A 57671-nucleotide genomic window follows, 5' to 3' on the forward strand; every position below is an offset into this window, starting at 1 on the left:
ATGCGCAGCATCACCATCTCGAAACCGCCGCGCGGCTCCGGAGCCAGCGGCAGGTCGCGCCGCCCGATCAGGCCGATCTGGTAGTACAGCTGCACGTCCTCGGGGGTGAGCCGGCCGGCCAGTTCCAGTACCGCGTCGCGGTCGCCGTGGCTGTCGTCCACCGCGTCCGGCAGGGCCTGTGCCAGCGCCACGCGCTGCAGCACCGAGATGAGATCGGCGAGCAGCGCGCCGTAATCCGGCGCCAGCGCGTCGGCCTGCGCCACCTCGGCCAGCAGCGCGGGAGCGTCACCGGCCGCGAGCGCCGCCAGCAGGCGGTAGACCACGTCGCGGTCGATGGTGCCGAGCATGCCGCGCACCTCCGCCTCGCGCACGTCGCCCTCGCAGAAGGCGATGGCCTGGTCGAGCAAGCTCAACGCGTCGCGCAGGCTGCCGTTGGCGGCGAGCGCGAGCTGGCGGACGGCACCCGGCTCCGCCGGGATGCCCTCCGCCTGCAGGATGTGTTCGAGCTGGCCGCCGATCTGCGCCGGGGTCAGGCTCTTGAGGTTGAACTGCAGGCAGCGCGAGAGCACCGTGACCGGCAGCTTCTGCGGGTCGGTGGTCGCGAGCAGGAATTTCACGTGCGGCGGCGGCTCCTCCAGGGTCTTGAGCAGCGCGTTGAAGCTGTGCCCGGAGAGCATGTGCACCTCGTCGATGAGGTAGACCTTGTAGCGGCCGCGGGTCGGCGCATACTGCACGTTCTCGAGCAGCTCGCGGGTATCCTCCACCTTGGTGCGCGAGGCCGCGTCCACCTCGACCAGGTCGACGAAGCGGCCCTCGGCGATCTCGGTGCAGGCGCTGCACTCGCCGCAGGGCTGCGCGCTCACGCCCTGCTCGCAATTGAGCGCCTTGGCGAAGATGCGCGCGATGGTGGTCTTGCCCACCCCGCGGGTGCCGGTGAACAGGTAGGCGTGATGCAGGCGGTCGTTGTCGAGCGCGTTGACCAGGGCACGCTGTACGTGCTCCTGCCCGACCAGCTCGGTGAAATTGCGGGGACGCCACTTGCGCGCCAGGACCTGGTAGCTCATCGGTGCCTTGTCTGCTCCTCTCGCCCCGCTACCGGCGTCACTGCCTGTAACCGGGTCATCCGATCGTCACGCCGCGAACCGTCAGTGCGAGGAACGTTGTTCCGCAGCGAGCTCCGGGTTGCAGCACGCGGTTTGCAGGGTTGCTGCGCTGGCCGCGCCCGGCCTCCTGCCGCTCGCGGCATGCACGCGTCCGGGTCTGACGTGCTCGCAATGACGGCCAAGCGCCGGATCAGGAATCGCCCGTATCGCCTTGTTGTAACAGGGAGGTGACCTGTACCAGCCACACCCCGGCGCCCGAGTCCACTGCTGCCGCTGCTCCCTTCCGGGCCTGACGGGGTTCACAGCTTATCGTCGCGGGGGGACCGGCACAAGCCACCATAAACAGATGGCACATTATAGGCTTATCGGTCGCTTTTGATAACCGGTCTGATCATTGGCCAGACTCTGCGCGTGCCGGTTCCTGCCGGGTCGGCGCACGGGCATCGACCCGGGTGCCGAGGCTGTTGCGAAAACACAATGAATACAGCATGCTCTACGACTATATTAGAAACAACCGCTGAGAATGCGGAGATCGCCGCGACGCGGATCGGGTCCTGCCACCGGGCAGTACCGGACGCGCCCGGGACTGCCGGCACACACAGCCGCCCAAACAAACGGAGGAAATCATCATGTCTGTCATCATCAACCGTCCCGCGTCAGGCACCGTCGCCGCTCCCTGTCGCGCCCTCGTGTTCACCCTGCTCTGTGCCGCAACCGGCGCGGCGACCGCCGGCTCGATGGGATACCTGACCGACAGCAGCGGTGCCGTCGTGCAGGCCGCCGCCAGCGGCACCTGCGTCCACACCTCATCCTGGAGCGAGTCGATGGCGATCCCGGGCTGCGACGGCTTCGTGGAGAAGCTCGCGCCCGCCTCCGCGGGACCGATGGTCGCGACGGCCGCCGAACCGAAACGCCTGGAGCAGGTGACGCTCGACACCCGCGCGTTGTTTGCATTCGACAAGGCGGTGCTGCTGCCGGAAGCGAAGCAGGCGCTCGACGAGATGGCTCAGCGCCTCAACAACTACACGGATGTCACCAAGGTCGTCATCTCGGGCTATACCGACCGCATCGGCGATGATGCATACAACAAGGAACTCTCGCGCCGCCGGGCCCAGGCCGTGGCCGACTACCTCGCCACCCGCACCGACGTAAACCGCACCGGGATCGAGGTCCGCGCCATGGGCGAGGCCGATCCGGTCGTGGAATGCCAGCGCACCGGCTCGTTCCGCGATCTGGTCCAGTGCCTGCAGCCTAACCGTCGCGTGACGGTCGACATCAGCGCCAAGCGTTACGAGTGATCCTCTGACCGTCCCCGGGGAAGGTGACTGCCCCGGCAGTCGCCTTCCCCGCGCGGGCGCCGCGCCCACACCGCGGCACACCGCGCGCCCCTCCCCCGCACGACCCGCAGCGCTATCGGCACCGGCTTGATTTGCCGGGGCTTGGCTGTTATTCAGGGTGCCACACCACAAGGGGGATCCTGCATGACCAACAACCGTGCGGCCTACTGGCAGGCCAATCTGCGGCTGGTGACCGGCTGCCTGTTCGTCTGGGGGCTGGTGTCCTTCGGCGCCGGCATCCTGTTCGTCGACTTCTTCAACCGCTTTCACCTGTTCGGCTATCCGCTCGGCTTCTGGTTCGCGCAGCAGGGTGCGCTGTTCACCTTCCTGGTGCTGATCTTTTATTACGCCTGGCGCATGAACCGGCTCGACCACCGGTTCGGCGTGGACGAGGACTGAGCCGTGAGTCTGCAGACCCTGACCTTCATCACCGTGGGCCTCTCCTTCGCGCTCTACATCGGCATCGCCATCGCCGCGCGCGCCACCAGCACCGGGGATTTCTACGTCGCCGGCAAGCATGTGCACCCGCTCGCCAACGGCATGGCCACCGCGGCCGACTGGATGTCGGCGGCCTCGTTCATCTCCATGGCCGGGCTGATCAGCTTCCTCGGCTACGAGGGCGGCATGTACCTGATGGGCTGGACCGGCGGCTACGTGCTGCTGGCCATGCTGCTCGCGCCCTACCTGCGCAAGTTCGGCAAGTTCACCGTGCCGGAGTTCATCGGCGACCGCTACTACTCGCAGACCGCGCGCGTGGTCGCGGTGATCTGCCTGATCTTCATCTCCTTCACCTACGTTGCCGGGCAGATGCGCGGCGTGGGCATCGTGTTCTCGCGCTTCCTGGAGGTGCCGGTGGAGACCGGCCTGTACATCGGCATGGGCGTGGTGTTCGTCTACGCCGTGCTCGGCGGCATGAAGGGCATCACCTACACCCAGGTCGCGCAGTACTGCGTGCTGATCTTCGCCTACACCGTGCCGGCCGTGTTCATCGCCCTGCAGGCCACCGGTAACCCCTTCCCGCAGCTCGCGCTCGGCGGCGCGCTTAGCGACGGTTCCGGCGCGCTGCTCCTGAAGCTGGACCACACCCTGGTCGATCTCGGCTTCGGCTCCTACACCGCACCGTTCAACGACAAGTCCATGATCGACGTGTGCGCGATCACGTTGGCGCTCATGGTCGGCACCGCCGGCCTGCCGCACGTGATCGTGCGCTTCTTCACCGTGCCGCGCGTGCGCGACGCGCGCCTCTCCGCCGGCTGGGCGCTGCTGTTCATCACCATTCTCTACACCACCGCCCCGGCGGTCGGCGCGCTGGCGCGCATGAACCTGGTCGAGACCGTGAACGGCCCGGACGGCAGCGGCACCTACTACGCCGCCATGCCGCAGTGGTTCAAGACCTGGGAAAGCTCCGGCCTGCTCGCCTGGTACGACCACAACAATGATGCCAAGGTGCAGTATGCCGCAGGCCCAGCCTTCACCGGCGACGGCAAACCGCAGTTCGACAGTGATCTGCGCGGTCCGCTGCACCAGCGCCTGACCACCAATCCGTCCGCGGGCGAGGTGAAAAATGAGGCCCCGTTCGCCAACGAGATCTACGTCGACCCGGACATCATGGTGCTGGCCAACCCGGAGATCGCCGGCCTGCCGGACTGGGTCATCGCCCTGGTCGCCGCCGGCGGCATCGCCGCCGCGCTGTCCACCGCGGCCGGCCTCCTGCTGGTGATCTCCGCCAGCATCTCGCACGATCTGCTGAAGAGCACCTTCGCACGCAACATCAGCGAGAAGAACGAACTGATGGCCGGGCGCATCGCCGCCGGCGTGGCCATCGCCATCGCCGGCTACCTCGGCCTGCACCCGCCCGCCTTCGTCGCCCAGGTGGTCGCGTTCGCCTTCGGCCTGGCCGCCGCCTCGCTCTTCCCCGCCATCCTCATGGGCATCTTCAACAAGCGCATGAACCAATGGGGCGCCATCTGCGGCATGCTCGCGGGACTGACCTTCACGCTCGGCTACATCATCTACTTCAAGGGGGTGTTCATCGAGCCGCTGGCGGCGAACGTGCCGGAGAACTGGATACTGGGGATCTCGCCCGAGGGTGCGGGAGTGATCGGCATGGTGATCAACTTTGTGGTGGCGATGGCGATTGCGCGGAATACGGAGGCGCCGCCGGCGCATATACAGCAGATGGTGGAGGAGATTCGGGTGCCGCGGTGACCACCTTGAGTAATGCCACAAGAAGAATATACAGCCAGATTCCGCAAAGAGATTCCGCGGACTAGTACAAATGTATTAGCCGCCATGCATCGTTCGTTTTGCCTACCCCTGATGTAATGCCGTTCTTGCCAGTCTGTTTGGGCCGTGTAATATACAATCAAGCGACTGATTTTTAATGAAACAGAGTATGTAACCTTGCCTAAATGTCGTAAGCCAATACCGGCTTTTTTGGTTCTCTACTTGTAGTTAGGCGCTAAATGATACCAAGAGGAATTCTGGGGAACGTAAGATGGGTAAGAAAACAGTGCCAGATTTAAAAGAGCTGTTTAAGCAGGCTTCTGAAATAGCGCAGCAGGTACCTGAAAGCATGCAGGAAGCGGCATTTAATCGCGCAATTGACCTTCTTACGGGCGGCGCAGAATCCGCACCTCAGGCAGAGCAGCCTAGCACGCAAACCGTCAAGGAGAAAAAGGCTGCTAAGAAATCCACTCAACCGGAACGAGAAGATTCCTCGTTAGACGATCTGGTTTCAGCAATAGATTCTACACAACACCCGGGCGTAACCTCTGCAACAAAAGTTCTCGATCGATCACTCATGATCTTGCAGATAGCACTAACTGATCATGACAAGGATGGTTTGACTCCGTCAGAAATCGCAAAAATACTGACAGAAAAGTTTCGAGTTGGGACTACGCGAGCAGCTGTTAGTATGGCGTTAGGGAATGCGACTACGCTTGTAAATCGCGTGAAAGATGGGCCTGGATACAAATATAGAATAATGGCGCCAGGCGATGAATATCTCGCGCATCTCGATGAGCCAGACAGTGTGTCGCCATCTTCTGCAAAGAAAAGCAGGAAAAAGAAAGTAACCACTAAAAGTGCCACTACAAAAAAACAATCTTCAAAGAAAAAATCAAAGACCTCCAACAAAAGTAATGTAAGCCAACCCAAGAAAAGTGCCATAGGGCCTAAAGCTGCGGTTAGCACTCTCATGGAGTCAGGGTATTTTAGTACGGCTCGTACTGGCCCAGAAGTTCAAGCCTACTTGAAAAGTAAGCGGGGCTTCCATTTCGGTACAGATCAATTGCGTCTCGCAATGCTTAGACTTGTGCGGGAAGAAAAGCTAGAGAGAGACGAGAACGACGATGGCCAATATGAGTACAAGCAGCCAAAACCTTAATTTAGCGCAAGCCCTTGCCTCTATCCCGAAGCCGCTTCGAAAGAGGCTTGTGCAAAACTACTCAACCCTCAAGAGCCATGCTCTAGAAAACCAACATGATTCTATTGGACATCAAGCAGGTAAATTAGCAGAAGTATTAGTTCGAGTGTTGCAGCTAATTCTTACTGGCACGTACATTCCACTGTCTAAGGGTCTAGGAAACTTCAAGGGCGAATGCGAGAAGCTGGAAAATACTGTTACGACTGCAGGTCCTGAAGGCTTACGGATTCTGATGCCAAGAGCACTTTTATTCTTATATACACTTAGAAACAAGCGAGATTTTGGGCATACAGGTGGAGAGGTTGATGCTAACGAGATAGATGCGCTAACTGCCACACGGCTTGCTGACTGGTGCATGTCAGAGCTAATCAGGGTGAGTCACAGCTTGCCAATTGAAGACGCTCAGCATATCTGCGACGCCATAGCGGAAAGGAAATTGCCAGCTATTTGGAATGTCATGGGCAGAAAGAGAATATTGGAAACATCGCTGAGTTATAGAGATCAAACTTTACTACTTCTTTACTCTGAGATTGAATCTGGTGTTCCTACAGAAGATTTATTCGACTGGACTGAGCATTCCCACAGAGCCAATTATCGTAGAGATATATTGGCCAAGCTACACAAAGCAAGACTCATCGAATGGGACAAGGAAACAGAAATGGCAATAATATCTCCAACAGGAATCGAAGAAGTTGAAAATGCAATTCTTCAAAAAATCAATAACTAGAAAAGAAGCACCTAACAAGGCACGTAATAAACGGGACGGAGGATATAAATTCAGTCAAATAATAAAAAATACTTTTTCCACAGAATAAAGGGGTCGGATACATTTTCTCTACTTTAGTTAATTGTATACGCCCCCATTTACCTCTTTAAGTTATGTGCATTGATTCAGATCAATGGGGTCAGACTCGATTGATTAGACGATAACTTGACTTATCAATGGGGCCTGACCCTTTTGATTCCCCTTCCCGCGCAGAAGGAAATCCAGCCTTAAAGGATCAATGAGGATCACTGGGGTCAAACTCGATTGATTAGACGAAAAACTGACGAATCAATCGAGTCTGACCCTTTTGATTCATGGCCTTCAATCAGATTATGGTGGTGGCTCCAAAGACTACCTCAGCTACAGCATTCTAGGAATTCTTATGAAAGAAGGACGCATGGCGCGCAATGACAAAAAGAAACATGTGGCAAAGTCAGATTAAGCACCTAACCATCAGCTCAAGTCGTTCGCTCTCGCTCACTGGGACGCTCCGCCGCGATGCGGCTCCGCGCCCCTTATAAAGGGGTCGGATACATTTTTCTGCGTACTTGTATCCGATCCACTTATCGTGATTCTTTAGCGCTTATTAATAAAATATTAGCCAACAACTTACCACATGGACGCTGAATCATTACGTAAAATCTGAAATAAAAGGGGTCAGATACAATGTACACAGTGACCCATGGTGTCCTGACTCAACAGGAAACTCAAAAATGAAGAATGTCCATTTCAAGAACGCCAATGGCCAGAACATCACAATGGCGGCGGTGATCTACTTCCCGGAAGCATTCGATGAAAGCAGGAGATATCCAGCCGTCATCGTGTCGCACCCGGGTGGCGGCGTCAAGGAGCAGGCGGCGGGTCTGTATGCGCAGAGGCTTGCGCAGCAGGGGCCGGTCACTATCGCCTTCGACAGATCGTACCAGGGTGAAAGCACCGGCGAGCCGCGCCAGCTCGAGAACCCCTATATCAGCACGGAAGACGTGAGCGCTGTCGTCGATTACCTGACGACATTGCCCTACATCGACCCGGCGAGGATCGGCGCCATGGGTGTTTGCGCAGGTGGCGGCTATACCGCGAACGCCGCGATCAACGACCGTCGCATAAAAGCGGTGGCAACGGTCAGCGCTGTGAATATCGGAGCGATGTTCCGCAACGGCTGGGACAACGACGTTGCGTCAGCCGACGCCATCCCGTACCTGGAGAACGGTTCGATGGCACGCACCGCCGAAGCCGCCGGGGCCGACACCGTGACCATGCCGCTGGCACCGCTCCGGCAGGAGGATGCCCCAAACAAGGAACTGGAAGAAGCATGGGAGTACTACCACACGCCGCGCTGCATGTACTCGACGGCGCCGGGTTTCGCGACTGCCAGGAGTCTCAACCAGATCATTACCTACGACGCGTTCAACATGGCGGAAGTCTTCCTGACACAACCGCTCCAGGTCGTTGCCGGCAGCAAGGCCGGCAGCAAATGGATGAGTGACGACCTCTACGCGCGTGCCGCCAGCAAGGACAAGCATTTTCATGTCGTGGAAGGAGCCAACCATATGCAACTGTACGACGATCCGCACTTTGTCGACGAGGCCGTGTCGGTGCTGGGATCATTCTTCAGTGCCAGGCTGTAGGAACTTGAATGGTGTCAGAGCACATTTTCCGCGATCAATGGGATCAATGAGGTAAGACTCGATTGATCATATCTATTGTAGATAGCCCTTTTCATCCTCGTATCAATAACGACGAGACACAATTATGGACGCTGACACAGCGAAACCGGCCGACACTGAAACATTGCTCAACGCGCTCTGCGATACGCTTGAAAAACTGGATGAACAAGGTGCTGGCGCGACGCAGGAAATAATCTCCGACATTCACACCCGCGCCAAAAGCATACGAACGTCTGTGCAAGCAGACCGCAAAGAACTCAGCAAGATAACCGAAGCAAACAATAGCAAATCGGTTACGCTTAACTCGCTGAAATCGGCGTTCCAGGAATCTTCCGAGCGCGGCAATCAACTTTTCAAGGACATCGCGCGCTGCCTTGTACCGCTGATACCGGCACTATTCACTCTTGTGTCAATCGTATTTTACAGCGAGACGGCTTCTACCTGGTCAGGAGCACTGACCGTCTCCCTGACTTTGACCTACATGCTGCTGTTATTGTTAGCGGCTGCTCACCGCAGCGATGTCAAGATGGGCAGCCGCAAAGGATCCCAGAATTTCCTCGACAGTATATTTCCGACTCGCGTAGCCGGCATTTTTCTTGTGCTGTGCTTCCTCGCCTCACTCGTGGTCGGATTTGCCGCGCTCTATATGAAAACGGGCATCGTCTTTGGCTGTTGCAACAAGGCAGACACCGCATGGGAGGCAATCTATTTCAGTTTTGTCACCCTGACCACGCTCGGATACGGCGACTTTTTCATCTTGAGTTACTGGTCCGAGCTGTTGATCGCCTTGGAATTGCTTAGCGGGATTGTCCTGCTGATATGCATTTTCGCATTATTGATAGCACGGCTATCCGTATTTTAAGTAAATACAGAAGTTTTACAGGGGGCTGGTGTTATATAACTGAATATACTGGGAATTTTTCTATAACTACTCTCAGAATTGCTACAAGCATTCTTGCATTGCCATGCCCGCGCAGGCGGGCATCCAGCAAACCCGCGAAACACTGGATTCCGGCCTGCGCCGGAATGACGAGAAACATGGCCGCCGCGGGATTTGCCAATTTTGAGATCGGTTCTAGCCTCTATTACGCGGCAAATAGGGAACAGAAGTGTTATATCCTCACAGGAACAATCCGAATCTATATATAACCACTCCGCCCCCAACCTGAAACCGATATGGCAGGCACCCAAATGCGCAAGAAATTTATCGGGATAGATCAGAAACAGCATGACGATTCCGCCCCGCAATGGCTCGACATCGAGAAGCTTGCGATCGTCGAGCTCAGCTCTGAAGACGACGCTTTCCGCATCGAATCCGCACTGCTGCCTGATAACGGCACGGGATGGCGCGCCGCGGAACCCGGGGAACAAATCATCAGGCTGCGCTTCGACAACCCGCAGAGACTCCAATGGATCAGACTCAAATTCGAGGAGTCCGAGATGGAACGGACGCAAGAATTTGTCTTGCGTTGGTCTGAAGACAATGGCCAATCGTACCAGGAAGTCATAAGACAACAATGGAACTTCAACCCCGCTGGCGCAACCACTGAGGTTGAGAATTATCGTTTGAATCTTAAGGCTGTCACTGTGCTCGAATTGCACATCAATCCGGACATCAGCGGGAGAAGAGCATTTGCATCTTTACAGGAGTTCCGGCTTGCCTGACGCGTAAAGGGGATGGAGGATATTTATTCGGAAAAATAAGAAGACAAAGCGCCCTGACACCGGCCTCGCCTGCTTTTCACGACAGTAAAAGGAGCATCCACATGAAGTACAAAGGTAGTTGTCATTGCGGACAGGTCGCCTTTGAAGTCGATGGCGACCTTACACAGGTCGCTGACTGTAACTGCTCCATTTGCTCCCGGATGGGGTCGCTCCACTGGTTTGTCCCGCGGGATCATCTACAGCTGTTAACGCCGGAAGAGAACCTCGCCACGTACACCTTCGGAGCGGGCACGATCAAGCACCATTTCTGCCCCCAATGCGGCATTCATCCATTCGGGGAAGGCGTGGATCCCTCGGGAAATCGCATGGCTGCTGTCAATGCGCGCTGCCTGGAGGGTGTGGAACTCTCGTCCCTCCCAGTCAAACACCTCGATGGACGATCCTTGTAGACACTGCAAGGCCGAACCCCTGCGTCAACCTGGGTAAACTGGTGTCAGCGCACAATTTTCACGGAAATGAGAGGATAATGCGCTCTGACACCCGCTTTGCTAGTCCCTGGACACGTGGGCATGAAAGATGGCCTTGTGCACATCGCCCAGACTCATTACGCCGACCAGCCGGCCTTCGCCGTCTGTGACCGGAATGCGGCGGAAGCGGTGACTGGTCATCTTGGCCGCGGCCTTCAGCACGTGCTGATCCGGTGAAACGGAAACGGGATTCTTCACCATCATGTCGCCGACACGACGCTCCATGGAATCGGAGTAATTCGAGGTCATGCGCTCGATTTCCAGGGCCGCGTCACCGGACATGATGTCTTCCACGGTCGGAAACAGGTTCCTCAGCAGGTCCATCTCGGAGATGTTGCCCACCAGCTTGCCGTCTGCGTCGACCACCGGAAGCGCGGGGATACGGTATAGGCACATGATCGATGCCACCTCCTGCAGCCTGGTATCCGGGGATACCGTTCTCGGATTGCGGGTCATGATATCGCTGACTAACATGAAGTCCTCCCATTCAGTTTCTTGCAAACCTGGTCTTGATCGCCATTGTGCTTGTTCGCGGACAGCAGAGCACATGGAGAATTATCGGCTCAATAATATACTTATTATGGCGGGCCGAGGGTATATATTTGGAAATGAGAGACAATTGTTCAATGACCCCGGTTTCCGTATCCCTGCACTGAACCGGCCATTGCATGTTTGCGGAGACAACACCCATGCAGAAAAGACGACTAGGCAAAACCGGGCGGAAATTACCAGTGCTTGGCCTCGGCTGCATGGGCCTCTCGGAGTTTTACGGCCCACCCGTGCAGCAGGGCGCTGCGATCAAGCTGCTGCACGAAGCGATGGAACTGGGCATCGAGCACTTCGACACGGCAGAAATGTACGGGATAGGCAGCGCGAACGAGACACTGCTTGGAGCTGCGTTCGCCGACCGCCGCGACCGCGTATTCATAGCCACCAAGTTCGGGCCGATTCGAGATTTTAAGACTGGCGAGTTCATTGGCCTCGACGGGTCGGCAGAAAACTGCCGGCGTGCCGTAGAAGGTTCACTGCAACGCCTGCGCACCGATGTTATCGATTTGTATTACTTGCATCGTGTCGATTCAGCCAGACCGATCGAGGAAACGGTGACCGCGATGGCCGAGCTGGTGGCAGAAGGCAAGGTGCGCGCCATCGGTTTGTCCGAGGCATCCGGCGATACCATCCGCCGCGCAGCCAAGATTCACCCGATTTCGGCTGTGCAATCGGAGTATTCGATCTTCAGTCGGGATATCGAGACTGATGTCATCCCCGCCTGTCTTGAGGTCGGCGCATCGCTGGTGGCTTACTCGCCGCTCGGCAGAGGCATGCTGACGGGACGTTTCAAGACCGAGACGCTGGGTGCAGGCGACTGGCGGCTGACGACACCGCGTTTCCAAGGTGCGGCCTATTCCGCCAACGTGGCACTCGTTGACGAGATCGAGGCGGTAGCCTCGGCCAGGTCATGCACTCCGGCCCAGGTCGCGCTCGCCTGGGTCATCGGCCGCGGCGAATTCATATTGGCACTTACGGGAACGACGAAACTGGAAAATCTCAAATCGAATCTCGGCGCCTACGATGTGGAGCTGTCCAGTACAGAGCTGAAGACCCTGGATGCGCTGGCGGACCGTGTCATGGGCGACCGCTACGACGAGTGGGGTATGGCAAGCATAAACGGCTGAACCGTACCCTCGTGGCGGCTAACGATGGCTGCAACACTGAACAACGGGGACGGAGGATATAGATCTGCACCCTGCCCCGCTCCGGAAATCGTGATGGTCCGGCGGTTTTGATTGACGCCACGGCCGGCTAATGGGATAAGAGTACAGACGGTCAGTGTCCGCTTCAGCTTGCGGTATACATTCAAATCAGAGGACGACAAAAAGTGCACAACACAAAATCAGTAGTCAGGACGACCCTGGTGGCGATCGGCTTGGCTTGCGCCGGAACCGCCTACCCGTTCGACATGGGCAACATGATGAATCCATCGAAATGGATGGGCGGCGACAAGGACAGGGACCGGTATGACGACTACGGCTGGCCGGGTTACGGCTACGGCGGCTACCCCGGCTTCGGCTACGGCGGCTATCCCGGCTTCGGTTACGGTGGTTACCCTGGCTACGGTTACGGTGGTTACCCCGGCTACGGTTACGGCGGCTATCCAGGCTATGGCGGTTACCCGGCCTATGGCGGCGCCGCCACGGTCGTGGTCCCTTCAACCGGCACCGACACCAAGGAAGATCTGCGCCCTCAATAGATTAATCGGTGTCAGAGCGCATTTTCTGCGAATTTCGGTAGCAGATGCGCTCTGACACCAGATCGCTCAGTCCTGGCGCGGCCTGAATTCCAGCACCGTGGCATTGATGCAATAGCGCGGCTTGCCGTCAGGCCCGTCGTCGAACACGTGTCCCAGGTGGATACCGCTGCTCTGCGACAGCACCTCGGTGCGCTGCATGCCGAAGCTGTCGTCCGGCCGCTCGACGGTGGCGCCCTCGACCGGCCGGGTGAAGGAAAGCCAGCCGCTGCCGGAGTTGAAGCGGTCGCGCGTGTCGAACAGCGGCGCACCACTGAGCTTGTCGATGAAGACCCCGTCCGGCGTATTCTTGAACTCGTCGTACTGGCGACAGAAGCGGCTGTCCGTGCCCTGGGCGAATGCCACCTTGTAGGCTTCGCTGTCGCCCAACTTGAAATAGCCGAGTGCCTGGTAGAACTCCGCGGCGGTCATGTAACCCTGGTGGCCGAAGACCTCCTTGCCGTCTTCCAGGAAATAGATGGTGGGTGTGGCCCAGGTCGGTGTCTTCAGGGTCAGTCCGTCCAGCTGCGTGGCCAGGCGGAACGTCAGGGGGATGCTGCCCCGGTACTTGCTGCTGACGTCCTGCTTGAACCGCTCGCAGAAGGGGCAGTGCTCGGCTTCCAGCACCACGATCTGACGGCTGGAGAGCAGCGCGCTGTTGTCGGTCGGGCGCGCGGCTGACTTTTCGAAGGTCACGCCGGTCGCGTGATTCGGGCAATAGCCGTTGGGGTGTTTCTTCAGGTAGTCCTGGTGATAATCCTCGGCCGGATGAAACGCCTGCAGCGGCTTGATCTCGGTCACGATCGGACCGTACCCCGCGGCCGTCAACAGGGCCTGGTACTGGTCGCGGGTACGCAGCGCCTCCTCGTGCTGCTGCTCATCCGTGTAGAGGATGATGGAACGGTACTGGGTGCCGACATCGTTGCCCTGGCGATCCTTCTGTGTCGGGTCGTGATGCTCGAAGAAGTGCCGCAGCAGGGCCTGCGTGCTGAGCATCCCGGTGTTGTAACGCACTTCGACCACCTCGGCGTAGTTGTCAGGATCGAACTTGTGCTCGCTCCGGGTGATTTCCCGGTAGACCGGCTCGACATTGCGGCCGTCGGCATAACCGGACACCGCGTCGATCACACCCGGTAAGGCCTCATAGCCCTTTTCCGCGCCCCAGAAACACCCGGAACCCAGCACCAGCGTCTGCACGTGGAGGCTGGCCGACTGGCCGTCCTGGTCCGGCATTGCGGCTAGCGACGGTGCCGTTACAGGCAACAGCGCGACCAACAGGGCGAAGAGTGTTTTCGGTTGCATGGTGGTGTTCTCCTGGATGTTGGGAAGGCGAGACCTGCCCGTTGTCACTAGAGAGTCTGCTGCGCCGGTAAAGTTCGCGCTACAGCGCAAATGTGATCATTTCGTGATAATTGGATCCCGCGCCACGGATTTCGGTGCAACGGTTGCGGTTTGCGTCTATCGGGCCGTCACTGCCTGGGAGCGATGGTTGTTGCCGCCGATTTCCAGAGCGGTGCACCCGAGCCACCCTGTCCTTGGGTGGCCGGTCATACAGACGCCACGTGCGGTCAGTGCTTGCCGGGCTCCATCACCAGCCCGTTACGTCCATAGCGCAGGATCATCGGGAGGGATTCCGCGGGGACGGGTCTGCTGAACAGGAAACCCTGGCAACTGTCGCAACCGCGCTCCTGCAGGAAGCGCAAGTGCGCCTCCTGCTCCACTCCCTCGGCCAGCGACTCCAGCTTCAGGGTCCTCGCCATGCTGATGATGATAGCTGCGATCTCCGCGGCCGCCGGGCTGGTGGATATGTCCCTGACGAAACTCCGGTCGATCTTGAGCTTGTCGATCGGAAAATCCTTCAGGTAGGAAAGCGAGGAATAGCCGGTCCCGAAATCATCGATGGCAATCCGTACGCCAAGATGCTTGAGCTCCGTGAGCTTTGCCACGGCAGCCGCACCCTGCTCCATGATCGCACTCTCCGTTATTTCCAGCTCGAGGCAGGATGGATTCAGGCCGGTTTCGATCAGGCACGCGGCGATACGATCTTGGATATCGGGTTGCTTGAACTGGGTCGGCGAGAGGTTGACCGCCAGTGTTTCCAATGCGAGTCCTGCATCCTGCCATGCCTTCATCTGGCGACACGCACTGCGCAGCACCCAGTCTCCCAGCTGCAGGATCATACCCGTCTCCTCGGCAAGCCGGATGAATGTACCCGGGTAGATCAGTTTATCTTCCTGCGGATCCTGCCAGCGCAGCAGGGCCTCGACTCCGAGGCAGCGCGAGTCCGCAACGGATACCAGTGGCTGATAATGAAGAATGAATTCATTCTTGCTCATGGCACGCCGCAGCCTGGCCTCGAGTTCGAGCCGCGCCTCGACCCGCCGGGTCATGGACTCGGTATAGAGATGATAATTGTCGCAGCCGTGCTCCTTGACCTGATACATCGCCGTATCCGCGTTGCGGATCAGCTGCTCCGCATCGGTACCGTCATCCGGATAGATGCTGATGCCGACGCTGACGCCGACATAAACCTCACGTCCGCAACTGAGATCAATGGGCTCGTGAATCAGCCTGATCAGTTTTTGCGCGATATCGACGGCTTCCCGCACATCCTGCAGTGTCTCCAGCAACACCACGAACTCGTCTCCACCGAGGCGTGCGAGCGTATCGGACTTGCGCAGGCAATGCCGCAGCCGTCCGGCGACAATCTGCAGCAATTCGTCACCGGCCAGGTGACCGAGGCTGTCATTGACGTGCTTGAAGCGATCCAGGTCGAGAAACAGCACGCCCAGCATCCGGCTTTCCCGCTGCGCCTGCTCGATGGCGTGTTCAAGGCGTGATCGCAACAGCAGCCGGTTGGGAAGGTCGGTCAGGGCATCATAATGCGCCAGGCGCTCGAGCTGCTGCTCCGCCTGCTTGACCTGACTGATATCGCTGAACACACCGACATAGTTCAGGATCTCGCCCGCTTCATCACGCACCGCGCTGAGCGTCAGCCACTCCGGATATAACTCCCCGCTTTTGCGCCGGTTCCAGATCTCGCCCTGCCAGTAGCCACAGGTATCGATCGATTTCCACATCTGCTGGTAGAACGGCAGATCGTGGCGCTGCGAATGGAGCATTCTTGGTGTCTGACCGATCGCCTCCGCCTCCGTATAACCGGTGATTTCGGTAAACGAGGGATTGATACTCAAAATATTCTGTTCCAGATCGGTGATCATGACGGCATCATGCGTACTCTTTATCACCGCGGACGACAAGCGCAGGCTGTCCTCATTGCGCTTGCGCCTGACGAAACCGGCGAGAATGTCGGTGACGGATGAAAGAAACTGCTCCTTCAGCGGGTCACGGCAGAACCCGTGTGGGAGGTAGAGCACCATGACTCCCAGCACTTCACCATCCGAGATGAGCGGCATATTGTAATGCCCATGATCCACCATCCCGGGAAAGGTGATTTCATGGCGCTCGTCCACACACTGGGAGAACTGTATCTGGCGGGTCGCGGCCGCCCGCCCGCAATGGCATTTGCCCAATGGCACCCTCGCGCACAGCGACATGATTTCCTGCGACAGGTCGCGGGAGACCGCCATCCGCATGGCCTGACGGTTTTCCTCCATGAGGAAGATGCCGCCCTTGGGCAGGATGGAAAGCCACGAAATCGACAGCAGTTGCTGAAGACAGTAATCAAGCGTTTTCTCCAGCGGCCCGCCCCTCAGGACGACTTCCAGCATCCCGCGCAGCGTGGCCTGCTGCTCCCTGTCCCAGCTCATCAGTTCTGCCGCGGCCCGGTGCTCGGAGATATCGATAATCGCACCCAGCATGCAGACCGGCATGCCCTGCGGGTCGGTCACCATGTTTGCCGCCAGCTGGGCGACGAATGTCGACCCGTCATCGCGCACCGCGATGAGGTCGCCGCGCGCCGAGCCCTGCTCATGCAGTTGCTGTACGATTTCCAGCGCCTGTTCCGGCGGCTGGCAAAATTCGGTAATGGACCTGCCAAGCACCGCTTCCTCATCCCGGTAACCCCAGAGATTCAGAAAGGCCTGGTTGACGTAGGTCAGCTTGCCATCGAGCGCGGCCATCGCGATCGCGTTGATGGAGGTCGACAGGGCGCGCTCCTTGATCCGGAGCATGTCCTCCGCCGCCTGTCGTCGCGCTTCCGCGTCGATGATATCGAGCGCGAAGCCGATATTCTGCGACAGCCGGACCAGCAGTGCGATCTCCTCGGTATCAAAGAAATCCGTAGTCTCTGAATACATCGACAACGCACCCTTCAACTCCCCGCCCAGATGCAGCGGAAAGGCGGCCGAGGCACGGTAGCCCATGCGTGCAGCCTGTTCGCGCCAGGGCACCATGCGCGGGTCGTTCGCAATATCGTTGCAGATCTGGTACGTACCTTCGCGCAATGCCTCGCCGGTCGGCCCTCTCCCCCGGGTGGAATCATTCGTCACGATATGCATGTGGTCGAGATAATCACCGACCAAGCCGCTGTGGGCTACGGGCCGGATTTCCTGACTTTCGGCGTCAATCACTCCAACCCAAGCCATGCGAAATCCGCCGAGCTCCACCACGATCCTGCAGGCCTCGCTGAACAGGGTGTTTGCATCATGGCAGCGCATGATGAATTCGTTGATTGCATTGAGTACCACATACAGACGGTTCAGTCGCTGCACCTGCAGTTCCGCCTGCCGCCAGCGGCTGGCATCCTTGACGATCACGATCAGCGCCGGTTGCCCGGCGTAGGTTGTCGGCGCGAGCTGCAGATCGAGAGGCAAGTGGCCGCGATCATCATGCGCGCCCCAGAATTCCAGTGACTGCGCCCTGCCTGCCAGCGCCCGCCTGAAGCGCCTGACCATGGTCAGCGGATCATTCATCCCTGCCGCGGTGACTGCTTCGTAGCTCCTGCCGATAAAGAAATCCCGTGGACGGCCGTACATTGCAGCAGCCGAATCGTTCACGTCCAGGAAGAGGCCACTACCATCCAGGATGCAGATGGCATCCGAAAAACTGTTGAACAGTTCGTGGTAATCAGGGTGTGGCGCACTGCCGCCAGGCACTGCCGGCGCGGTCGATGGATCAGCCGGAATATCCGTGTCAGGACACGTCGCCACAGCCGGGGCGCCGGTCTTCTTCCCTGCTTCTTGCATACGCCCCCCGGTCTGGCTGTTGCCCTGCCGATCCTTCCCTAGTAAAGGTATATCGCCGGGTACATAGGGATTTTTTAGGGCCGGCTGCAGGAGCGGCACGAACCGGTTGCCAGCGACGGCGAGCGGGCAGGTACCCGGCCGCCGCAGAGCCGCCCGCCGCCCGCACCTGGAAATGGCCTCAACATTATGTAATAAAACACTTTTACTAGAATATTTGCGGCGGATTTGCGCCATGAACATTCGAGAAAATTGGTCTATGCCCCCGTTATGTTCGTTCGTATGATGGAGACCCGGCGTCTGCAACAGGTCCACGCAGCACTCGCACTCCTCCTGCTGGGCGTCGTGTTCCTGGCCGGATGCGCAGGGCCTGCGGGACAACGGCCGCCCCCCGGCGCGGACGGATACCGGGAAACGGGCATGGCCTCCTATTACGCCCGGAAATTCCAGTCCCGGAAAACCGCCAGCGGCGAACGCCTGGACAACCAGGCCATGACAGCGGCGCACCGGAGCCTGCCATTCGGGACCGAGCTCATGGTGAGGAACCTCGCCAACGGCAAAACCGTCAGGGTCAGGATCAATGACAGGGGACCGTTCGTGCGCGGACGGATCATCGACCTGACCCGCGCCGCCTTTGCCCGCATCGCCAGCCTGGACCAGGGTGTCGCGCAAGTCGAAATCAGGGTGGTGCACTAGCCGTCGCTCCTGCAAGAACGCGCATCGGCACGGCCACCGGCAACAACCTGTCGGACCCGGATGCACCCTGGCATCCACGCCGGCATGGTCTATACTCAGGCAACTGCCGGATAATCTGTCGCCGATCAGATTGACCATCCGGCAGGCTGAAGCCGGCGCGCTGTCAACCGAGGGTGGCAACGGGTGCGGGCTGCAGCGAAACCCTCGTTGGGTCCTGCCCGACAGCTTGGCGGATGAACGGTGTCCCCACGACTGGACAAGACACAGAATGACTCGGCTACGGCGGCCTTCGGGCCGCCGTTCTATTTTTTGCGGCACGTACCGTGCCGGCAGTCCAGGACCATAGCCACGACCGTTTACCGACACCTGCGCAGCAACGGGTGCCGTGCGGCCTCGCGCAGTGTTTCGGTGCTGAACAATGCAGTGCGGAGCGCACGGAACCGGCACTGACGGGTAGGTAAAAATACGAATAGCATCCTGCACGCACTCCGCTTACCGTAGGCATCCGCGCACGGATAGCACCGGCGCACAGGCTCCACAAAGCGGCTGGAGATGAACCTACCGTGAATCTCCCGGCACCGTAAAAACACCAGCGCAAGAGAGATCGAGCAATGTGCAGGAACTATTCCAGGGAAATGCGCTCTCAACCCCAGACCTGCGGATGCCCGTCTAGCGGCAGGAACAACGCAGCGGCAGCGTTCCGGGCCAGGGCAGTAAGACAGTAAATCCGGATTTCATAATATTCTCAAACACGAAACCGCGACATGAGCCACGGAATACGATTGTCATACTGTTTTAATCTGACGTTGCCATACTTGCGTTTGACCCAACCGACCTGAACGAACAGCATCGCCAGAACAGACCGGATGCGGCGATGACGGATGAGACCTGACATGAAAATACTTTACGTCCTGGACGACGACCCGAGCGGATTGCACACCCTCGAGCACGTCGTCACCGAGGCAAGACAATGCCTGGCTGATCTGGTATTGCTGGATGTGATCGATACCCGTCCTGGCGGTGACACCCAATTGAGCAAGCCGCAGCCCTCCCAGCAGAAGAATTCCCTGTTACGGGAACGGCTGGCACGGCTCGAGTCGTTCGTCCTGATGAACGGCTGCGATGCCGAAGCACTGCGCGCCCGCGTCCTGTTCGGCGAGCGTACCCACGAGATCGCCCGCACGGCCGCGGAAGGCGATTTCGACCTGGTGATCAAGCACCCGGAACCCGGAACGACGGACCGGTTGCTGACACAACATTGCCCCTGCCCGGTCCTGCTCTGTGCAGCGCCCTCGCAACTGACGGCAGACACCATCCTGGACGCACTCTCGCCCCCGTTACCGCGCCAGGACAAGGCGGTCGCCTGATCACCCAGGCGTGGCCGGCGTCTGCCGGCCCACGCCGCCCCGCCGCAGGCGCGCGCCTGCGTGGCCCGCCCCCGGTTTCAAGGTACAATCGGCCGTGCCCGACCGGGTCTTCCCGGTCGCATTCGTAACCTCAGCGTAGGGCGGCCACCATGATGAGGCAAAACGCACCCGCAGCGCCGCCGCCTCGTGCCGGCGCCCTGCCCGGCCTCGCCGTGACGTTACTCGCACTACTGCCGCTGCTTTGCGCCTGCGACAGTTTCACCGCCATCCCGCAGCCCGCCCCCACGGGCAATGCGGCACGCGATGATGCCTACCGCGTACTGCATACGCTGCTCCGCGACGAGCGATACATCAAGGCGCTGCGCATCATCAAGGACACCATTACCTTCCAGGCATCGACCGCTGCCACGGCCTCCCTGATCGACGACATCGCCACGCTGTCGTCGAGGAGCCTGGACCAGATCGACAAGCTTGCGGCCCTGGATCCCGCGATCGACCTCGGCGCAGCGACGGCCGACCGCTTTGGCAGTAAGATTCTCGATGCCCTGCGCGTCGCCACCGCCAGGGACCTGATCACCGCATCGCGTGAAGATTTCGAGGTCAATCTGGTCGTGAGCCAGACCCAGGCGCTGCGCGTGATCAGCCAGCTGCTCGAGGAACTTCAGGCGCTGGATACGAACCACCGCCGCCAGACCTGGCTCGCCGATCTCGCCGCGAAGTACGAGGCACTCTACCGGCGCGCCGTGGCACGCCTGGCCGTGGCGGGGAAATCATAGCCGGGCCGGACGCCGCGCCGGCGTGCCCGCCGGGGCCCGGCCCTCTTTCGCTTTTGCCGCTTTGATTGTTTAATGCGTCGTCTTTCCAGCACACCGGTCAGCCATGCCCGATCATTACCTCGCCGCCGCCGGCATCCTCCTGGGCGCCTACTTCATTCGCGGCATCACGGGCTTCGGCTCCGGCCTGATCGCCATCCCGCTGCTCGCCCATTTCCTGCCGCTGTCGTTCGTCGTACCGATGATGCTGGTGCTGGATCTCGTGGCCTCGCTCGCGCTCATGGGGCATGCACGGCTGCAGGTGCACTGGAACGAGATCCGCGACCTGATGCCCCCGGCGTGCGCCGGCATGCTGATCGGCGCGGTGCTGCTGGTCAAGTTGCCGCGCGAACCGCTGCTGATCGGACTGGCGGTGTTCGTGATTTTCTTCGGCCTGCGCTACCTGTTCAACGTCCACGGCGAGCGGCCGGTCAGCCGCTGGTGGGCGCTGCCGACGGGCCTGAGCGGCGGCCTCATCGGGGCGATGTTCGGCACCGGCGGTCCGCCGTACGTGGTCTACCTCACGCACCGGCTGCACGACAAATCGCGCCTGCGCGGCACGCTCTCGGGCCTGTTCATGTTCGAGGGCGCCCTGCGCCTGGCGACGTTCCTGTTCCTGGGCCTGTTCGCGCAGGCGCGCATGCTGGAGGCGATCCTGCTGGCGTTGCCGTTGACCGGGCTCGGACTGCTGCTGGGCCACCGGGTCCACACCGGCATCACGCGCCGTCAGCAACTCGCGCTCATCGGCGTACTCCTGATCGTCAGCGGCGCCTCGCTGCTGTGGAAGGTGCGGGTTCAGTAGCCGGGCGGCGCAAGGCGGGCAAGCCAGGATAGACCGGACTGCTCCTTCCGGATGCGGCGCCGGTGTGCGCTAGACGTCGCTGACATCCCCGCCCGCCACCGTCACGGGCACCATCAGCAGTCTGCCCGCGACGATGTGCGTGCTGTCCAGCTGGTTGAGCCTGCGCAGATGGGAAACCGTTGTCTGGCTGTTGACAGCGATGGCGCTCAAGGTGTCGCCCGGACGGATCCGGTACTCGACCGACTGCACGCGCTGGTCGTCGGGCAACTGCGCGAGCCGTTCGCGGAAGCGCTGCGCACTGGCGCTGGGCACGAGCAGCCGGTGCGCGCCGCCGGGCGGCGTCACCGACCGGGTGAGCGCCGGGTTGAGACGCTGCAGTTCCTCCAGCGTGGTTCCGCTCAGCCGGGCGGCGACCTGCAGATCGAGCGGGCCGCCGGTGTCGACCACAGTGAAAAAGCGGTCATCCGCCAACGCGGGCAGCGTGATCCGGTGCGCCGCGGGGTCGGCGATGAGCGCGCAGACAGCGAGGAGTTTCGGCACGTAGTTGCGGGTTTCCGCAGGCAGCGGCAGGTGCCAGAAGTCGGTCGGTTTGCCGGCGTCGCGATTAAGGCGGATGAGCCGGTCGACCCGCGCGCTGCCGGCGTTGTAGGCGGCCAGGGCCAGCAGCCAGTCGCCGTTGTAGCGCCGGTGGAGCGCGCTCAGATATGTCAGCGCGGCCTCGGTGGCCGCGACGATGTCCCGGCGACCGTCGAACCACCAATCCCGACGCAAGCCGTATTCGGCGGCGGTCTCGGGCATGAACTGCCAGATACCGCTGGCACCCGCTGGCGAACGCGCAAAGGGATCGAAGGCACTCTCGATGGCCGGCAGCAGCGCGAGTTCCGCCGGCAGTCCATGCGCCTCGACGCGGTCGAGCACGTAGTAGAGGTACGGCTCGCCGCGCTGCAGGATCTGCCGGAAGTGCCAGGCGTGTTTGCGGAACGTCTCGAGATGCGACCGCACGGCGTTGTGGGACTGATCCGTGAAGACGAATCCCGTGCGCAGCCGCTGCCAGATGTCGCCGGCGCCGGCGTGTTCGGGTGTGGAGTCATCCGGCTGACCATTTGCTGCGGCAGCCTGGGATGTCGTGGTGTCGGGCAGTGAGTGGGTGAAGGCGGGTATCAAGACGGACGGGTGCGCAAGGTGGAAAGCGGGCACCGGTATATCCGGCGCGACTTCCAGGCTCGCGGTCAGTGTCGTCGCAGCCATGGCGAGCGCAGGGATCCAGAACGCATTTGCTATTGTCATTGTCGCGTTGCTCCAGCACGTTTATTGTCGTTTCACATTGCCCTCACTGGCATTCAGCAGTCATCTGCGCCGCAGACATTGCGGGCGTGGGCGGGATATCACGCCCCGTTTGACTATAGATGCTATCCCTCGGATTCGCAGCGGTGAATTGTACTTACGGTCTAGGCCGCCGCCGCGCAGCCAGCACCGACACGATTTGACGTTAAATTGGCGCAACGCAATGCAGGCAACGGGAATATGCTGAGTGAACTGTCCAACAAACCCGCGTGGCCGCGGCCGGCATGACAGTTTATTGCCGTACATGGACCAGCGTCGGTAACAAACCCGTCAGCGCGGGGTCAAGCATTGCTCAAGGCGCGTTTCACGGCATTCCGTGTGCGTAATGTGACGCCGCTGCTGCGCCACGGCAGCCGCCGCCTGCCGTGCGACCGGACAGCCGGCAACAGCACCAGCAGACCGCCGCCGAACAGCCAGGCGGCTGGTGGCAGGGGAACATCATCCGGCGGCGTGACGATAACCGTGGCAGCGCTGTAACGGACCTCGGCGTAATCCTGCAACGACGCATCCAGCCAGGGACCGCCCGGTCAGGTCACGACTTCGACAACAGTCGGGTCGGGCGCGACAGCGAGCGTAACAAATTCAAGCTGCGCGAACACGAAGTCCGGCCCGATCGGCGGCGCATTCGGCAGACTTGTCGCGGTGATGTCGAGACGGCCCGGCACCAGGTTGATGGCCGTCACGCGCAGCCCGCTGCTCGTACTGACGCTGAAAGCGGCGTTGATTCGGCTGAATCCCGGCAACAACACATCGGTATCCCACAGCACCGAGAGACTGCCACCGGTAACCAGCGCATCGAATCCGGCGCCGTTGACCGCGAGTGAGAATATTTCACCCACGATGAGCCGTAACGGCGACGGCGTCAGACTGATCGCCGCCGCATGCGACGGACCGGACATGCCGCAACACAGCATGGCCAGTAATAACCCTGTCAACCTGCATCTCATTGTTAGTATCCTGTCGTTGTCATGTACCCGCAGGCAGCTACAGCAACCCGACGGGCTTACGTACCGCATTGGAGCATGGATCGGGGTCTCAGCCACCTCTACGGAAGTTCGATGTCCGCGCCACCGGCCAATACCGGATTACTAATCCATTCGTACTAGAACCGCGCTCGGAAATCCGCATGGAGGCTACGCCCTGCCGAGCAGCCTCCGTACGCACGCCGCCGCCCTGCCCCGCGAAGCCGGCAGTGGACAGCGACCGGCCGATTCGTGATAGATTAGAGGTTATACGAGGTTTCAGTGCCACCCGACTGAATAGTCTGGCAATTGCCAGCAATCCAGTCGCGGTGCCAGCACCGGCGGCAGCTCAGGTCTGGCTTTCCCTCGCATACGGCGGGCCGGTCCGAATGGATCACGGCTGACAACGCCCGCTAGCGCGGCAAGCGCGCCGCACACATTCAAATAACTGACATCAGGGAGTCTTCCATGGCCTTGCTCCGCATCGCGTTTATCCTTGCCCTCGTCAACCTGGCGGGTTGTTCCTTCGTCGCGACATATAACCCCGACTTCGGCGGCGAGCCACCCGCGGTCGATGCACCGCTGACCGGCAAGGCATTGATCTACACTACGCGGGAGGAAACCGGGTATACCTTCAGCGGCAACCCCACGAGTTTCACCGGCGGCGGCACCAACCTGAGCATCGAGCTCGGTGAAATCACCTACCGCCTTGCGGTCAAGGCCTTCGGCAGCATTTTCACGCAGGGTGCCGAACATGCCGAATCGCTGGACGACGCCGGCAGCTATACGATCGTGGTCAAACCCAGGGTGACCAAGTACTCGTACGCGTACAACCAGCTCAAGAACATCGGCTTCGCCATTACCCCGCAGGTCGATCTCGACGTCGAGGTGCGGGTCCTCGACGCCGCGGGCAACAGCGTCCTCGACAAAACCTATTCGTCCGGCATCAGGGACGGCAAATCCTACATGATGAGCGGCGCTCCCGGCGAAAAGATCAGCGCGGTCACCCACCAGACCATCGCGGAACTGCTGAACCAGGCCGCGCAGGAGACCTATACGGCACTCAGGGCAAGCCGGGCTGCCGGCCTGCAATAGCACCAACCCCGCAGGCGCGCGTCATGACAGTAGCAAGTCACGCCATCACACTGCTCGCGCTCGCGGGATGCATCCTGCTCACCGGGTGCGCCGCCATCGTCAGCGGCACGGAGCAGACCGTCACCGTGGAGACGCCGGGCTGCACGGGCGCCAGGTGCAAGCTCGTCAATGAGAAGGGTGTCTGGTACGTGACCAGCACCCCCGGATCGGTCACCGTGCACCGTGCCGCCGGCGCGCTCACGGTGACCTGCACGAAGGAAGGCATGAAATCCGACAGTGTCGATGCCGCGGAGTCCGTCACCAAGGGCATTGCGTTCGGCAACATCCTGCTCGGCGGTATCATCGGCGCGGGCGTGGACGTCGGCACCGGCGCCGCCTACGAGTATCCGCAGGTCATCTCGATCCCGATGGACTGCAGTGTCATCGACGCGTCGACGGACAGCACCGGGAACACCGTTCCCGCAGCAGCCGGCGGAACGCAAGCACCGGAAAGCGCAATGGAGGTACGTCCCGCCGACGCCGACGAGTGCATGACGCTGCAACGCCGGATCGAGGCCGCCCACGATGACGCGTTCACCCGGGAAGTGCTGGAGAGCAATTACCGGCGCCGCTGCGGCACCTGGCCGCCAACACCGAACGCGACGGCACCGGCCGCCGCGCCCGCCGCCGACGCGGACCCGGAGTGACGACTGGCGCTAAAGGTATCTTGCTGCAATACTGGCAGGGTAGCGTCCCGGCGCAATCCCAGAGCCACGTCATGGAGTCACCGCGCAGCGCCTGATCCACGCTCAGCTGTTTCCTGATCAGAACTCGGCGCCGAGCAGTGTCATGCGGAGGCGACTCCCGCGGGGGGCCAGTTCATGCATGCGAACGGCAACCATGTCACGCCCGACCGGCCCCGTGCCGCGCGGTTTCCCGGACGTCAGTTCCTGCTGCTCTCCCTGCCCGTCATCGTCGTCATCCTGGCACTCGCCGGCACCGTCGCGAACATGCGCATCGGCGCGGAAGTCGAGCGGATTGCGGCAGCCGAGCGCAGCGACCTGCGCCTGCTCGGCAGCAATGTGACTGCTGACGTTTCCCTGTCGCTGTTCCAGCTGCGCGCCCTGAGCCAGGAAACGGCAGCCGGCAAGATCCTGGACGCGGACCCGCAGCACGCGACGGATGCGTTCCAAACCATGTTCCTGACCATCGCCAGCCGCAATCCCATATACACGCAGATCCGCTGGGTCGACGCGACCGGACACGAACGGGTGCGCGTCGTGCGTGACAGGCAGCGCGTTTACGCAGTGGCTGCCGATGCGCTGCAGGATGTCAGCAACAGGGACTATTACCGCCAGGCGGCCGCCCTGCTCGCGGGCGAGGTCTACGTTTCCCGCTTCGACCCGGCCCCGGCCGCGGACCCGGACGATCGCGCCGCGCGTGCCGTCGTCCACATCGCGACCCCGCTTGCGGACGGCGCGGGAGCGAACCGTGGCATCCTGCTCATCGATGTCGCCATGCGGCACCTGCTCGAGGCGCTGCACAGCGTCAGCGAGGTGAACACGGATACCACCTATGCGCTGATCAACCAGCAGGGCGCCTGGCAGACCGTGGCGGCCCGCTCGGCCACGGACGGCTTGCGCCATACGCCCGGCATGCGCTTTGCCGATGCCTATCCCGCCCTGTGGCAACAGCTCCAGCAGGCACCGCAAGGCACCGTCATGCGGGCAGACGGTCTCTGGATGTGGGAACAGCTCGCCCCGGAGGAAGCGGTACGCCGCGTGGTGCTGGCCGATGCCGGCAACAGCGCCGACATGCCGGTCATCAATTCCAGCGATCTTTCCCTGCTGCTGCTGGCGCACAAACCGGCCCGGATGCTCGCCGACCTGCGCCGTGACAACTATCTCTACCTGCTGCTCGCGGCGATGCTGCTGATCATCGCCTACACCTGGGGCCTGCTGCTGCTACTGCGCAGCCACGTCCAGGAAAAGCAGTCACACCTGGCGATCGCCCATGCCCATGCCCAGGCGGTGCACATGGAGCGCCTCAAGGAACTGGAGGAGCGCTTCCACCTGCTGGTGGAGGCAAGCAGCGTCGGCATGGTGGTGGTCGACGCCGCGGGCAAGATCGTGCTGAGCAACCCGGCGGCGGAGTCGATGCTGGGTTACGGCAAGGGCGAGCTGACGGGACGTTCCGTGGACAGCCTGCTGAATCCGGAACAGCGCGGGCCGCATGCACGCCTGCGCGCGGAGTATCTGCGCCGTCCCGAGGTACGCCGGATGGGCGTAGGCCGCAAGCTCGAGGCGCTGACGGCCGATGGCCGCAGGATCCCGGTCGAGGTGGGCCTGAATCCGTACACGGATCACGGCAGGCAGCTCGTGCTCGCCAGCATCATCGGCAGCTCGAAATGACCGGGCTGCACCGCCCGTCATGAGCGGAACCGGCCGGGAGCGGGTCCGGCCGCCGGTGAACGACGCTCAATCCAGCCCGAACAGCCGGCGATAGAACCGGAAGCGGCCTTCCTGCTTGCCCATCAGCAGGGTCTCCAGCTCGCCCTCGTCGAAATACAGGCCGTTGCAGACCGTGCAGCGATCGACCTCGATACCCTCTAGATGCTCCTCCCGCATGTCGCTGCCGCCGCACTTGGGGCACTTCATCCAGATGCGTCTTGCGGCGCTGCTCGCGTTCCGCCGCTGCATGCTCGTGCTGATAGGCCTCCAGGCGCTGCTGTTGCTGCAGGCGCGCCTGTTCCAGCAGATGGCGTTCGTTCTCCAGAAACCACTGGTTTTCCTGGGTGTCCGCTTGCTTCGAGACCATACGACCTCCGGGTGCTGGTGTCAGGGGTTAGGCAGTGAAGGTTACTGGCCGGCCGCGGTGGATACAACCGCTGACGACACGGCTGCGGCAGGACCGCTGCCCTGCCGATCCAGCAGCAGGCGAGCCACTGCGGTCGGGCCACCGCGGGGCATCAATCGCGGCTGTGCAGGTCCGGAGCTTGCCGATCCCGGTTCAGGAGGCGATGCACCAGCTGCCGCCGGATGGCCGCGCGCCGCATGAACTCGAAGTAGCGGCGCGCCTGCGCGCGTGCCTCGATCTGCCTGCTGCGTCTGGTGAATTCATCCCGGCCGAGGATGACGGCGCTGCGCTGTGCGCCTGCCCCGGTATTGTCTGTATCTTTCATGGCGACCGCCCTGCCTGGGGCTTGGAATTATTGTTATTGGATAGCCTAGCATGCCCGCACGCGGGCGCAAGACTGACACCCGCACACCGGCCGCTGCCGCGGCAATGCCCGGGGTACGTGGCCCGTTACGGCCGCGCCCGGCCGGGGCGATGGTAGCGTCAACGGCGACATCGATTACAATAGCCCACGCGCTCCCTCGACCGGTCCGGCGCGATCACTGAAGGTAAACCGCATGATTTCCAGACTGACCATCGTCCTGCCGGTTGCGCTCGTCTGCGGCTGCTCCGCCAACCTCGACGCGGAATGCACGGACTTCTTCGGTCGCGTCAACACGGCTCTCGATGCCGTCGCCGCGGCAGACTCGAGCGAGTCACGCACGGCGCGCCTACGGGACCTGGAGTCATTTTCAGCCGAACTCGAATCCCTGCAGCAACGCGCCGCGCAACGGCTCAGCGAGAAGATTGCGTCCGGAGAACTCTGCTCGGAGCTGGCGCCGCGCGGCACGGAATGCGATGAAAGACTCGTCTTCGATGACCTCAACCAGCGCAAGGTCGTGGCACTCAACGGTTTCATCACGCGCTGGCAGGAGCTGGGCGTACGGCGCACGGCGACTGCCGCCCCGGCACCGGTGCCGCTACCGGCTTCCGGAGACGACGGGCAGCCCGCGCCGGGCATGCCGGCGCAGGCAATGGAGGATGCAGTCGCCTCGGCACTGCAACGCCCGAATACCAGGCTGCTCGACGGCATGTTGGAACTGATGTTCATCTGCAACAACACGCTACGCTGAACTAGCGGCCGGGTCGTCGCGGCGTCACGCCCTGCTGCACACCCGCAGCTGACGCAGACCAGCCCCGTTGAGCGGCCGACGCTACAGATCCCGAGCGCGGACGATCGACAACGGCCGTCGCGCACCCGTCCTCGCGCAACATGCCCCATAGACAATGCCGCATCACCGCGCGCAGAGCGGCTTGTCCTCCCGGCATTCCGCGGCATCGACCACGGACTGCACGAAGGCCTGCAGCTCGACCAGGTCCAGGCATGCGTGCAGCCGGTTCGCCAGCGCGGGCGTGATGCGTACCATGCCCACCGTGCCGTCGCCACGCTGGAACTGGATGCCGACCAGATGCACGGCATCCGGCGAGTCGTCCGCCGCATCGGCCAGCCGGGCGCTTTCGTCCAGCAGCAGGTCGTACTGCGCATCGATCCGCTCCTGCGTGAGGTCGTCGATGTCCTCGTCGACCAGCACCAGCAGCGCCTCGCCGTCACCGGCGGTCCGGCAGTCGATGCCATTGTGCTCCAGCCAGGCGACGAAGCGGTCCCTGAGCGGTTCCGCAAACAGTACGTATTCGAGCATGTTGTGAGCCCTGTCGGTTGAACAATGCGGGAGTGGCGAGTCTGTCGCTTTTACCGGCCACGATCAAGCCAGCCCCGGGCTGTTGCGGGCGCACTGCACCGCGCGTCACCCCGACGGCAGCCCGTCCGGCCCGTAGCGCCCGGGCTCGACATGATGACCTGCCCATGTGCACCGGATGCCACAACCGGAAACGCGGGAATCAGCCAGACAGGCGGGATGCCGATGTCGCGCCGGGAGAATGTACAGTTTGCGCTGCCAGCAGGATGCCGGACCTGCTGCGCTTGCAGGCTTGCCGTCCACAACAGCGGCAGCATAAAAAACGCCGGGGTTACCCCCGGCGCCGGATGCTGCAACAGTGGTATCGTGCACTCTCGTCACTTCATCGCGGGCAATGCGCCGTCCACCGTGCCAATGTACCCGATGGCGGTCTTGTGCCGGTTGTCCCACTTGCTGTCGAGCAGGGGCGCTATCTCGCCCCACTGGGGATCGCTGCTGCCGAACTCGCCCGGGTGCTGGAAGTTGCCCATGATGTAGGCGTAGCCGTTGTAGTTGTCCACCACCTGCAGGCCGGTTGCCTCCGCGCCCATCGGAACCGAGAGGATGCGGGACAGGTTACGGCTGTCGATGTTGAAGGCCCAGACATAGTTGTTGTTGCGATAGCTGGTGTCCTCGCCGATGAACAGGGTCCGCATGGCCTCCGAGTACTTCAGGTTGTCGCCGTCACAGACGCGGTCCTGGGCGCACTTGTTGCCGAAGGCGTCCGCGGTGTCGGAGTAGCTGCCGAGCAGCTCGGGGATGCTCGCCATGCCGGTCGCCACGTAACTGGAACGGATCCACCGGCCGCTGCTGTCGCGCACCCGACCCTCCAGGGACAGCTCATACACTGCGCCACCCTTGTTCTTGGCCACCTGGATGTCGCCGCTGCTGTCGCTCATGCCGTTCTCCACGCGTGACATCACGATGTAGGCCTTTTTGTCCCGGGCGTTGTGGGTGACGCCCTCCATCTTGTTGAACTCGGTGGTGGCGCCCAGCATGGCGGCATAACGGCGGGTCTCCAGGAAGGCAGCGGCCTGCGCCATGCCGTCCTTCAGCCGCAGCCACTCGGTACCCATATAGGTCTGCACCATGGTGTAGGAGTCATCGCCCGGGTCTTCGTTGCTGACCTCGAAGATATCGCTGAACTTGATCCCACCGTCGACCAGCGCCTTGATCTCCGCGTCGCTGGCGTGACCCAGCTTGATCCACGTCAGGTCGGCGGCGCCGCCCTCGGCGCCAACGGGGCTGGTTTGCATCCATTTGCCGGCGTAGAGCGTACCGCGCGAGAGATCGCCGACGCGGTCGGCAACGAACATGAACAGGCCCGTGTAGGCACCGTCGTCGCCCATGTAGACCGTCCTGCCGTCTGGCTGCACGTCGGCCAGCTCACGCGCGAAACGGCCCAGGGCGTGATGCATCTCGACGACGGTCTTGCCATTGCGGAGCACGCGGACCTCGGGCACCAGGCCGTAATGATAGGCGTTGGCGGCACTCGGATCGCCGAAGAAATACTGACTGAAGCTGTTGATGTCGGTGCCATCCTGGGTACCGGAGGCGGCTGCCATCCCCTCCCGGGTCTTGGCATCCGGCTCGTACTCCTCCGAGCCGATATGCGTGTTCCACGGCGAGAGCGAGGCCGCACAGGGAATCCAGAGGCCATTCACCGCGGCAAAGCTGATGTTGTCATAGTCCGTTACCGCCAGCGCGCCGCTGCGCTTGTCCTGGTCGATACTGGCCACGCTCATGGTTGCCGGCAGCTTGCTCCAGTAGTCACCGCTCAGACCGGCGGGCGGCAGACCGCGGTATTCGTACTGGGTGACCAAGGCCAGTGCGTTGTTGCTGCGCGGGTCGGCAGCACGCATGCCGGGCAGCGCGATCAACGAGTTGCCATCCGGTGCATCCGAGGCGATCTGCCCCTCACTATCCTCGATGGGCATGTCATAGGCATCGTAGAGACCACCGACGACCTTGTTGTTGATCGCGTCGGTAGTTGCCATCAGCTGATGATATTTCAGGTCATAGATCCGGGTCTTGCCATTGCGGTAGGTCACCATGACCTGGGCCTTGGTGTAGATATCGGTCTTCTCATCCGGGGTGGACGGAGACGGCATGCCGATAAACTCCACCGCACGCACGGTGGCATTATTAAAGCCGCCAGCCGCGGCATCGGCGGTGATGTTGAATAATCCCAGCGCGGATGCGATCGCGACAGTCAATGCTTTCTTGGTCATACGATGTGTACTCCTGGACGGACAACGTGGCTTGAGGAGCGCACAATCTAGTGCAGGATTGTTACTGGATAATGACGGCACTGAATGACCGCGGGCATGCGGCCAACTGGCCGTACCCGACTCACCGGCGCTCACGCCGCGGGTTGCTGCCGCGCCGCAGTTGCCGGAAATTCCACCCGCCGCAGCACTCGTCGCCGGTGCCCGGAGCAACGAACTGGCATGACGCTACGGTATCAGGATCGTAGTCCGCAGCCATGATCCGTCATACAATCGTGTGCCAGCCACCAGCCGACAGGTCCAGAACGATGCCGGAGTTTCGCCATTCACATATTCATGCATTGCCAGGCAAGCTGCCCGCAAGGGCAGGCGGTGCGCTGCACGTCTGGATCTTGCTGTTCTTGCTGGCTGCCGCCCTGTTCGTGTCACAGGTCGGTCGGGCCGGCGAATTGCTCCCCGTACCGGACGCGGTGCCGGTACCGGAGCTCGTGCTGCCGGATCTGGATGGCAGGGAATACCGTCTCAGCGACCTGCGCGGCCGGGTCGTGCTCGTCAACTTCTGGGCCACCTGGTGTCAGCCCTGCCTGCGGGAGCTGCCGAACCTGGCGCGCCTGCAGGCCGCCTACGCGGACCTGCCCTTCACGATCCTCGCCATCGATGTCGAGGAGGACGCCCGGCGCGTGCGGCATTTCGCAGCGCAGCACAACCTGGCATTCCCGGTGCTGCTGGATGCGGACGGCAGCGAATTCGCCGCCTGGGGCAGCAAGGTGCTGCCCACGACCTTCGTGGTCGATGCTGCCGGCAAGATCCGCTATGTGGGTATCGCCGATCTCGAATGGGATGCCGGCGCGGTGCGCACGAAACTCGATGGCCTGATCGGGGACATGCACTGAGTCGCGGGTAAGGGCCGCACGGCACGGCGGCAGGTGCCAGCCACGGGACCCGAGCCGGGTGCCGCGGCACAGCCTGGCGGTGTGACTGCGCGGGCGCCGGCAAGCCCTGCCGAACGCCGCCGCGGCATGCCCGCGCACTGCGTCAGCGGTGCGCTCAGTGTCGCGCGTAGGTTGCCACGACGTCCTGCCAGAACGTCCCGAACTTGCCGACGAACAGCTCGAAGGATGCGCGCTCGGTCATCCGCCGCTCGTCCTCGATCGCGGCGCGGGTCACCCAGACCGCGGCGTTCTGATCCGTCCACGAGTTCGCCTCCACCCTGCCGTAGACATAACCCGTGCGCGCATCGACCAGCACCGCCGTGGTCTTCGCGTTCACGCGCGCCTGCCGGTTCGGCAGATAGCCCGGTTTCAGTTCGGCAAGCGGGCCGTATTCCGCCCCGTCGACCGTGAAACGGGTATCCAGCGTGTACAGCAGCAGCAGGTCGGCGGCGAGTGCGGCGGCGACCGGGCGCAGGTCATCGACCGCGTTCAGCGTCTGCGGCAACTGCGCGAGCGGCAGCCCCTCCAGTGCGGCCACCTGCGGCAGCGTGCGCAGGCGCTGGATGTCACGCTCGGATTCGATATTGCGCACCGTCACCACGCAATAACGCCCACTGCCCTGGCAGGACGGGTTGGTCGCGGCATAGTCCGCCGCCTGCACCCGCGCCAGTGCGATACGCGCCGGGAACGCCGCCGCCGGCCGGCGCTCCGACTGCGCGCTGCCGGTGACGGTCAGTTCGGCCAGTGGGACGCCAGGCGCCGGCGTCCGGTAGCTGGCGCAGCCGCCAGGCAGCAGGAGCGCAAGCAGCAGCAGCGGCAAGTAGCGGTACGGCATGGCAGGACACCCTGAATGATTGCGGGAGGCTGAGTATAGGTCGGCGCGGAGCGCGAGGAAACGGGCACCCCGACCGCCCCTGGCAGGCGCGCCGACGCCGTCTGCCACCGCGCCGGTCGCCGCGCGCACCGCGCCAGCAACGGCGCGCTTACAAATTCCCGGCCGGCGGGATAACATCCGGTTCTCCCTGAACGACACGTCGCAGGCCACCCCATGCAGATCGACACCCTCAGCGCGCAATACGCCATCCCCGGTCAACTGCAGTTCGATACCGGCCGGGGCGGCTTCCCGGTCGCCGTCATTCAGAATGCCCATGCCACCGCGATGGTGTCGCTGTACGCGGGCCAGGTCCTGTCCTGGCACCCGCTGACGCAGGCACACGAGGTACTGTTCCTCAGCGAGAAGGCGTACTACCAGACCGGCAAGGCCATCAAGGGCGGCGTGCCCATCTGCTGGCCCTGGTTCGGGCCGGACCCGCTGGGCAAGGGCCGGCCGGCGCACGGTTGCGCGCGCATCTCCGACTGGGACGTGCTGCAGACGGCCGCACTGGAAGACGGCGCCACACGCCTGCTGCTCGGACTGACACCGCAGGCCGAGGCGCGCGCGCTCTGCGGCGGCGACATGACCGCACAGCTCGAGATCACGGTCGGCAGCAGCCTGCATCTGGCATTGACCACGCACAACCATGGCGCCGCGGCAGTCGACCTGTCCCAGGCGCTGCATACCTATTTCGCGGTGGGGGATATCGCGCAGGTCGTCGTTCACGGCCTGGAGGACCTGACCTACGTGGACAAGGTCGCCGCCGGCAGTCAGCGGGTCCAGTCAGGCCCGCTGACCGTGACGGCCGAGGTCGACCGCATCTATACCGGCGTGGATCGCGCGCTGACACTGCATGACGCCGCCTATGGACGCAGTATCCGGATCGAAGCGACAGGCAGCACGAGCGCGGTGGTCTGGAATCCCTGGCACGAAACGGCTGCCGCCATGGCTGACCTGGATGCAACGGATTACCGTCGCATGCTGTGTGTGGAAACCGCCAATGCCGGCCCTGACACGATACGGCTGGCGGGCGGTGCCAGCCATACCCTCACGGCAAGCTATTCCGTCACGACGCCCTAGCGGCATGCACCCGGCGGCGCGGATGCTTCAGACACGCCGCTTGCGGGCAACCGCGGCCAGGCCCAGCAGGCCGGAACCGAACAGCCAGAGCGCGGCGGGGACGGGCACGGTCCACGGCGCGTAGGCAGCGTACAGCGAAGAGATCGGATTCTGCACCATGTTCGTCAGGTCGTACACTGCCGACCTGGCGTAATGCCGCGCCGTGGTATCCAGGAACATGAAGTAGGAGGAATGGCCCGGCAACAGGCCGTCGGCCGGATCCCGCGAGAAGACGTCGAAATCAAAATTCACGTACGCAGCGCCACTGCCGGGAAAGCGGTCGGCATGGCTCGGCGCCGTATCGCCGAGACCGTCGCTGCGCCAGTTGGCGTTGTATTCGGGCGCCGCGAAATTGCCGAGGCGGAAACTGCCGATCGCAGCGGCGGAATCGTCAGCATTCGTGACCCGCCAGTAGAAGTCGAGCGTGCCGTCGACCGCGGACCGCACCACGCGCTGCTGTACCGTCCCGCTGATGTCGTCCAGTCCCGCCCCTGCCGAGAACGCGAACGGGATCAATTCGTCGACCAGCACGGTGCCCGCCAGCTGCGGCTCTGCGGCCATGGTCGTGCCCGGCAACGCCACGCCGAAATCGCCCGGCGCAAGCAGCACGGCCCGAGCCGGCAGCATGGCGGCACCGAGTCCGATAGCGACGAATAACCGGAACCTGCAACTGCGACTGCTTCCCATGGCCTGCTCTCCTGAATCGCCGACGACATCGCTGCCGGTGCGGAATTGATCGCTCGGCGCGGCCAAAGTTTGAACGCCGGCGCAGCAGCGGTCTGGACCAAGGTACAGGTGACAGTGACGGGGACCGCCCCTAGAGTGGAATCAGGGACGCAACCCGGCGCACCGCCACGACACCCTACGAGGGCTGCCCGCCACCCACCCGGCGCGCCCGTCCGGACCGGCACGGCGGTGCAGCCACGACCACGCAGCGCTGCGCCACGGCCACGGCGGATACCCGTCCCAGGCAGGTCACGCGCTATGACTACAACCGCTCGCTCGCTAACGACACTGTGCTTCCTGTGCGCGCTGCTGCCGCCGCCCGCCGCCCTCGCGAGTTCGCTGTTGTACCGTTTTGCCGGCGACGCACTGCAACCGGAAATCGATTTCACGCTGGAGGTCGATTTCGCGCGTGCCGGATACTTCATCAGCGCATCCGGCGCGGTGACCGGTTTCGATCCTGAGCGTCATACCATCTTCGTGGATTACCATGCCGGCAGTTACGCGCTGGCCGCGACCGACAATCCGTTCCAGCGCCATTACGGCGAGGACACCGTTACGGTCGAGGGCGTGGTCGGATGTCTGTACGCCCTCAATTCGATCGCCGTCTGCCGGGAGGTCGACGACGGGACGGCGGCGACGACGGGCGCGGTGGCCGCCTGGCAGCCCGGCGAATGGTTCGATCATTACGTGTTCGACAGCCTCGGCCCGTACGAATACACGCACGTAAGACTCGCCAGCATCACGACGCTGCCGCTGCCGGCAGCGCTGCTGCTGCAATTGTCGGGCCTGCCCGTACTGCTCGTGCTCGGCCGCCGCCGGCTCGCACCCTATCCCTAACCCGGACCGCCCGCCTGCCGGTTGACGGGACTGGCAATTGCCCACACCGGGCGATATAAAGGTCACCGGCACACGGCACCCGTCTGCAGTCCCTGCCATCACCTCGGAACCACCGGCCGGAGCCGTGCATGGATTGGGTCAAGCAGAAAACGGAATCAGCGCATACACGACAGGCAGCGCGCACGCACCAAGCGGAAAGCAGGCAGGCGGTGGCGGCCAGCGCCGGCCAGCGCCGGCGGCTGCACCGCGCACGGCCCTGGCGGACGCTGCTGGCAGGTAGCGGTTGGCTGGCGCCCCTGGCGGCCGCCGGGCTGGCGGGATCCTTTCATATCCCAGCCGCCGCCAGCCACACCGCATTCGAGGACGGGCTGGCAAGCGTGTTCGGGGGTACAGCCGCCGCCAGCGGGCAGCCGGAACGCCGCGACCACCCGAGCGAGCGCATGCGCGAGCTGTACGCCACGATCGGCGCGGTCGGGTCCGGCCTGCACCGGACGCGCCTGCTGTCCGACACCCTGCCCGCCGCGGACGGCGGCCCAGCGCAATCCCGTGGCATACCGGATCCCTCCGCAACATCACCGGCCGGCCTGCAGCTCGCCAGCCGCGTCAATGTCGTGCCCCGACCGGTGGTACAGAACGTGGACGGTAGCGACATCACGGACACCGAATCCAAACCCCTACCCGACACCCCCACCGCTGCGGGCCGGCAGGACACACCAGCCGCCCCGGAGTCCGGTGCAGCCAGGCCCGCCGCAGCCAACGGCACGGTGCCGGCTGCCGTGCCCACCGTCACCGGCGAGCCTGCGACCGCCCCGGCTGGCGGTGCGGAAAACGCGTGGGTGATCAACCTGGCCTCGATGCAGAGCCAGAGCGCTGCAGAGGCCTTCGCTGCCCGCGTCCGCGCCAGCGCAATCGCCGTCGAACTGCAGGCGGTCAACGTCAAGGGCAAGGATTTCTGGCGTGTACAGGCCGTCGGTTTCGCCACGGCGGAGGCAGCCCGTGCGCAGGTGGATACGATCAAGCAGCGCCTCGACCTGAAGGAAGTCTGGGTCACCAGGCGCTAGTCTACCCCTGACACCCGCGCACCGTGGCCCGGCTGGCGCAGCGGGCGCGGACCGCTGGCTGCGCGGCATGCCGGGCGATCCCGCCACTCCGCCAGCATGCGGCACGAGCCATCGAGCAAATGGAAAAAACCTATACTTTCGATTTGTTCTAGTACATAGGTAGTAATGACAACGCGGTAACAAGTGCATAAATTTATGGTAAATGCATTACATATGCAGGGCCGCAACATGAACAACACGGAACGCACGCCTGTCTGGGTACGCCTCGCCTTCACCAATATCAGCACGCGCCGGGGTGCGCTGCTGCTGATCCTCGCATCGCTCGTATTCACGCTCTACTGCATACCCTGGGCCAGGTACCTGCCCGGGCCCGCGTGGCTGGAGCAGCTGTTCCTGGTCGACGATTGGAGTTGGTTCGCCATGATGCTCCCGATCACGATCTGGTACTGGCTGGGACTGCGCTGGCTCGATCAGCATCGACGCTGGCCGAACCTGCCCGAGTGACGCGCGACGCGACAGCCTGACGGTGCGCTCAGCCGGATAGCGTGACCGATCCGGCAGTGCATCCGCCCCTGCTGCCACGCCGCGCATCGGCAACGGCTCAGATACCCCCGATCAGCTGGGCACTCAGGTCGTGCTGCTGGACGAGTTTCAGGATCTGCGTTGAATTGATCTGGACCGGATCATAGCCAACGATCAGCAGGTGCTGTCGCTCGTCATTGAAGCGCGCGCGCTCCACACCCGTCGCCCTGCAGATGGCGTGCTCGACGCGCCGCCGGTTCTGTTCATCCAGCAGCTCATCCACATGCAACACGATGTCGATCTTGGTCCTGATAGCGTTCACCTGTGCGTTGTTCATCCGGCTCTCCTTGTTTGTGGGACAACACACCTGCAATAGCAAGGGTTATGCCAGTGTTGACAGTCAGCCCGCCCGCCGCGACGCAGGCGTGACCATCCTGTCAGCGGAGTCAGCGGAACGAACCGTCGATCAAGGAGATAGCAAACGTCATCGATCCGCGCCGCGGTCCGCGCTGACTGCGTCACGGCCAGCACGCAGGCGCGGGTGACCGCGCGTCAGGCGACCTATTGTTTCCGGATGACGACGTCAGCAACCGGGCCGGGGTTAACTGCAGGAAACTCGGATTGTTGTCGTGTCGCCCGCCTGCGACGACGCATGCGCGTGCAGCGGCGCACGTTGCTGGCAGCGTCCGTCATACGCACCAGCGGCAGGCAAGGCCTGCAACAACGCAGGCGTGCCGTGGCGGGACAGCCCCCGCCGGCGCGGTACCGCGCCGACTGTCATTCGCTGCCCGCCGACTCCCGCAGGATCCGCGCGAAGCGCGCCCGATGCCGGGCGAGATAACGCAGATGATCCGGATCCCGCGGACGCGGCAGCGCCAGGACCGCGGTGCTGCCCGGGTGCACATCGCGCAGGTCATGCGCGACCCACCGCTGCGGTATGACGGCGACTTCGCCGCGGCGCGGCAGGATCGCATAATCGATCAGGTAGTCCGGCGTCTCCAGCCAGGCATGCGGACAGATGCGGTGCCGGCGCGGCGTGTCCGGCGCGAAACTCACCTGTCCGGTTACGAGCGTCGCCTCGATACCCGCCCGCGCGAGCAGATACTGGCCGGACAACGCATAGTAGAGGCACGCATGCCGGGCCTCCCAGTCGGGCGGCTTGGTGCGTGTCATCAGCGCCTCGACCCGCGGCGCCAGGGCGCGGGCGATTGCGGCCGTGCCTGCCGCCGGACCGCTAGCGGTGCCGGCCGCAGCCAGGGCGTGCACCCCGACCAGCAGGATGGCGGACAGGCGTCGGTATGGGCTCAGGACGGGAATGGCGGCAACCCTCGATTGCTGCCGGTCACCGACCGGCCCGTTTCCTGATAGTAGCCGAAATCCGGCTTTATGCCTTCACGCTGCCCGATGGATAATTTATGGTATCCGTACACCCGTCTGAATCCGGATGCCATGTATCGATTGCTCGCCATCAACGGCTGTTACCGTGAAAACAGCGTCATCGACCAGGCGGTCGAGCTGGCGGCACACAGCGCCAGGGATGCCGGTGCGACGACCGAGACCACCTTGCTGCGCGAGCTCCCCGTCAGCGACTGTCTCGATTGCTGGCATTGCATCCAGGCGGCGGAAGACATGCCGGCGGACTGCGTAATGAAGAATCACATGCACCCCCTGCTGGACCGGATCCATGCCGCCGACGGCTTCATCCTCGCCTCCCCCGCCAACATCTATACCGCAAGCAGCGTATTCATGCATTTCATGGTGAAACTGATGACCTATGCGCGGTGTCACCGCGCAGCGGGGGAGCACACGGCGGCGCAGCGGCAGCACACCCGGCCGGCGCTGCTGATCTCCAGCAGCGCGACGCCCGGGTTGATGGGACGCCTGTATTACTCGACCCAGCAGCAACTGCGGGAAACCGCGCGCACCCTCGGCGCCAGGCCGGCCGGTTGCGTGTTCGTGGAGATGATCGCCGACCGGGAACACACCGCGCTGCCGGAGAAGGCAGGCCGTCAGCTGCGTTACCTGGCAGGGCGACTGTTGCGCGAATCGTAGCGAGCGCGGCCGGCACCCGCCGGACCTTGACGACAAGTTACTTCAATTAATACCTGTTTTCTATTGTTTTATATCCGTTTGATCATTTATCTTCTGCAAGAGTTTTGCGTCCTGCTTAATCGTTCCTTAAGGTCCAGGACGTACTAATAAGAATCCGGCCTCAACGGCCCGCGATAACAACAAACAGTGGTGGTCAACATGTCTACAATGCGCTGGTCCCGCTTCCGGGACATCCGGCAGTTCTCCCGGCCTGTCATCGCCGCGTTGGTACTCGGCCTGAGCGCCTGTGGCGGCGGCAGCGGCGAAGAGGACAGCAACAGCGGCGGCGGCGTCAGCCTCAACAACCCCCCGGTGTGCAGCATCGATACGCCCGCCACCGACGTCACCATCCCGGCAGGCGGCAGCGTGAACTACAGCGGCACGGTAACCGATCCCGACGCGGGCGACACGCTCACCATACGCTGGACATTCCCGGGCGGGACTCCCGCCAGCGCAAGCAGCGAGGATCCGGGACCGGTCAGCTACGGCAGTGCAGGCGTCTACCAAACGACGTTGAGCGCCACCGACAGCGCGGGCGCAGCCTGCAGCACGCAGCGCAGGAACATCATCGTCACCGGCGGCGGCACCCCGCCCGCCCTTTCGATCAACTCCACCAGCCAGGACTCGCTGCAACCCGTCACCGGCACGGTGCCTCAGCAGACCCCGGTCAGCGGCGGCAACTACAGCGTGCTGGCGATCAACGATCTGGGCATGCACTGCGGCGACCTCGACACCCGCATCGCCAGTATCCTGCCGCCGTTCCAGGTCCTGCTGGCACAGGTCATCCAGAAGGGCAGCCGTCCGACGATCAATCCCGCCGGCGTGAGCCTGGAGTACTCCGCCACCTTCAATCCGGCCGATCCGATCCTGGGACAGGCCGGCGCCGTCACGGGACTCAAGCTCGACGGTACCACCTACAAGACCAACTTCTGGGCAACGGTCGCCCTGGGCACCTACGATGCCTTCTACCCGGGCGGCCTCGGCATCACCCCGCTGGCCGGCGGCGGCTTCCCGGTCACCCCCGACATCGGACTGCCGGTGCCCAACGTGGAAGACCTCTACATCGGTCCCGACGGTGTGGTGAACAGCGGGGACGAATTCCTGAGCGCGGTGCAGCATGCCATGCCGGGACTGCTCGATCCCTACACGGCCAATGCGCCGCAGACCGCACAGGAGCATTACAACGACAAGCCGTTCTTCGTGAATTTCCCGTTCGGCTACGTGGCGGAGAACGTCAACTGGTTCGAGGCCGCCGGCATCCCCTTCGCGGCATTCGATGACAGCGGCCGCGAGAACGCCTATCCGCTGGTGCGGGTCGCGGCCAAGAGCGGCGCGAACACGCTGGCGACCGTGGATACGGTGCTGCCGATCTCCGGCGAGGCCAGCTGCACCAACTGTCACGCCGACCCGGCCGATGTGCAAAACAGCCGCACCGCCGCACCGACCAATGCGCTGGCCAATGCGGGGCTGCCCGTGGCGACCAGCCTCGACGACCCGGACGGCAATCTGCCGGCCAAGGTCAGCGTGGAGTATGCCGCCGACATCAACATCCTGCGGCTGCACGATCTCAGGCACGGCGCCGCCTACGTCGATACCGGCAATGCCCCGACACCCTGCGACATCAACGCCAACGGCGGCAACGGCGACGCGAATTGCCTGACCAACCGGGCGCTGGTGCAGCAGATCCCGGTGGTTTGCCAGGTCTGCCACTACACCCCGGCACTGGACCTGGCGCATGTCGGCCCCCAGGCCGGCCCGCCCGGCAGTCAGGCCAATGGCCGCAATCAGGTGGCGCACCAGAGCAATTCGCGCGTGATGCATAACCATCACGGCCAGTTCGGCAGCCTGTTCCCGGCCATGCCGGCACCGCAGCAGAACGCGAGCGGCCTGATCACCAACCAGGCCGCACGGCTGGCGGTACTGGAGGACACCTGCTACCAGTGTCACCCGGGCAGGAACACGCAGTGCCTGCGCGGCGCGATGTTCAATGCCGGCATGCTGTGCAACGACTGTCACGGCGCCATGCTGCAGGTGGGCGCCGACTTCTCCGCCGGCGTCTCCCCGGCCAATCCCGGCGCCTTCGTGCTGGGCGGTGATTTCTACGACCCCGGCGATCCCCAGCCGCGGGTACCCTGGGCGAACGAACCCGGCTGCGGCTCCTGCCACACCGGCGACGCCGGCAGCAACCTGGCGGGCAGCTCGGGCACCCTGGTCCCCGGTGGACCCCTACGGCAACCGCGATGGCATCCGTCTGCGCCAGGCCTGGCGCAGCGGCGATGCCAAGGCCACGCCGATCGTACCGGGCAACAAGCGTTTCGCGGAACCCGCCGTGCCCGCCAGTTTCAACGGCTTCAGCAATCCGGGTGCGGGCAATCCGCAGCTCTATCGGGTCAGCACCGGCCATGGCGGTGTCATGTGCGAAGGCTGCCATGGCGCCACGCACGCGGAGTGGCCGAATGCCAATCCCAATGCCAATGACAATATCACTGCCACCCAGTTACAGGGCCACACCGGCACCCTGATCGAGTGCAGCACCTGCCACGGCACGACGATGAACAACCAGAACACGCTCGGCGGACCACATGGCATGCATCCCGTGGGTGGCGATACCGCCTTCGCCCGCGGCGGTCACGAGAATGTGGACCGTTCCGGCTGCGCGGCCTGTCACGGCCCCGGCTCACGCTCCAGCAATACCGGGACGGTCCTGTCCCTGGCCAAGGCGGACCGGGTCCTGCGGACCGACGGCAGCGGTACCGTCACCGTACCCAAGGGCACGCCCATCGGCTGCAGCACCTGTCACTGAGCGGCCTGCGAACCTGCGGCGGCGCAACCCGGCCACCCGGCCGGGCACCGCCCCCAGCCCCTGCCCCGCGTCGCCTGGCGCGGCGCTTACGCACGCCACCTGACATGACACCCCCCGCGCTGACATGTCATGTACGACAAGTCTGTCAGACATGTCATGCACGAGATGCCTGTCCAGCCGTGAAATATCAGCAGGATATTGCCCTTGCCGGGCTGGTCCGGATCTTGCTAGCCCATAAGACTGCAAAGCCGTATCGGAACGTCTTCGTCATTCTGGATCCAGTACAACCAGGGGAGGAAAGACCAGGCATGTGGAAATGGAATTTTCTGTTTGTCACGTTTCTGATCGCCGTCTGCGTACTGTACTTCGGCCCCGTGCACGCCCTGTAAGGGCGCGCGCGAAAACGGAAACGGACACCCGCGCAACGTCTCGGCCCGCGAAGAATCGCAACCGCGAACGGCGCAGCAGGCAGGTCGGGGAAGATGTCATGTGTCTCCTGCGCGCTGCCGTTCGCAAGCGATCGAAACCGCCCTGCTAGCGCGGTTTCAATCAGGGAAAGATGCAGTACCGCACAGGGATGTGCGACTATTTTCACTGCCCCTCAGTCCTGCCCGCAGGAACCGACGGCTGGCCTGCCGGCACCGCGGGATACAGGTGCACATCGCGCTGCGGGAACGGAATGTTGATCCCCGCCTTGCGGAACGCCGCGTCGATGGCGATGTTGAGGTCGCTCTTGATCTCGAACTTGCGCTCGATCTGGCGGATGAAACAGCGCAGCTCGAACAGCAGGGCACTGTCGCCGAATTCGACGAAATACGCCCGCGGTGGCGGCACCCCGGGCTGGTCTTTGAGTATTCCCGGGTGTTCGTTGGCGATCGCCAGCAGGATGTCGATGACCTGCCGCACGTCGCTGCCGTAGGCCACGCCGACCGCGACGATAATGCGCCCCCAGGGATCGTTCAGCATCAGGTTGGAGACCTTGTTCGAGATCAGCTCCGAATTCGGCACGATCACATCGGCGCGGTCGAAGGTTTCGATCTGGGTGGAGCGGATGCTGATCTTGCGCACGAAACCCTGGGTGTCGCCGACCACGATCCAGTCGCCGGTACGCACCGGGCGCTCGAACAGCAGGATCAGGCCGGAGACAAAATTGTTCACCACATTCTGCAGACCGAAACCGATGCCGACCGACAGGGCGCCGGCGATCAGCGCCAGGTTGTCGAAGCTGATGCCCGCGATGCCGAGTGCGATCAGCAGGGTGACCAGCACACCCAGGTAACCGCTGATGGTGATGATCGCCTCGCGCCCGCCCCGGTCCAGGCGCGAACGCCGCACCAGCTCCGGCACCACCTTGTAGCGCATCCAGCGCGACAGGCTCATGCCGATGGCCAACACGGCGATGGCGCCGACCACCTTGGCCGGCACGAAATGCAGCGAGCCGACATCGAAGCCGGCGGTGACATGGTCGAGCACCAGACCGAGCCCCTGGTCCGACAGGCCCCAGGTCCACAGCGACCACAGCAGGAAGGCCGCCCACACGATCAGGGCACTGGCCAGCCGGAACCAGATCAGCCCGGGCACGCGCTCCTCCGCCGCCAGGCCGAAGTAGGTGCGGAAGGCGCGCTGCCAGGCATAGGTGCCCTCGTCGAGCCCGTCGTACAGGTGCGTGAACAGCAGGTTGGCCTCTTTCGCGATCAGCAGCCCGGCCGCGGTCCCGCCCAGGCCGATCAGCAGGTAAACCGACAGGTTGCGGTAGCCGGCGGTCTCCGCCAGCGCGATCACCACCGCCGCCATGACCATGAGTATGCGCACGCCCCGCCTGCCCGCCAGGCCGGGCACGCGCCGCAGGATCAGCGCCGACCAAATCAGCCCCACCACCAGCAGCCATACCGATGCCGTGCGCAGTACCAGATAATGCGGGTCCGGCAGGCCGATCACGGCGTTGGCGGTCAGCAGCAGGCCACCCAGCAGCAGCAGGGCCGCCAGGACGCGCACCCAGCGGCCGAGCAAGCGGGCATCGTGTGCCGCCATGCCCTTGGCAATGCGCCCGGCCAGCCAGGTGTCGATGATGATGCCCGCGGTCAGCCACACCACCATTGCCAGCGCCACGCCGGCGATCAGCGTCGGTGGCCATTGCGGCAGCAGCGCGGTGAGCAGCAGGAATACACCGCCGGCCGGCAGCAGCCATGGCAGCGTGTCGATGACGCTGCGCATGTGCACCGACTGCATGGTGCGGGTATGCCAGTAGTGGCGCAGGCCCAGCCCGGCCAGAAACAGCACGAGCAGCAGCGCCACGACACCGACATGCTCCGCGAACACCAGCCGGTCCCAGCCGCTGCCGGCCGCCAGCAGGCCGGTGACCAGCCGGGACCAGGCGACCGGGTCGGTGAGCGCGGCTGTCGCCACCTCCCAGGTCGCCGGCTCGCGTGTCAGCAGATGCGATGTCAGCGCGGCCTTCTCGATCGCGAGCACGCGGTCGAACAGGTCCTGACCGAGCTGCGCGATCTGTTCGCAGTCGGCACGCTGGCGGCTCGCCTGCTGCAGCTGCTTGTCCAGTTCGCGGCGCGATGCGGCCACCTCGGGCGTCTCGTCCGCACCGGGTTCGCCCAGTGCGGTGACGCGCGCGGTCAGCTCGTCGATCCTGGCCTGCTCGGCGGTCACGCATTCGCGGGCCTCGGCGCGCGCCGGCGTGATGGCGTCCTTGAAGCCCGGCAGGCGGCGCTGCACCTGCACGGATTCACCCAGTGCGTCGAGCTGCTGCTCGATGCTGCCGAGACGACTGCGCGCCTGGTCGATCCAGGCATTGCGCTCGGCGGTTTCGTCCGCATGGGCGAGCGGCAGCAGTACGCATGCCAGCAGCAGGAGCATCCCTTGCCAGTGTTTCACGATCAGATCACCTCGTCCTCGGGCAATGCCGGCGCCAGGGATTCCTGCAGCACCTCGACCTGCTCGGCGACGGCGGCGTTGCTTTCAAAGCGCGCCAGGTGGAACAGCGCCTCGCCCTCGTGCACCAGCGGCAGATGGGTGTGGGCGATCAGGATGCCGCTGAACGGTGCCGTCACCCGGCATTCCGTGTCGATGAGCGGCGCCGCGATCACGCCCAGGGTGTCGCCCTTGCGGACCCGCGTCCCCAGCCGTGTGTGCAGGCGCAGCACCCCGCTCTCCGGCGCCCGCACCCAGGAGGAACTGCGCGCGACCACCGGCGTAATGCCATGACCGGCCCGGCGCGACGCGGGCAGCATACCCAGCGTGCGCATCACCTGCAGCACGCCGCGCAGTCCCGCGCGGATGGCCATCTCGTCGAAGCGCAGCGCCTCGCCGCCTTCGTACAACAGCATCGGGATACCCGCTTCCATCGCCGCTTCGCGCAGGGAACCGTCGCGCAGGTCGGCGTTCAGCAGTACCGGCACGCCGAACGCCTCGGCCAGCGCCCGCGCCGCCGGGTCGTCCAGGTTGGCGCGCACCTGCGGCAGGTTCTCGCGATGCACCGCCCCGGTATGCAGGTCGATGCCATGCGTGCAGTTGGCCACGATCTCGCGCATGAACAGGTCGGCGATGCGGCTGGCGAGCGAACCGCGGCTGCTGCCCGGGAAACTGCGGTTCAGGTCGCGCCGGTCCGGCAGGTAGCGCGAGCGGTGCAGCAGGCCGTGCACGTTCACCACAGGAACGGCGATCAGGCTGCCGCGCAACCGCTTCAGCGCCGTGTGGCGCAGCAGGCGGCGGATGATCTCCACCCCGTTCAACTCGTCGCCGTGGATGGCAGCGCTGACGAATATACGCGGGCCGCCCCGACGTCCGTTGACCACCTCGACCGGCATGGTCAGGTTATCGTAGGTGTAGAGCCGTCCGATCGGCAGGTTGACGGTCATGCACGAGCCCGGCGCCACGCGGGTGCCGCCGAGCTCGATGCTGTTGCCGCGCTCAGCCTTTGCCACGGGTCCGGGTCCGGTCGCGGCGGGCGTTTTTCTCGATGAACTGGATGATCATGCCGGCGATGTCCTCGTCGGTCGCGCGCTCGATGCCTTCCAGCCCGGGTGAGGAGTTCACCTCCATCACCACCGGCCCGTGGTTGGAACGCAGCAGGTCGACGCCGGCCACGTTCAGTCCCAGCTGGCGCGCGGCACGCACGGCCGTGGAACGCTCTTCCGGGCTCAGCCGGATGACGGTTGCGCTGCCGCCGCGGTGCAGGTTGGAACGGAACTCGCCCTCCTTCGCCGTGCGTTTCATGGCGGCCACCACGCGCTCGCCGATCACGAAGGCGCGGATATCCGAGCCGCCGGCCTCCTTGATGAACTCCTGGACCAGGAAGTTGGCGTTCAGTTCCCGGAAAGCGTCGATCAGGCTCTCGGCCGCCTTGTGGGTCTCGGCCAGCACCACGCCCTTGCCCTGGGTGCCTTCCAGCAGCTTGACCACGAGCGGCGCCCCGCCGACCAGCTTGATGAGATCCGCGGTATCGTCGGGCGAATTGGCAAAGCCGGTCAGCGGCAGGCCGATGCCGGCCCGGGCCAGGATCTGCAGCGAGCGCAGCTTGTCGCGCGCGCGCGAGATCGCGACCGACTCGTTCAACGGCCAGGTACCCATCATCTCGAACTGGCGCAGCACCGCCGTGCCGTAGAAGGTGATGGAGGCGCCGATGCGCGGGATCACGGCATCGAATTCCCCGATCAACTCGCCCTTGTAATGGATGGTCGGGCGCATGGAGGCGATATCCATGTAGCATTTCAGCGTGTCGAACACCTGGACCTCGTGCCCGCGCGCGCGCGCCGCCTCGATCAGGCGGCGCGTGGAATAGAGTTTCTTGTTGCGTGACAGGATGGCGATCTTCAATCTTCTTCTCCGGCGATGTCAGGGTCAGTCGGCCGCGGCCGGCCGACCCGATAGGATGCCGCCGGGTCCACCCGGAAGCGGCCATGCAGGGCGGTGCGCCCCAGCAGCATGCGAAAACGCATGGTATCGCGGTTGGTCAGGGTCAGCTCGATCGGCCAGCACTGCTTGCCCGCGCACACCGTCGTCTCGATGACGTAACGCAGCTCGCGGTGACCACCGGAATCGGCCACCTCGCGGCGGTCGAGTATCCGTGCTTCGCAATCTACCATCACGTCATCGCGTCCCTGCAGGGGGTGGATGCCGAAGCGCACCCAGGATTCGCCCGCGCGCACGAACGCCTCGACATAATAGGCATGCAGTGCCGAGGTGCGCGCACCGGTGTCGACCTTGGCCTTGATGCGCTTGATGCCGAGCCCGGGCAGGCCGACCCATTCGCGCCAGCCGAGCGTGACCAGCCTGGTGTCCGGACTGCTGGACGTGCGCGACATGCGGCGATCAGAACCAGTCGCGGCTGCGGAAATACAGCCACAGCCCCGCGCCCGCCGCCAGCAGCACCACCACCACGATCGCGAACGCCAGCGGATTCTCGGTGCCCGGGATGCCGCCGACATTGATACCGAGCAGGCCGGTGGCGAACGACAAAGGCAGGAAGATCGCCGCCACCACCGACAACAGGAACATGCGCTGGTTGGTCTGCTCCGCCATCAGGCTGGCCAGCGATTCCTGCGCCACGGCGGCACGTTCGCGCGCGGCGTCGAGATCCTCGACGATACGGGTCAGGCGGTCGAACTGCTCGCGCAGCTGCAGGCGCTGTTCTTCACCGAGCAGCGGCGAATTTTCCGCGGCGAGCCGGTTCAGCGCCTCGCGCTGCGGGGCGAGGAAGCGGCGCAGCGCGATCGCCTGGCGCCGCATCTCGGCCAGCTGGCCGCGCTGCTGCGGGATAGTCACGTCCGGTTGCGGCGCCTCGAGCTCGTCGATGTGGTCATTGATCACCTCGACCACGTGATCGATGCGGTCGAGCAATCCGTCCACGAACATGGCCAGGAAGTCGCCGGGCGTGGCCGGTCCCTTGCCCTCGGCGAGCGCGGCGCGCAGGTCGTCGACCGACAGCAGGCGGCGATGGCGCAGCGAGATCACCCGGCGCTGGTCCAGCCACAGGCGCGCACTCACCATGTCATCGGGTTCGGCACCCGGATTCAGGTTCACAGCACGCAGGAAGACCATCAGGCTGCCATCCGCCGGCACGACACGCGGCCGCGTCTCGGCCTGCTTCAGTGCCTCGATGGTCAGCGCGGACAGGCCGCTCTCCTCGAACAACCAGCGGTGCACCGCTGGACTGGCGTAATCGAAATGCAACCAGAGCCAGCTGCCAGCGGCGGCCTCGAAGGTATTGGCCTCGTCCCATCCGACCTGGCGCCCGCCGCCCTGACCGTCCAGGATCCAGGCGCAGATCAAACCGTTGTTTTCGTCCATCCCGTATCGCCCCGAAGAATGCGGCAGATTGTAGCGACATTCATGACCGAAAACATCCGCTCGGCGCCGGTGCGTGACGCGCGCAATGCGCCACCGGGATTATGCCAGCTGCGCTGCCACATCCGGCCGCGCCGTGCCGGCGCATAACCGCGGCGCTTGCCGGGCCATCGCGCACCGGCGGCATTCGCGCCGGATTGCGGCTCGCAGCAGGATGGCGGCCGCGCCGGTCCGGATTGGCGCCGGCACGGAATACCGTCGCTGCAGGGGTGCGGTTGGCTCCCGTGATCGCATATATCCAGTCGATTGGTACAAGTTATATGATTGTCCTACACTATCGCCACCCGGAGACCGCCCGATGACACTGACCGAATTGCGCTATATCGTGGCCGTGGCGCGCGAACATCACTTCGGACGCGCCGCCCGGGCCTGCTTCGTCAGCCAGCCGACTCTCAGCATCGCCATCAAGAAGCTGGAGGAAGAACTGGGCGTGCAGCTGTTCGAGCGCCAAGCCAACGAGATCACGGTGACTCCGGTGGGAGAACAGATCATCGCCCAGGCACAGCGCACCCTGGAGGCTGCCGAGGGCGTGCGCCTGGCCGCCCAGCAGGGCAAGGACCAGCTGTCCGGTCCGCTGCGTCTCGGCGCCATCTACACCATCGGCCCGTACCTGTTCCCGGACCTCATCCCGCGGCTGCGCAAACGCGCGCCCCACATGCCGCTGGTGATCGAGGAAAACTACACCGCGACACTCGCCGACAAGCTCAAGCACGGCGATCTCGACGTGATCATCCTGGCCCTGCCGTTCAAGGACCAGGGCCTGGTCACGCTGCCGCTCTACGAAGAGCCATTCGTGGTCCTGATGCCGGCCTCACATCCGCTGACCCAGCGCAAGACCATCAAGTCCACCCATCTCGAGCACGAGAATGTCCTGCTGCTCGGCGCCGGCCACTGCTTCCGCGACCACGTGCTGGAGGCCTGCCCGGCCTGCGTGCCGAAGCCGGGTCTGGAGGGCGGCCTCGCCAACAGCATCGAAGGCGGCTCGCTGGAAACGATCCGCCATATGGTGGTGTCGGGACTGGGCGTCACGGTGCTGCCGTGCACGGCGGCGGGTGCGGACCGCTACAGCCAGCGCCTCCTCGCGATCCGCCGCTTCGCCAATCCGGTGCCGAGCCGCACCGTGGCGCTGGCCTGGCGCGTCTCGTTCCCGCGCCCCAAGGTCATCGATGTACTCGCCGAGACGATCGCCGCCTGCAATCTGAGCTGCGTGAAGCCGGTACGCAGGGCCCGCGCGCCCGCCGCCTGAAACCACCGGGCGGTCCGGACAGCGGTCCCGGTCTCAGGCGGCCGCCGCCGTGCCGGCCCGGATGTCGGGATGCACCGGCCTGCCCTGCTTCATGGTCACGAGTTCCTCGGCGCTGGTCGGATGGATGGCGACCGTGCCGTCGAAATCGGCCTTGGTCGCCCCCATGCGCAGCGCCACCGCGAAACCCTGCAGGATTTCGTCGGCCGCCGCGCCGATCACATGACAGCCGACGATCCGCTCCGCGGCGCCGACGCATACCAGTTTCATGGCGGTAACCGCCGCCCGCCCGCCGAGGGCGGCCTGCATCGGTGTGAACGCGGTTTCATAGACCGTCACGGCATCGCCGTGGCGCACCCATGCCTGCGGCTCGCTCAATCCGACCGAGGCCACCGGCGGATGGGCGAACACCACCGTCGGCACCTGGGTGTAATCCATGCAGCAGTCCGGGCAGTCACCAAACAGCCGGCGCGCGAGCCGGCGCCCGGCCGCGACCGCAACCGGCGTCAGCGGCACCCGGCCGGTAACGTCGCCGATGGCATGGATCCCCGCCACGCCGGTACGGTCAAGCGCGTCGACCGAAATCACGCCGTTGCGCCCCACCGCCACACCGGCCGCCTCGAGCCCCAGGTCCGCGCTGTTGGCGCGCCGCCCGACCGCCCAGATCACGGTGTCGTAGCCGGTCAGTATCGTGCCGTCCGTGCCCACGACATCGATTCCCCGCGGACCGCGCTGCAGGCGGCTGACCTGGAAACCGGTGCGCAGCGCGATGCCATCGGCCGCCATCTGCGCGGCAAGCCGATCGCCGAGCATCGGATCGAATGCCGCCAGCACGCGCGTCTCGAGGGTGACGAGCGTGACCGTGGCGTCCAGCGCCTGCAGCACGCCGGCCAGCTCTACGCCGATATAGCCGCCGCCGATGACGGCAACGCGCCGGGGCTGCTGGTCCAGCGCGAAAAAGCCGTCCGAGGTGATGCCCAGTTCGGCGCCCGGCACCGCGGGTACGATCGGCGCACTGCCGGTGGCGATGACGATGTGATCCGCCGTATAGCGGGCACCGTCGACCTCGATACCCCGCGCATCGGTAAAGTGCGCCCGGCCCGCGATGCGCGTGATGCGGCGGTCCATCACGTACTCGTCCCAGTAACGGTTGATACCTGCCACGTAGGCCTCGCGCCGCGCCACCAGCGTCGCCCAGTCCAGCGTCGCGGCGGCCGCCGTGATGGCATGCTCGCCGGCATGCCTTACCGCCGTGAGCGCCTGGGCCGCGTTCCACATCACCTTCTTGGGGACGCAGCCGGCATTGACGCAGGTGCCGCCGAGCCGGGCCTGCTCTACCAGGGCCACGCGCCGGCCCAGGGCAGCGGCCTGCTCGGCTACCGCGAGGCCGGCGCTGCCGCCGCCGATCGCAATCAAATCGTAGTGTGTGCTCATGTCGCCGCTCCCGTGCCGGTCCGGTCAGGCCGCGCTCGCCGTGCGCGTACGCGCCGCGAGCCAGGCGGCCAGCGCCTCGGAACCGCCGATGCGTTCACCGTCGATGAACACCTGCGGGACGGTCGCGCTGCCGCTGGCCGCGCGCACGGCCCGCAGCGACACCGCATCGCCCACGCCGATGTCCTCGTAGTCGATGCCGTGTTCGGCAAGCTGCGCCTTGGCCGCGGCACAATACGGACAGCCCGGCTTGCTGAACATGACCACGTCGTGCGGACGGCGTGCGCGCGGATTGATGTAATCGAGCATGGTGTCGGCATCCGAGACCTCGAAGGGATCGCCCGGCACCCGTGGCTCGACGAACATCTTCTCGATGACCCCGTCCCGCACCAGCATCGAATAGCGCCAGGAGCGCATCCCGAAGCCGAGCTCGCGCTTGTCTTCCAGCATACCCATGGCCGCGGTGAACTCGCCGTTGCCGTCGGGCAGGAAGGTGATGTTGTCGGCATGCTGATCCTCGGCCCAGGCGTTCATGACGAAGGCATCGTTGACCGATATGCACACGATCTCGTCCACGCCGTTCTCGCGCAGCACGCCGGCGAGCTCGTTGAATCGCGGCACGTGCGCCGAGGAGCAGGTCGGGGTGAAGGCGCCGGGCAACGCGAATACCGCCACAGTGCGGCCGGAAAAGATGTCGGCTGTGGCAACGTCGACCCACGCGTTGTCGCGGCGGGTCCGGAAGGTGATGTCGGGAACGCGGCGTCCCTCGATAGTCTGGCTCATGTCTGTCTCCTTGTACTGTCGCCGAAGCACCACGCCCCGGCCTGTGAACAAGATTACGGACCAGCCATCAATTTGTTAATTCTTAATTTTCTATTATATAAATAGTTTCTGACTATCAGACGCGGGAGACCTGCCACTGTTGGCTATTTCCGCCGCTCGATCACATAGATCAGGTCCGCGGAGGATTGCAGTGTCGAGGCACTGCCGACCAGCTTCCAGCGACTCGACAGGGCATAGCGCAGGTTCAGGGTCGACACCGGATCGAACAGGCCGATGCCGTAGCTGACAAACAGTTCCGGGGTCAGGTATTTGCCAACCAGCAGCGCGGCCTGACTGACATCCGCCCCGGGTTCGCTGCCGACTGTCACCTCGTCGAACCCCAGTTCTTCGCCGAGGCGCTTGCCGAGCGACTCGCCGCCGCTCATCCCCAGCATCAGGGCCGCCGTTTGCAGCTGGGAGCGTTCGCTGTCCGAGGTGCCGCCTTCCAGCGGCCGCCCCAGCACCAGCCAGGACAGTTGCTCCGACTGGCTCATGGACGGCTCGGAGAACACCGTGAAGGTGGGCGAGCGCAACTTGCCGCGCGCCTTGACGCCGACGAGTATGTCAGTGGCCGGTTTGCGCACGGCCTCGATGTCCACCCCGGGATCGGTCACCACACCGCCCGCGAACAGCAGCCGGCCGGTGCGGATCGCCAACTGCTGGCCATAGGCCTCGTAACGCCCATCGCTGATGGAGAGCTCGCCGCTGGCGTTGGCCGGCTGCCCGGGCACGTCGACCACCACCACATCGCCGTGCAGCTTGCCTTTCAGCCCGAGCCCATCGATATCGACCGCATCACCGAGCACGATCCGCACCTGCGCATCCACCGCGTAGCGTTCCGCGGCCCCGCCCTGCTCGCCCTCGCTGACGATCACCTGGTCAGGCGACACGCTGACCGCGGACGGGGGTGGCTTGCGCGGGCGCAACTCGGCACGCGGGATTTCGATGCGTCCTCTGATCCGGGTCTGGTCCGTGCTCATGGCGAGTTGCAGATCGGGCGATGCGAAGATTCGCCTCAGACGTATTCATGACCTGAAACTGGGTGCCGCGCAGGCAAGCGTTGCGCCAGGCCGACGGGATTAGCAGGCCCTCGCCCTGCAGCGTCCCTGCACCTCGCTGCGCGCCGATGCGGTGAGCTGGATGTCGCCGGACGGCTGTCCGGCCAGTTCGACACGCACATCCTTGAGCTCCAGCCCGGGTGTCACGAGCGTCGCCGCGCCATCTGTCAAAGCCAGCTGTCCCTGCAGGCGCGGGGCGGCCGGTGTCCCGGCAAGCTGCATGCGCCCATCGATCCGTCCATGCAGCTCCGCCACCTCGGGTATCCAGCCGGACGCCATCCCGATGTCCAGGGCCAGCGACAGCTCGCCATCCAGCGCGCCCTGCAGCCAGTCACGGTCCGGTACAGAGCGCGGCCTTGGCATGCACCCTGCCCGGCACCGCCGCGAACGGCAGATCGACCGACAGGGTTGCCTTGTTGTCCGACAGCGCGGCCGTCGCCTGGCCCGGCGCAAAGGAAAACAGCTGCTGCAGATCCGGATCATCCTGTGGCAGTCGCAACTGCAGCGGCGTACTGTCGAGCTGGATCGTGAGCGTCGCGGCATGGCTCGCCACCTTGCGAAAATCTCCCCGTGCATTCAGTTCACCTTCCATGCCCACTGCACCGGGCAGGATTGCCGCAAAATAGGCAAGCGGCAGTTGCGTCAGACTGAAACCACCGCTGTAGTCCTCCAGCGAACCGGCAAACCGGCCACAGGCACGAGCCGGCGCACTGATCCAGCAGTGCTCGGGCAACTGCAGCCGCTCGCGCGTCAAAGCAGCGCCGGATACCGGTTCGTGCCAGTTGCCAGGGTGCCAGCTCCTTCCGGGTAGGCCAGGCTGGCCTGCTGCAGATCGAACTTCCAGCTCGTGCCGTCCCAGTGACCGGTCACATCCAGTCCGGCCTTGCCGCGATCGCTGTCGACCTGCAGCTTGAGGCGGTGCCTGTCCGTGGTTCCGGAACCGTCGACGTCCAGCCGCGCCACCCGACCGCCGGCGACCGCTGCGCTGACGCTGGCCTGCAGGCGGGATGGCTGCCCCGGAGCCAGATTCACTGCACCGGCGAGGCTGAGCTGCCCCAGGTGATAATCCTCGATCCCGATATCAGAACCACTGGCTTCGGCCCGTAGCGCGAACTCCGGATAGGACCCGCTGAGCGAACCCTTGCCACGCAGGCTGCCGGTGGCCAGCGGCGCAAGGTCGCCGAGACGCGGCGCATCGATACGCCAGTCGAGCCGGTACAGGCTGCCGACCAGGCCCTGCGCCTCGATCCGCGATGCACCACCGCTCAGGCTGGCCGCCTCGATCTGCCAGCTGCCCGGTGCAGCGCCGCTGCGGGCACGCAGCTCGAGCAGACCGGCCAGCCTGTCCTGCAATTTCAGGTCGCCCTGTGCATCGAGTCGGTAGGCATTCGGCGTCCCGGCCAGGGTGAAGGATCCCTGGCGACTTTCATATTCGGGCTCCCCCTGCAGCGGCCACACCAATGCCTGCCATTGCGCCGCGAAATCAAACACCGGTGCCGCACCGAAACCGATGCTGCCCTGCGCGTCCAGCCGTGTCGGCCGGTCGGCCGCTGTCAGTTGCAGGGTATCGAAGCGCAGGGTCTCCGGTTGCAACTGTCCGGCGAACAGCAGCTGCAAGGCACCGGCTATGGCATCACGAATATCCAGTGTGCCGTTCAGCTGCAATGCCTCGGGCGGACCCTGTGCCGTGACTGTGCCGTCCAGGCGCATGTCCGGCCAGGTCGCATTGATCGCCGTCAGATCGCTGTCCTGCAGCCTGACCGAACCCTCGAGCTGCAGATCGGTCAGGGGATGGGTCAGCGTCAGGCTTGCCTGCAAGGCATACGGTGCCGGCAGGGACGGCTCGATATGCAAGGTCTGCAGGCTGCCGGAGAGGTGGGCCTGTGCAAGCAATGGCGCATAGTCAGGCAGGGTTGCCTGTACGCTGATTTCACCCGCGAGCGGATATTCGGCTTGCATCTGCATGCCGGCTGTCGCCGTCAGCCCGAGATCGGGCCGGCGCAGAGCAAGATGCGTGATCTCCAGCCGCGCATCGCGCCAACTGCCGGCGAGTTCCAGGCTATCGATCTGCAGCGGATCCGCCTGCGGCGCGCCGACAATGACTGCGTCATGAATCGACAGGGCCTGCAGTTCCACGGCCAGAGGCAGACTGATCTGTTGCGGCAGCACCAGCGGCTCAGCGGATCCCGCAGCGCGCTGTTCGTAACGCACCCCTGCGGCAACCAGCGCCTTGATATGCAACACCCCGTCTAGCAGGTCCGCCGCTGTCCAGTCGAGCTGCAGCGACCTGGCTGCAAACAGCAGCTGTCCGGTCTCGTAGCGCAAGTCATTGACCCTGATCGTGCCGATCAGCCGACCCTCGACCGAGGCCGCCGCCAGCGCCGGTTCACTCAGCTTGACCGCCTGTTGCCAGACCAGGCGCAGCCCCGCCTCGGTGCCGGCCAGCCAGCCCAGCACCGCCAGCAGCAGCACCAGCAGCGCAAGGATTCCCGGCAGGATGCGGCGCAGCAGCAGGCTCACAGGTCGGGACCGATGCTGATATGCAGGCGGAACTTGTTGTCGGGATCGTCGAACGGGTGCGCCAAGTCGACCCGCAGCATGCCGACCGGGCTGCGCCAGCGGAAGCCGATGCCGGCGCCCAGCTTCGGCTTGGGCGGAAAGGTGTCGTCGGCGTTGCCGGCATCCAGGAACAGCGCGGCACCGAAATTGCCGACGAACAGGTAGTCCAGCTCAACACTCCCGACCGCCAGGTACTGGCCGCCGATCACCTCGCCGCTGCTGTCGACCGGCGCGAGTTTCTGGTAACCGTAGCCGCGCACGCTCTGGTCGCCGCCGGCGAAGAAACGTTCAGAGGCCGGCAGTTTGTCAAAATCAACAACGGTCGTGTAACCCAGCTGGGCGCGACCGAGGAGGCGCCCCTTGCTGCCCAGCGGATAGACACCGCGCATGCTGGCCTCGGTCCGGAAGTAACGGGTGGAGGAGATCACCCCGGGCGATCCGCGCAGGTCGGCGTTCCAGCTGTAGCCGCGGCGCGGAAACAGCACATTGTCGCTCTTGAGTTTCGAGATGGCCGCGCCGGGAATGAGAAAGTTGACCGTTTCCCGCTCGGTGCCCAGATCGAAGGTATCATGCTGGTAATTGACATACAGGCGCCGCTGCAATTTACCCAGACTGACATTCTGGCTGACACCCAGCTTGTAGCCACGGGTCGAGCCGGTACTCGCCACCTCGGCGTTTTCCCACTCGCCGGAGAAGACCAGGCGGTCAGAGACGAGGTTGCGGATCGGAATGGTATAGTTGACAACGGCGTTCTGCTGCACCGGCGACAGGCGCAGTTCGTTTTTCAGACCATGCCCGCGACGGTTGATACGTGGATAATCGGCACCCAGTGACACCCGTGGCCCGGTATCCGTGCCATAACCCAGGCCCAGCGTGTAGCGCGTGTGCGCACCGGGCTTGGTGTGCACAATGACAGGCACGTGCTGCTCCTGCGCCGCGGCACGCTGAACCTCCAGTTCGACTTGGTCGAAATAGCCGCTGTCACCGAGCGCCAGCTGCAGATCGAGTAATTTTCCGGTATCGAACGGCGCACCTTCCTTGATCTGCACATAGCGGCTGACAAACCCGGGTTTGAGAATATCCTGCTCCACGGTCACCGGCCCGAAGTAGAAGCGCGGCCCGGTATCCAGATGCAGCACGGCGTCCGCACGGTGCTTGGCCGGGGTCACACGCAGCTCGGACTTGGTGTAACGCGCATCCAGGTAACCCGCCTCCAGCGCCGCCTGGATCAGCTGCTCCCGGGTGTCATCGTAGTAGGGATGCTGCAGCCGCTTGCCCAGGCGCAGGCGGGTGCGCTCACGCACCCTGGCAAGGCCCGGATCCTCGGCGCCGGCGCCGCTGATCGTGATGTCCACGGACTGGAGCAGCACCGGCGGACCGGGCACGATGCGGTAGCTGGCAATCCAGTGTTCACCCTGCTGCTCGAGCGCTGTCTCGATGTCCGGTTCGTAATACCC

Annotated in this window: 53 protein-coding genes, 1 other RNA gene and 1 pseudogene (2 of these 55 running past the window's edge); 28 read left to right on the plus strand and 27 right to left on the minus strand. The window is 63.8% G+C overall.

The features are described from left to right. A pseudogene (gene dnaX / locus R3F42_12345) lies at positions 1–1064 on the minus strand (DNA polymerase III subunit gamma/tau); it reaches 539 nt to the left of the window's first position. A gap of 271 nt (positions 1065–1335) precedes the next feature. Continuing rightward, an RNA gene (gene ffs / locus R3F42_12350) (signal recognition particle sRNA small type) lies at positions 1336–1432 on the minus strand. 300 nt (positions 1433–1732) lie between these two features. Between ffs and R3F42_12355 the strand changes: the two genes are divergently transcribed. From R3F42_12355 to R3F42_12395, 9 genes are all read left to right on the plus strand, one after another. After that, positions 1733–2401 (plus strand): OmpA family protein, encoded by a 669-nt coding sequence (locus R3F42_12355; protein ID MEZ5542816.1) that lies wholly within the window; start codon positions 1733–1735, stop codon positions 2399–2401. Positions 2402–2584: 183 nt separating this feature from the next. Continuing rightward, entirely contained in the window at positions 2585–2839 is a 255-nt protein-coding gene (locus R3F42_12360) for a DUF4212 domain-containing protein (GenBank protein MEZ5542817.1), read from the plus strand. Positions 2840–2842: 3 nt separating this feature from the next. Beyond that, a complete protein-coding gene (locus R3F42_12365) occupies positions 2843–4648 on the plus strand; it encodes a sodium:solute symporter family protein (protein ID MEZ5542818.1) in 1806 nt (601 codons plus the stop codon). A 289-nt stretch (positions 4649–4937) separates the two neighbouring features. Beyond that, the gene (locus tag R3F42_12370) at positions 4938–5828 is read left to right on the plus strand and encodes a hypothetical protein (GenBank protein ID MEZ5542819.1); all 891 of its coding nucleotides are present in this window, start codon (positions 4938–4940) and stop codon (positions 5826–5828) included. Then, the gene (locus tag R3F42_12375; protein MEZ5542820.1) at positions 5803–6594 is read left to right on the plus strand and encodes a hypothetical protein; all 792 of its coding nucleotides are present in this window, start codon (positions 5803–5805) and stop codon (positions 6592–6594) included. Before R3F42_12370 ends, R3F42_12375 begins: the two co-directional genes overlap by 26 nt. A 752-nt stretch (positions 6595–7346) precedes the next feature. Beyond that, the gene (locus tag R3F42_12380) at positions 7347–8261 is read left to right on the plus strand and encodes an alpha/beta hydrolase (protein MEZ5542821.1); all 915 of its coding nucleotides are present in this window, start codon (positions 7347–7349) and stop codon (positions 8259–8261) included. Between the two features lie 124 nt (positions 8262–8385). After that, positions 8386–9162: a potassium channel family protein gene (locus tag R3F42_12385; protein ID MEZ5542822.1), complete on the plus strand. Its 777-nt coding sequence runs from the start codon at positions 8386–8388 to the stop codon at positions 9160–9162. Positions 9163–9476: 314 nt separating this feature from the next. Further along, positions 9477–9965, plus strand: a complete 489-nt coding sequence (locus R3F42_12390; GenBank protein ID MEZ5542823.1) for a hypothetical protein — start codon at positions 9477–9479, stop codon at positions 9963–9965. 101 nt (positions 9966–10066) lie between these two features. Then, positions 10067–10414 (plus strand): GFA family protein, encoded by a 348-nt coding sequence (locus R3F42_12395; protein ID MEZ5542824.1) that lies wholly within the window; start codon positions 10067–10069, stop codon positions 10412–10414. Between the two features lie 99 nt (positions 10415–10513). Here the strand turns inward: R3F42_12395 and R3F42_12400 are convergent, their stop codons facing one another. Continuing rightward, on the minus strand, positions 10514–10966 hold the full coding sequence (locus R3F42_12400) for a CBS domain-containing protein (GenBank protein MEZ5542825.1): 453 nt from the start codon (positions 10964–10966) through the stop codon (positions 10514–10516). Positions 10967–11181: 215 nt separating this feature from the next. On the opposite strand from R3F42_12400, the gene R3F42_12405 reads away from it, so the two are divergent. Then, positions 11182–12168 carry an aldo/keto reductase gene (locus R3F42_12405; protein MEZ5542826.1) on the plus strand — a complete coding sequence of 329 codons (987 nt, stop codon included), beginning with the start codon at positions 11182–11184 and terminating at the stop codon, positions 12166–12168. 203 nt (positions 12169–12371) lie between these two features. Next, on the plus strand, positions 12372–12743 hold the full coding sequence (locus R3F42_12410) for a hypothetical protein (protein MEZ5542827.1): 372 nt from the start codon (positions 12372–12374) through the stop codon (positions 12741–12743). Positions 12744–12809: 66 nt separating this feature from the next. On the opposite strand, the gene msrA is transcribed toward R3F42_12410, so the two are convergent. Next, positions 12810–14012, minus strand: a complete 1203-nt coding sequence (gene msrA, locus R3F42_12415; GenBank protein MEZ5542828.1) for a peptide-methionine (S)-S-oxide reductase MsrA — start codon at positions 14010–14012, stop codon at positions 12810–12812. A gap of 335 nt (positions 14013–14347) precedes the next feature. Next, the gene (locus R3F42_12420; GenBank protein ID MEZ5542829.1) at positions 14348–17926 is read right to left on the minus strand and encodes an EAL domain-containing protein; all 3579 of its coding nucleotides are present in this window, start codon (positions 17924–17926) and stop codon (positions 14348–14350) included. A 417-nt stretch (positions 17927–18343) separates the two neighbouring features. On the opposite strand from R3F42_12420, the gene R3F42_12425 reads away from it, so the two are divergent. From R3F42_12425 to R3F42_12440, 4 genes are all read left to right on the plus strand, one after another. Continuing rightward, positions 18344–18619: a septal ring lytic transglycosylase RlpA family protein gene (locus R3F42_12425; protein ID MEZ5542830.1), complete on the plus strand. Its 276-nt coding sequence runs from the start codon at positions 18344–18346 to the stop codon at positions 18617–18619. 893 nt (positions 18620–19512) lie between these two features. Continuing rightward, on the plus strand, positions 19513–19986 hold the full coding sequence (locus R3F42_12430; GenBank protein MEZ5542831.1) for a universal stress protein: 474 nt from the start codon (positions 19513–19515) through the stop codon (positions 19984–19986). Positions 19987–20135: 149 nt separating this feature from the next. After that, positions 20136–20762 carry a hypothetical protein gene (locus tag R3F42_12435; protein ID MEZ5542832.1) on the plus strand — a complete coding sequence of 209 codons (627 nt, stop codon included), beginning with the start codon at positions 20136–20138 and terminating at the stop codon, positions 20760–20762. 103 nt (positions 20763–20865) lie between these two features. Beyond that, positions 20866–21600 carry a sulfite exporter TauE/SafE family protein gene (locus R3F42_12440; protein MEZ5542833.1) on the plus strand — a complete coding sequence of 245 codons (735 nt, stop codon included), beginning with the start codon at positions 20866–20868 and terminating at the stop codon, positions 21598–21600. Between the two features lie 69 nt (positions 21601–21669). Here the strand turns inward: R3F42_12440 and R3F42_12445 are convergent, their stop codons facing one another. Continuing rightward, the gene (locus R3F42_12445; protein MEZ5542834.1) at positions 21670–22887 is read right to left on the minus strand and encodes a transglycosylase SLT domain-containing protein; all 1218 of its coding nucleotides are present in this window, start codon (positions 22885–22887) and stop codon (positions 21670–21672) included. A gap of 584 nt (positions 22888–23471) precedes the next feature. Further along, positions 23472–23843 (minus strand): hypothetical protein, encoded by a 372-nt coding sequence (locus tag R3F42_12450; protein MEZ5542835.1) that lies wholly within the window; start codon positions 23841–23843, stop codon positions 23472–23474. A 531-nt stretch (positions 23844–24374) separates the two neighbouring features. Here R3F42_12450 and R3F42_12455 point away from each other — a divergent pair. The 3 genes from R3F42_12455 (at position 24375) to R3F42_12465 (ending at position 27391) form a co-directional block, all read left to right on the plus strand. After that, positions 24375–25001, plus strand: coding sequence for a hypothetical protein (locus R3F42_12455; GenBank protein MEZ5542836.1), 627 nt, complete (start codon positions 24375–24377; stop codon positions 24999–25001). A 23-nt stretch (positions 25002–25024) separates the two neighbouring features. Continuing rightward, positions 25025–25687, plus strand: a complete 663-nt coding sequence (locus R3F42_12460) for a hypothetical protein (GenBank protein ID MEZ5542837.1) — start codon at positions 25025–25027, stop codon at positions 25685–25687. A 174-nt stretch (positions 25688–25861) separates the two neighbouring features. Further along, complete coding sequence (locus tag R3F42_12465; GenBank protein MEZ5542838.1) at positions 25862–27391, plus strand: PAS domain S-box protein; 1530 nt, start codon at positions 25862–25864, stop codon at positions 27389–27391. 66 nt (positions 27392–27457) lie between these two features. Here the strand turns inward: R3F42_12465 and R3F42_12470 are convergent, their stop codons facing one another. Then, complete coding sequence (locus tag R3F42_12470) at positions 27458–27637, minus strand: zf-TFIIB domain-containing protein (GenBank protein ID MEZ5542839.1); 180 nt, start codon at positions 27635–27637, stop codon at positions 27458–27460. Positions 27638–27948: 311 nt separating this feature from the next. Next, entirely contained in the window at positions 27949–28161 is a 213-nt protein-coding gene (locus R3F42_12475) for a hypothetical protein (protein ID MEZ5542840.1), read from the minus strand. 232 nt (positions 28162–28393) lie between these two features. Here R3F42_12475 and R3F42_12480 point away from each other — a divergent pair, with 232 nt between their 5' ends. Beyond that, entirely contained in the window at positions 28394–28948 is a 555-nt protein-coding gene (locus R3F42_12480) for a hypothetical protein (protein ID MEZ5542841.1), read from the plus strand. 162 nt (positions 28949–29110) lie between these two features. On the opposite strand, the gene R3F42_12485 is transcribed toward R3F42_12480, so the two are convergent. Beyond that, complete coding sequence (locus R3F42_12485) at positions 29111–29515, minus strand: hypothetical protein (GenBank protein MEZ5542842.1); 405 nt, start codon at positions 29513–29515, stop codon at positions 29111–29113. Positions 29516–29889: 374 nt separating this feature from the next. Further along, positions 29890–31782 (minus strand): DUF839 domain-containing protein, encoded by a 1893-nt coding sequence (locus tag R3F42_12490; GenBank protein ID MEZ5542843.1) that lies wholly within the window; start codon positions 31780–31782, stop codon positions 29890–29892. 305 nt (positions 31783–32087) lie between these two features. Between R3F42_12490 and R3F42_12495 the strand changes: the two genes are divergently transcribed. Continuing rightward, on the plus strand, positions 32088–32672 hold the full coding sequence (locus R3F42_12495; protein MEZ5542844.1) for a TlpA disulfide reductase family protein: 585 nt from the start codon (positions 32088–32090) through the stop codon (positions 32670–32672). 154 nt (positions 32673–32826) lie between these two features. Here the strand turns inward: R3F42_12495 and R3F42_12500 are convergent, their stop codons facing one another. Next, positions 32827–33546: a hypothetical protein gene (locus tag R3F42_12500; GenBank protein MEZ5542845.1), complete on the minus strand. Its 720-nt coding sequence runs from the start codon at positions 33544–33546 to the stop codon at positions 32827–32829. Positions 33547–33759: 213 nt separating this feature from the next. On the opposite strand from R3F42_12500, the gene R3F42_12505 reads away from it, so the two are divergent. Then, positions 33760–34665 (plus strand): D-hexose-6-phosphate mutarotase, encoded by a 906-nt coding sequence (locus tag R3F42_12505; GenBank protein ID MEZ5542846.1) that lies wholly within the window; start codon positions 33760–33762, stop codon positions 34663–34665. A gap of 27 nt (positions 34666–34692) precedes the next feature. Here R3F42_12505 and R3F42_12510 read toward each other — a convergent pair whose 3' ends face one another. After that, complete coding sequence (locus R3F42_12510; protein MEZ5542847.1) at positions 34693–35391, minus strand: VPLPA-CTERM sorting domain-containing protein; 699 nt, start codon at positions 35389–35391, stop codon at positions 34693–34695. Positions 35392–35688: 297 nt separating this feature from the next. On the opposite strand from R3F42_12510, the gene R3F42_12515 reads away from it, so the two are divergent. The 3 genes from R3F42_12515 to R3F42_12525 all read left to right on the plus strand — a co-directional run bounded on the left by R3F42_12515 (position 35689) and on the right by R3F42_12525 (position 37832). Continuing rightward, positions 35689–36267 carry a hypothetical protein gene (locus tag R3F42_12515; GenBank protein ID MEZ5542848.1) on the plus strand — a complete coding sequence of 193 codons (579 nt, stop codon included), beginning with the start codon at positions 35689–35691 and terminating at the stop codon, positions 36265–36267. 128 nt (positions 36268–36395) lie between these two features. Then, positions 36396–37328: an SPOR domain-containing protein gene (locus R3F42_12520; protein ID MEZ5542849.1), complete on the plus strand. Its 933-nt coding sequence runs from the start codon at positions 36396–36398 to the stop codon at positions 37326–37328. Between the two features lie 228 nt (positions 37329–37556). Further along, complete coding sequence (locus tag R3F42_12525; protein ID MEZ5542850.1) at positions 37557–37832, plus strand: hypothetical protein; 276 nt, start codon at positions 37557–37559, stop codon at positions 37830–37832. A gap of 97 nt (positions 37833–37929) precedes the next feature. On the opposite strand, the gene R3F42_12530 is transcribed toward R3F42_12525, so the two are convergent. Beyond that, positions 37930–38187, minus strand: coding sequence for an ATP-binding protein (locus R3F42_12530; GenBank protein MEZ5542851.1), 258 nt, complete (start codon positions 38185–38187; stop codon positions 37930–37932). Positions 38188–38627: 440 nt separating this feature from the next. Next, the gene (locus tag R3F42_12535) at positions 38628–39116 is read right to left on the minus strand and encodes a lasso peptide biosynthesis protein (protein MEZ5542852.1); all 489 of its coding nucleotides are present in this window, start codon (positions 39114–39116) and stop codon (positions 38628–38630) included. 138 nt (positions 39117–39254) lie between these two features. Between R3F42_12535 and R3F42_12540 the strand changes: the two genes are divergently transcribed. From R3F42_12540 to R3F42_12550, 3 genes are all read left to right on the plus strand, one after another. Next, a complete protein-coding gene (locus R3F42_12540) occupies positions 39255–39902 on the plus strand; it encodes an NAD(P)H-dependent oxidoreductase (GenBank protein ID MEZ5542853.1) in 648 nt (215 codons plus the stop codon). A 198-nt stretch (positions 39903–40100) separates the two neighbouring features. After that, positions 40101–42419 carry a PKD domain-containing protein gene (locus R3F42_12545; protein ID MEZ5542854.1) on the plus strand — a complete coding sequence of 773 codons (2319 nt, stop codon included), beginning with the start codon at positions 40101–40103 and terminating at the stop codon, positions 42417–42419. Beyond that, positions 42355–42744 carry a hypothetical protein gene (locus tag R3F42_12550; protein MEZ5542855.1) on the plus strand — a complete coding sequence of 130 codons (390 nt, stop codon included), beginning with the start codon at positions 42355–42357 and terminating at the stop codon, positions 42742–42744. Before R3F42_12545 ends, R3F42_12550 begins: the two co-directional genes overlap by 65 nt. A gap of 591 nt (positions 42745–43335) precedes the next feature. On the opposite strand, the gene R3F42_12555 is transcribed toward R3F42_12550, so the two are convergent. Genes R3F42_12555 through R3F42_12575 form a run of 5 tightly spaced genes read right to left on the minus strand, consistent with a single transcriptional unit; the run spans position 43336 to position 49044 of the window. Beyond that, positions 43336–45630 carry a mechanosensitive ion channel gene (locus R3F42_12555; protein MEZ5542856.1) on the minus strand — a complete coding sequence of 765 codons (2295 nt, stop codon included), beginning with the start codon at positions 45628–45630 and terminating at the stop codon, positions 43336–43338. A 2-nt stretch (positions 45631–45632) separates the two neighbouring features. Then, on the minus strand, positions 45633–46613 hold the full coding sequence (locus R3F42_12560) for a succinylglutamate desuccinylase/aspartoacylase family protein (protein MEZ5542857.1): 981 nt from the start codon (positions 46611–46613) through the stop codon (positions 45633–45635). Positions 46614–46665: 52 nt separating this feature from the next. After that, a complete protein-coding gene (rimK, locus tag R3F42_12565) occupies positions 46666–47571 on the minus strand; it encodes a 30S ribosomal protein S6--L-glutamate ligase (GenBank protein ID MEZ5542858.1) in 906 nt (301 codons plus the stop codon). Continuing rightward, positions 47568–48059, minus strand: coding sequence for an ATP-dependent zinc protease (locus tag R3F42_12570; GenBank protein ID MEZ5542859.1), 492 nt, complete (start codon positions 48057–48059; stop codon positions 47568–47570). The genes rimK and R3F42_12570 overlap by 4 nt, the downstream gene beginning before the upstream one ends. Before the next feature lie 7 nt (positions 48060–48066). Next, positions 48067–49044, minus strand: coding sequence for a zinc transporter ZntB (locus tag R3F42_12575; protein MEZ5542860.1), 978 nt, complete (start codon positions 49042–49044; stop codon positions 48067–48069). A gap of 355 nt (positions 49045–49399) precedes the next feature. On the opposite strand from R3F42_12575, the gene R3F42_12580 reads away from it, so the two are divergent. Continuing rightward, entirely contained in the window at positions 49400–50347 is a 948-nt protein-coding gene (locus R3F42_12580; protein ID MEZ5542861.1) for a hydrogen peroxide-inducible genes activator, read from the plus strand. A 33-nt stretch (positions 50348–50380) separates the two neighbouring features. Here the strand turns inward: R3F42_12580 and gorA are convergent, their stop codons facing one another. The 7 genes from gorA to R3F42_12615 form a co-directional block, all read right to left on the minus strand. Next, positions 50381–51778 (minus strand): glutathione-disulfide reductase, encoded by a 1398-nt coding sequence (gorA, locus tag R3F42_12585; protein MEZ5542862.1) that lies wholly within the window; start codon positions 51776–51778, stop codon positions 50381–50383. A 24-nt stretch (positions 51779–51802) separates the two neighbouring features. Beyond that, a complete protein-coding gene (locus R3F42_12590; GenBank protein MEZ5542863.1) occupies positions 51803–52558 on the minus strand; it encodes a glutathione peroxidase in 756 nt (251 codons plus the stop codon). Between the two features lie 143 nt (positions 52559–52701). Then, positions 52702–53622 (minus strand): translocation/assembly module TamB domain-containing protein, encoded by a 921-nt coding sequence (locus R3F42_12595; GenBank protein MEZ5542864.1) that lies wholly within the window; start codon positions 53620–53622, stop codon positions 52702–52704. Positions 53623–53676: 54 nt separating this feature from the next. Then, entirely contained in the window at positions 53677–54018 is a 342-nt protein-coding gene (locus tag R3F42_12600) for a translocation/assembly module TamB domain-containing protein (GenBank protein MEZ5542865.1), read from the minus strand. After that, positions 53987–54409 (minus strand): hypothetical protein, encoded by a 423-nt coding sequence (locus tag R3F42_12605; GenBank protein MEZ5542866.1) that lies wholly within the window; start codon positions 54407–54409, stop codon positions 53987–53989. Before R3F42_12605 ends, R3F42_12600 begins: the two co-directional genes overlap by 32 nt. After that, a complete protein-coding gene (locus R3F42_12610; GenBank protein MEZ5542867.1) occupies positions 54406–56175 on the minus strand; it encodes a hypothetical protein in 1770 nt (589 codons plus the stop codon). Before R3F42_12610 ends, R3F42_12605 begins: the two co-directional genes overlap by 4 nt. After that, positions 56172–57671, minus strand: the 3' portion of a protein-coding gene (locus R3F42_12615; protein MEZ5542868.1) for an autotransporter assembly complex family protein. 324 nt of this gene lie beyond the right edge of the window; the window shows 1500 of its 1824 coding nt (coding positions 325–1824); the start codon falls outside the window, past its right edge; the stop codon is at positions 56172–56174. Before R3F42_12615 ends, R3F42_12610 begins: the two co-directional genes overlap by 4 nt.

This window comes from Pseudomonadota bacterium (genome assembly GCA_041395565.1).
Taxonomy (GTDB): domain Bacteria; phylum Pseudomonadota; class Gammaproteobacteria; order UBA9214; family UBA9214; genus UBA9214.

What these genes read in the sequence shown, in the direction of transcription:
- R3F42_12575 (MEZ5542860.1), bottom strand. Translation starts at nt 49,044, where the DNA reads ATGGACGAAAACAACGGTTTGATCTGCGCCTGGATCCTGGACGGTCAG.
- R3F42_12515 (MEZ5542848.1), top strand. Translation starts at nt 35,689, where the DNA reads ATGACTACAACCGCTCGCTCGCTAACGACACTGTGCTTCCTGTGCGCG.
- R3F42_12545 (MEZ5542854.1), top strand. Translation starts at nt 40,101, where the DNA reads ATGTCTACAATGCGCTGGTCCCGCTTCCGGGACATCCGGCAGTTCTCC.
- R3F42_12455 (MEZ5542836.1), top strand. Translation starts at nt 24,375, where the DNA reads ATGGCCTTGCTCCGCATCGCGTTTATCCTTGCCCTCGTCAACCTGGCG.
- R3F42_12510 (MEZ5542847.1), bottom strand. Translation starts at nt 35,391, where the DNA reads ATGGGAAGCAGTCGCAGTTGCAGGTTCCGGTTATTCGTCGCTATCGGA.
- R3F42_12390 (MEZ5542823.1), top strand. Translation starts at nt 9,477, where the DNA reads ATGGCAGGCACCCAAATGCGCAAGAAATTTATCGGGATAGATCAGAAA.
- R3F42_12445 (MEZ5542834.1), bottom strand. Translation starts at nt 22,887, where the DNA reads ATGACAATAGCAAATGCGTTCTGGATCCCTGCGCTCGCCATGGCTGCG.
- R3F42_12520 (MEZ5542849.1), top strand. Translation starts at nt 36,396, where the DNA reads ATGGATTGGGTCAAGCAGAAAACGGAATCAGCGCATACACGACAGGCA.
- R3F42_12560 (MEZ5542857.1), bottom strand. Translation starts at nt 46,613, where the DNA reads ATGACCGTCAACCTGCCGATCGGACGGCTCTACACCTACGATAACCTG.
- R3F42_12485 (MEZ5542842.1), bottom strand. Translation starts at nt 29,515, where the DNA reads ATGCTCGAATACGTACTGTTTGCGGAACCGCTCAGGGACCGCTTCGTC.
- R3F42_12380 (MEZ5542821.1), top strand. Translation starts at nt 7,347, where the DNA reads ATGAAGAATGTCCATTTCAAGAACGCCAATGGCCAGAACATCACAATG.
- R3F42_12475 (MEZ5542840.1), bottom strand. Translation starts at nt 28,161, where the DNA reads ATGAAAGATACAGACAATACCGGGGCAGGCGCACAGCGCAGCGCCGTC.
- R3F42_12440 (MEZ5542833.1), top strand. Translation starts at nt 20,866, where the DNA reads ATGCCCGATCATTACCTCGCCGCCGCCGGCATCCTCCTGGGCGCCTAC.
- R3F42_12355 (MEZ5542816.1), top strand. Translation starts at nt 1,733, where the DNA reads ATGTCTGTCATCATCAACCGTCCCGCGTCAGGCACCGTCGCCGCTCCC.
- R3F42_12360 (MEZ5542817.1), top strand. Translation starts at nt 2,585, where the DNA reads ATGACCAACAACCGTGCGGCCTACTGGCAGGCCAATCTGCGGCTGGTG.
- R3F42_12405 (MEZ5542826.1), top strand. Translation starts at nt 11,182, where the DNA reads ATGCAGAAAAGACGACTAGGCAAAACCGGGCGGAAATTACCAGTGCTT.
- R3F42_12470 (MEZ5542839.1), bottom strand. Translation starts at nt 27,637, where the DNA reads ATGAAGTGCCCCAAGTGCGGCGGCAGCGACATGCGGGAGGAGCATCTA.
- R3F42_12370 (MEZ5542819.1), top strand. Translation starts at nt 4,938, where the DNA reads ATGGGTAAGAAAACAGTGCCAGATTTAAAAGAGCTGTTTAAGCAGGCT.
- R3F42_12480 (MEZ5542841.1), top strand. Translation starts at nt 28,394, where the DNA reads ATGATTTCCAGACTGACCATCGTCCTGCCGGTTGCGCTCGTCTGCGGC.
- R3F42_12500 (MEZ5542845.1), bottom strand. Translation starts at nt 33,546, where the DNA reads ATGCCGTACCGCTACTTGCCGCTGCTGCTGCTTGCGCTCCTGCTGCCT.
- msrA (MEZ5542828.1), bottom strand. Translation starts at nt 14,012, where the DNA reads ATGCCGGACCAGGACGGCCAGTCGGCCAGCCTCCACGTGCAGACGCTG.
- R3F42_12530 (MEZ5542851.1), bottom strand. Translation starts at nt 38,187, where the DNA reads ATGAACAACGCACAGGTGAACGCTATCAGGACCAAGATCGACATCGTG.
- R3F42_12425 (MEZ5542830.1), top strand. Translation starts at nt 18,344, where the DNA reads ATGGCCTCCTATTACGCCCGGAAATTCCAGTCCCGGAAAACCGCCAGC.
- R3F42_12580 (MEZ5542861.1), top strand. Translation starts at nt 49,400, where the DNA reads ATGACACTGACCGAATTGCGCTATATCGTGGCCGTGGCGCGCGAACAT.
- R3F42_12435 (MEZ5542832.1), top strand. Translation starts at nt 20,136, where the DNA reads ATGATGAGGCAAAACGCACCCGCAGCGCCGCCGCCTCGTGCCGGCGCC.
- R3F42_12465 (MEZ5542838.1), top strand. Translation starts at nt 25,862, where the DNA reads ATGCATGCGAACGGCAACCATGTCACGCCCGACCGGCCCCGTGCCGCG.
- R3F42_12385 (MEZ5542822.1), top strand. Translation starts at nt 8,386, where the DNA reads ATGGACGCTGACACAGCGAAACCGGCCGACACTGAAACATTGCTCAAC.
- R3F42_12460 (MEZ5542837.1), top strand. Translation starts at nt 25,025, where the DNA reads ATGACAGTAGCAAGTCACGCCATCACACTGCTCGCGCTCGCGGGATGC.
- R3F42_12570 (MEZ5542859.1), bottom strand. Translation starts at nt 48,059, where the DNA reads ATGTCGCGCACGTCCAGCAGTCCGGACACCAGGCTGGTCACGCTCGGC.
- R3F42_12505 (MEZ5542846.1), top strand. Translation starts at nt 33,760, where the DNA reads ATGCAGATCGACACCCTCAGCGCGCAATACGCCATCCCCGGTCAACTG.
- R3F42_12375 (MEZ5542820.1), top strand. Translation starts at nt 5,803, where the DNA reads ATGAGTACAAGCAGCCAAAACCTTAATTTAGCGCAAGCCCTTGCCTCT.
- R3F42_12490 (MEZ5542843.1), bottom strand. Translation starts at nt 31,782, where the DNA reads ATGACCAAGAAAGCATTGACTGTCGCGATCGCATCCGCGCTGGGATTA.
- R3F42_12395 (MEZ5542824.1), top strand. Translation starts at nt 10,067, where the DNA reads ATGAAGTACAAAGGTAGTTGTCATTGCGGACAGGTCGCCTTTGAAGTC.
- R3F42_12430 (MEZ5542831.1), top strand. Translation starts at nt 19,513, where the DNA reads ATGAAAATACTTTACGTCCTGGACGACGACCCGAGCGGATTGCACACC.
- gorA (MEZ5542862.1), bottom strand. Translation starts at nt 51,778, where the DNA reads ATGAGCACACACTACGATTTGATTGCGATCGGCGGCGGCAGCGCCGGC.
- R3F42_12420 (MEZ5542829.1), bottom strand. Translation starts at nt 17,926, where the DNA reads ATGCAAGAAGCAGGGAAGAAGACCGGCGCCCCGGCTGTGGCGACGTGT.
- R3F42_12400 (MEZ5542825.1), bottom strand. Translation starts at nt 10,966, where the DNA reads ATGTTAGTCAGCGATATCATGACCCGCAATCCGAGAACGGTATCCCCG.
- R3F42_12600 (MEZ5542865.1), bottom strand. Translation starts at nt 54,018, where the DNA reads ATGCCAAGGCCGCGCTCTGTACCGGACCGTGACTGGCTGCAGGGCGCG.
- R3F42_12590 (MEZ5542863.1), bottom strand. Translation starts at nt 52,558, where the DNA reads ATGAGCCAGACTATCGAGGGACGCCGCGTTCCCGACATCACCTTCCGG.
- R3F42_12450 (MEZ5542835.1), bottom strand. Translation starts at nt 23,843, where the DNA reads ATGTCCGGTCCGTCGCATGCGGCGGCGATCAGTCTGACGCCGTCGCCG.
- R3F42_12495 (MEZ5542844.1), top strand. Translation starts at nt 32,088, where the DNA reads ATGCCGGAGTTTCGCCATTCACATATTCATGCATTGCCAGGCAAGCTG.
- R3F42_12525 (MEZ5542850.1), top strand. Translation starts at nt 37,557, where the DNA reads ATGAACAACACGGAACGCACGCCTGTCTGGGTACGCCTCGCCTTCACC.
- R3F42_12550 (MEZ5542855.1), top strand. Translation starts at nt 42,355, where the DNA reads ATGTGCGAAGGCTGCCATGGCGCCACGCACGCGGAGTGGCCGAATGCC.
- R3F42_12540 (MEZ5542853.1), top strand. Translation starts at nt 39,255, where the DNA reads ATGGATAATTTATGGTATCCGTACACCCGTCTGAATCCGGATGCCATG.